We start from the raw sequence: 54034 nt of genomic DNA, 5'->3' as shown, positions 1-54034 counted from the left end.
CGCGAACATCGCCTGCAGCGCCTCGATCGGCTGCCCGGAATCGCCCTCGGCGAAGAAGCGCCCGTCGCGCAGCGGCACTTCCGGCACGTGATGGCCGACGCCGTCCGCGGCGAGCCGGCCCCAAGGGAAATTCTCGCCCGGATCCTCCTTGCGACCGGGCGCGATGTCGGAATGCGCCAGCACCCGGTCGGCCGGGATCGCCCAGCGCGAGACGATGTCGCGCGCGAGCGCTGTCACGGCGGCGATCTGCGCCTCCGGGTAGGGCGGCAGGCCGCCGGCATGGCCGGGATGGACGATCTCGATGCCGAGCGAGCGGGAGTTCACGTCGCGCTCGCCGCGCCAGGACGCCCGCCCCGCATGCCAGGCCCGGCGGCTCTCCGGCACCATCTGCCAGATCGCGCCGTCCTCCAGCACGACGTAATGGGCCGAGACCTCGGCGATCGGGTCGGCGAGCCGCTGCATAGCGGCGGGCGCGCTCGTCATGCCGGTGTAGTGCAGGATCAGCATATCCGGCCGCGGGCCGAGGCGCTCGCCGTGGTTCGGCGAGGGCTGGATGCGGGTGGCGAGCGGGCTGTCCGGTGTCATGGCGAACCGCCCTCCACCGCGGCGGCGCCGTCCGCGAGGATCCGGTCGTGGGCCGCGTTGATCGCGGCGAGGCGCTTGGTGGCGATCGCCACCGCCTCGGGCGGCAGGCCGCGGGCGATGGCGCGGTCGGGGTGGTTCTCGGCAACGAGCTGGCGGTGGCGCGCCTTCACCGCAGCCGGGTCGGCGCCGTGCTCGAGCCCGAGGACGAGGTAGGGGTCGTCGGCCAGCCGCACGTGCCGGGCGGCGATGCGGCGGAACGCGGCGTCGTCGAACCCGAAGATCTCGGCCACCGCGCGGAGATAGGCCTCCTCCGCCTGATGGATCGCGCCGTCGGCGGTGGCGATGTGGAACAGGCCGTCGAGGACGTCCTCGAGCAGCGACGGCTCGTCGTGGAAGGCGTTGGCGAGCTGCCGCGCATAGGCCTCGTAGCCGTTGGTCGTCCGCTTCGCGAGGTCGAACAGCCGGGTGACGCGGGCGCGCTCCGCCTCGCCGACCTGCACGACCTTGCCGAAGGCCTCGACCTCGGACGGGGTCACCACCCCGTCGGACTTCGCCATCTTGGCGGCGAGCGCGACGAGGCCGGTGGTGAAGACCACGTCGCGCGGCATCGGCCCGAACAGCGCACCCTCGCGGTCGACGAGGTAATGGCCCGCGAGGCCGCCGACGAGCCCGCCGAGCGGGCCGCCGATGGCGAGGCCGATCCCGGCGCCGCCGATCTTGCCCCAGATCCCCGAGCTCATCGGGACCCGGCGGGGATGTTTCGGAGATGCGGAACGGTCACCGGCAGGCCTCTATGCGGTGCCGCCGGGGACCCTGACGGGATCCGGCGACGACAAGCCGCCGGGGATACAGGCTCGACCGGAAACGCGGAAGGGCCGGAGCGCTCGGCTCCGGCCCAGGCCTGGAACGAAGAAAGGGCCGGAGCGCTCGGCTCCGGCCCTTCGACGTTCGGTCGGCGGCGAGGCCTCAGCGGCAGTACACGTCGCCGTAGGCGTCGCGGTAGGTGCCGTAGGGGCAGCGCGGCGCGGTGGAGGCGCCGACGATGGCGCCGCTCGCGCCGCCGATCGCGGCACCAGCGAGGGCGCCGCCGGCGCGGCCGGTGGCGGCTCCGCCGATCGCGGCACCGGCGAGGGCGCCGAGACCGGCGCCGCCGAGGGCGCGGTCCTGCGGCGTGTTGCAGGCGCCGACCGAGAGGGCGAGGGTGCCTGCGAGGGCGACGGCGATGAGCTTCTTCATGAGTCCGTGACTCCCTTGTGCATCCGGTCCGGCATTTCGCCGTGGTGCTGGTGCGGTCCGAGCTTAGCCTTATCGGCCATGAAATGCACTTGCCACGGCCAAGGTTCCGTCGAGATCGGCGACGGGCGCCGGAAAGCCGGGCTCGGCCCGGCCTCGCGCCGACGACCGCGATGACCCGCCGCGCCGCGGTTCCCGTGGCCGGCCGCGCGCGAATGGGCCTCGGCACGGCGCATCGTGCGGGGTAAGAGCTTGCGGATGCGGGTTCCGCGAGGCCCGAGCCTCCTACGTTCCGATCACCGCCTGAGAGAGGGTGCCATGCCGAGAGCCACCACGATAGTCCGCAAGGCCGCTGTCCGCCCCGACGCGGTCGTCGACACGATCAGCCTCGATCACGCCGGGCGCCAGGCGCAGCAGGGGCACCTCCACAGCGCCGTCGGCCTGCACATCGATCTCGCCCTGACCAAGGCCGCCGGGCTGGAGGACGGCGACGCCCTGCGCCTCGACGACGGCCGCCTGGTCGCGGTTAAGGCCGCCCCGGAGGCGCTGCTGGAGATCCGCGCCGAGAATCCGGCCCGCCTGATCCGCCTCGCCTGGCAGCTCGGCGGCAATCACGTCCCGGCCGAGATCGGCGCCGACGTGCTCCACGTCCCGGCCTCGCCGGCCACGGCCGAGCTCGTCCGCGGCCAGGGCTGCACCGCGAGCCCGGTCGACCGCGCCTTCCGGCCCGAGCGCATGGCGCACGACCACAGCACCTGCGGCCACGACCATTCCCACGATCATCACGCGCACGCGGCGCACGCCGATCACGACCATGGCCACGACCACACGCACGCGGACGATCACGGCCACGATCACAACGCGCACGATCACCACGCGCACGATCACGCGCCCCACGTGCACGGCCCCGGCTGCAGCCACGATCACTGACATGCTCCCGCCGCCGACCGCGCCGGCCGACGCCGCTTCACGGGATCGCAAGCCTCGCCTGCGATCCTGATGCGGCACGAGTGCACCAGACTGGATAGCAGACTCGCATGTGCATCGTTTCGGCCGGGATGCAGGGCGAGAAATGAGAATGAAAGCGTTGCGTCAGAAATTCCTATAGCCGGCACGTCCAGCAATACCCCTTCCGAAGACAAGCCTGCCCTGGTTCATACATGCCTTGCTCGCAGCTTTGATCATCTTCGCAGTGGGCGCAGCGAACGGCCGTCCTTCGGTGTTTCCGGATACGGCTTGGTATTATTCTCAAGGCGAGTACTTCGCATCGCGCCTCGGCATCGAAACACAGCGTGCCAGCGAGGACCGCGAAGCTGATCCGACTTCGATGATGCCGCGTTCGGAAGCGATGCGGAAACGGATTCCTGCAACCGTCGCCGGAGGGCGCTCGCCCTACTATGGCATCGCACTCGTGGCCACGGTCGAGATCGGAACGCTCTGGTTACTCGCCGCGATCCAAGCTTTCGTTGCCACTTGGCTCATTACCATGTTGATGCGCACATCGTTCCCGCCGTTGAAACCGAGACACTTCTGATTATCAAACGTATTACTGAGTCTTCTTGCAAACCTTCCATTCGTTGACTCACTTATGATCTCGGATGTATTTTCCGTCTTTGTCGTCGTCTGTATTTCGATGCAGATGGTCTACGCTGATCGCACTCAGTTTCAGAGCCGCATCCTCGTATGGTTTCTGCTGACCGTCAGCGTGTCCTTTCACGCTGCGAATATCGTGATATCATCGATTTTGTTGGTTGCCTCGATACCGATACTCGCAGCTCTTGGCATTCTAACGCGTGCGATTGCAGGTCGTGCGGCCGGGTCGGCTGCCGCCATTGCCATGGCGGTCATATCGGAATGGGCGTTCGGAGCGGTCTATCGCTCCGATGCCGATATAGCCCAACGCAGCCCGCCCTTCCTGATGGCACGCCTGATCGCAGATGGGCCTGGACGTGATTATCTCGATGCTGCCTGCCCAGGCGGGGCAAGCCCAACATTGTGCCGGTTCAAGGAACGTCCGATGGCCGGCGAGGATGAGATTCTCTGGTCCAGAAACTAGACACGTGGTGTCTTCAACATATCCGATTACGAAACCAGGACACGACTGAAGGATGAGGAACTTGCGTTCGTCTTGGCGGTCGTCGCATATTCTTCACTGGCTGCGCTGCGCGATGCCATCGGCAACGGTATCCTTCAACTGGGAGACTTCTATGTTCTGGAACCGATGCGCAACCCGGCCACGTTCCTCAACATCGGCCGGTGGGGTCGCACTGCCATCGAGCGCGTCGTACCGCATATGGACGTTTGCGAGCGGGATGCCGATGCCTGCGGTCCCAGAATGGACGGCGTGCTGCTCGCCGTGCTCCACATCGTTACGGTCCTCGGCTCGGTTTGTTTTGCGTGTTACACCCTCGTGCAGATCTTCCGGTCCGGCGCTGTGGCCGAGGAGAGACGCGCCGGCGGCGAGGATCTCCAGTGCCTCCTTACGGCGGGGCTGATCATCACCCTGGGCGTGATCCTGAACGCCTTTGTCTGCGGAGCGATCTCAGGCCATTTTGCGCGCTATCAGGCACGCGTTGTCCGGCTGGTTTCCCTCATCGCGATGCTGCTCGCAAACTATCGCTCGCTCTCGAGCAGACGCCTCTCGATGCCAGCAAGACGGTTGTTGTCTAGTGCATGCCGACTTTTAGGTCCGATCGGAAAGACTTGCGATATACGGAAGTCCTATGAGCCGTCGGCGTCGCCCATCACCAGGTAGCGCCCGCGCGCCGCTTGGAAGCCGCCGGCGAGGGCCGCGCCGTAGCCGCGCTCTGCGACCGGCACCACCCGCGCGCCGAGGCTTTCGGCCAAAGCCTGGCTGCCGTCGGTGCTGCCGTTGTCGGCGATGACGATCTCCCCGACCAAGCCTTTGGCGGCGAGGGTCTCGAGGGCGGCGCGCGCGCTGGCGATCGCGGTCGGCAGGGCACGCACCTCGTCGAGGCACGGCATCACGATCGAGACGTCGATCGTGCCTGCCGCCGCGTCGGCGGCGATCTCCCGGTCCTGCCCGCCCCGGTCCTGCCCGCCCATGCCGCTTCCACCCGCGTCTCGCCCGGGCGGCAGGATGGTTTGCAAAGCGTTGCGATTCGGTTTCGGCGGCCGCTCAGGCGCTGACGAAGCGGCCCGACGCTCGCGCGGGTCGGGCATCGGCCTCGGCCAGCACCAGGATCGCGCGGCCGGGCAGCGGCACGATCGCGTCCGCCGCGTGCGCGGCGGCGTCCGGTGCGACCGCGCCGGTGGCGGCGGTGGTGTCGAGGACCGGCTGCCACGGGCCGCCGATCACCGCGGCGAGGCGAAAATCGCAGGGCTCGGGATCGGCATTGATCAGGATCAGGATGCGGCCGTGATCGAGGTCGTTGCCGATCTGCATCCCGAAGGCGCGACGGCTCTCGTCGGCCCAGGCGTCGGAATTCATCTCCGCGCCGCAGGGCGAAAGCCAATGCACGTCCCGCAGGGTGCTCCCAGGGGCGATCGGCGTGCCGTCGAAGAACTGCCGACGGCGAAGGGCCGGCCTTTCCCGACGCAGGCGCGTGAGGTTCGAGAGGAAGGCGCCGAGATCTGGGTCGGGATCGGTCGACCAGTCCATCCAGCTCGTCGGGTTGTCCTGGCAATAGGCGTTGTTGTTGCCGCGCTGCGTGCGCGAGCGCTCGTCGCCCATCAGCAGCATCGGCACGCCCTGCGCCAGCATCACGGTGGCGAGCAGGTTGCGCTTCTGGCGGGCGCGGATGGCGAGGATCGCCGGGTCGTCGGTCGGCCCCTCGACGCCGTAGTTGCGCGAGACGTTGTGGCCGTGGCCGTCGCGGTTGTCCTCGCCGTTCTCGGCGTTGTGCTTCTCCTCGTAGGCGACCACGTCGGCGAGCGTGTAGCCGTCATGGGTCGCGGCGAAGTTGATGCTGGCGAGCGGCGAGCGGCCCGACGGCGCGAACACCTCGCGCGAGCCGGTCAGCCCCTGGGTCAGCTTGGCCAGCTGGCCGGCATCGCCGCGCCAGAAGCCGCGGGCGGCGTCGCGGAACTGGTCGTTCCACTCGCTCCAGCCGCGCGGATATCCGCCGAGGCGATAGCCGTTCTCGCCGAGGTCCCAGGGTTCGGCGATCATCTTCACCCGCGCCAGCACCGGATCCTGCGCCACCGCCTGGAAGAATGCGGCCTCGGCCGAGAATGCGGAGGGCGCCCGGCCAAGGCTGGTGGCGAGGTCGAAGCGGAAGCCGGCGATGCCGTAGGCGGTCGCCCAGTGGCGCAACGAATCCATCACCATCTGCATCACCCGCGGGTGGGCGACGTCCAGGGTGTTGCCGCAGCCGGTGCAATCGACGTCGCGGCGGGGATTGTCGGGGTCGAGCTTGTAGTAGCTGGCGTTGTCGATGCCACGGAACGACAAGGTCGGCCCGGTATGGCCGGCTTCGGCGGTGTGGTTGTAGACCACGTCGAGGATCGTCTCGATGCCGGCGGCGTTCAGCTCGCGGATCGCCGCCTTCAGGCCGCCGAGGCCGCCGTCGCCGAGATAGCGCGGATCGGGCGCGAAGTAGCCGAGCGGCGAGTAGCCCCAGAAGTTCACCAGCCCCTTGTCGACCAGGAAGCGGTCGTCGGCGAAGGCCTGGATCGGCAGCAGCTCGAGCGCGGTGACGCCGAGCTTCCACAGGTGCTCGACGATCGCCGGATGGGCCAGCGCCGCGTAGGTGCCGCGCTCGGCCTCCGGCACGGCCGGATGGGTCATCGTCAGCGCCTTGACGTGCGCTTCGTAGATCACCGTCTCGGAGAGCGGGCGGCGGATCGGCTGCAGCGCGAGGTTCGGAACCTCCGGCGCGGTGACGACCGATTTCGGCATGTAGACCGCGCTGTCGCGCCGGTCGATCTGATCCTCGCGTTGCAACCCGCGGCGGTGGCCGTACAGGGCGTCGTGCCAGCGGATCCGTCCACGGATCTCGCGGGCATAAGGGTCGAGGACGAGCTTCGACGGATTGAAGCGGTGGCCGCGCGCCGGCTCCCAGGGCCCGTGCACCCGGTAGCCGTAGAGCTGGCCCGGCAGGACGCCGCGGAGGTAGCCGTGCCAGATGTCGTCGCTGCGGCAGGGCAGGCGGATCGTGCGGCTCTCGTGGCGCTCGCCCGGCTCGAACAGGCAAAGGTCGACCGCAGTCGCGTGCTCGGAGAAGAGCGCGAAGTTGACGCCGCGCCCGTCGAAATGGGCGCCCAGAGGCGCGGGCACACCGTCGTCGACGGCGATCATGCGTGACTGCGACACTGGATGGTCCCCCCGGCCCGGAGCCGGTGTGGACGCATCCGCGATCCCGGATCAAGCCGCCGGGCCGCATGGGCCGTGGAGAACGACGACGTCCGCCCCGAGATCACTCCGCCGCGGCGGCCGTCGTCGGCGGCTCGCGCTCGACGGTGCGGAAGTTCTCGAGCTCGGAGAGGAAATTGCGCGCCCACCAATCGACATCCTCGCGGGTCATGCGCTCGACCATCGGCTTCCAGCGCTCCAGGCGCTCGCTGCGCGGCATGTACAGGGCCGTCCGGATCGCCTCCGCGACCTCGAAGCGGTCGTAAGGGTTCACCATCAGCGCTTCGGGCAACTGCCGTGCCGCACCGGCGAATTTCGAGAGCACGAGCACGCCGGGATCGTCCTCGCTCTGGGCGACGACGTATTCCTTCGCCACGAGATTCATGCCGTCGCGCATCGGCGTCACGAGGCCGACGCGGGCGGCGCGATACAGCCCGGCCAGAACCGGGCGCGGATAGGCCTTGGTCACGTACTGGATCGGCGTCCACGCCGGGTCGCCGAGCGCGCCGTTGATCTCGCCGACCGTCTCGTTGACGGTACGCGAGAGCTGCTCGTATTCCGGCACCTCGCTGCGGGACTTCGGCGTGATCTGGATGTAGGTGACGTTGCCGCGCTGGTCGGGGTTCGAGGCGAAGAAGCGCTCCACCGCCTCCATCCGCTCGGGCACGCCCTTGGAATAGTCGAGCCGGTCGACGCCGATCAGCAGCTTGCGGGTGCGCAGGCCCGCCATCGTCTCGCGCACCACCTTGTTCGAGCCCGCCTTTTCCGCCGCGTCCTTGAAGCCGGCGACGTCGATGCCGATCGGGAAGCTGCGGATCCGGGTCCGGCGCCCGTCGACCATCAGCGAGCCGCCGCCGAGCGGGATCGCCCGCAGGGTGTCGATCAGGTTGCGGGACAGGTTCTGCACGTCCGGGTCGGTCTGCAGGCCGATCAGGTCGTAGTCGGCGATGGCGCGGAGCAGGTCGTTGCTCGCCGGCAGCGTGTTGAACACGTCGGCGGCCGGCCACGGGATGTGGTGGAAGTAGCCGATCGGGTTGGCGAGGCCGAGGCCGCGAAGCTCGGCGGCCATCGGCAGCAGGTGGTAGTCGTGGACCCAGATGATGTCGTCGGGCTCGACGAGCTTGGCGAGCGCCCGCGCAAAGATGCGGTTGACGCGGCAATAGCCGGCATAGTCCGAGCGCGAGAACGCCCCGAGACCGAGCCGGTAATGCATGATCGGCCACAGCGCCCGGTTGGCGAAGCCGGCGTAGTATTCCTTGTGATCCTGTGGCGAGAGGTCGACCACCGCGTACTGGACGCGGTCCCGATCGATCAGCGTCGGTTCCTCGGACGGCTCCTCGCTGATGTTGCCGCTCCACCCGAACCAGAGACCTTCGTAGGCGGTGAAGGCCTCCTTCACGGCGACGGCGAGGCCGCCGGCGGCGACCGCCTTGCCGCCTTCTTCCGGAACCGCAACGCGGTTCGATACGATCACAAGGCGTGCCACTCAGGTGGGCTCCGGATCCTCAAGCGCGCCGGCGTGGAACGCGCAACGTCAACGTTTCTTGCCATCGTGAACGCGCGAGAGGTCGGCGCGATCCGTAGCGTTAGCCAAGCGCGAATGACTGCCGCGGGTCAAGCGATCGTTTGCGGCCGTCACGACGAAATCCGGGGCCTGTCCCCGCATCCGTCCCCGCCGCGCGGGGCGGCGGAGGCAGGAGCGAACCTTGGCCGATCGCCCCTGAACGGAGGCTGAGCCGCGGATGTGCCGTCGTCCCCGGAACCCCCGGACGTGGACGATGTTACTCAGGCGAACATCGCCCCGCTAAGACCTCGTGTTCGAAGGAGTCCCCTCATGGCCGCGTCCGAGATCCCCCACCCCGATCCGGCCAAGGCCGCAGCCAGCGAGCAGGCCGAGTGGCGCGGCCTGAAGGGCGACGTCGAGGGGTTGGCCGACGTCGCGGCCGAGCGCGGGCGCGGCCTGATGGATGCAGCCCGGGTTCAGGCGCAGACCTTCGTCGAGGGCCGCAAGAACGACGCGGCGCAGTCGGTCCACGATCTCGCCAAGACCCTGCGCGATTCGAGCAAGGACTTCGAGGATCGTCCGAACATCAAGGCGTTATTCGACAGCGCCGCTGACGGCCTGAGCCAGCTCGGCGGGTCGATCGAGGCGCGCAGCTTCGCCGACTTCTACGGCGAGGCCGAGGCCTTCGCCCGCCGTGCACCGGTCGCGGTCGCGGTCGGAACGTTCGTCGCCGGCTTCATCGCCGCGCGCTTCATCAAGTCGTCGAGCCTGCCGCCGGAAGGCGACGCCCGCGACAGCTTCCGCGCGTGAGCGGCCCGGCCATGTCGACCGGATCGCAGACCCCACCCCCCGGCTCCTCCGGTGCATCGCCCGCCGGCAGCATCCAGAGCCTCATCGGCAACGCGCTGCGCGAGACGAACGACCTCGCCCGCAAGGAGATCGCCCTGTTCCGCGCTGAGATGGCGCGGAACGTCCGCTCGCTGATCATCGGCATCGTCTGCCTCATGGCTTCGGCGGTCTTCTCCGTCGTCGCCCTGCTCGTGCTGATCGGCGCCTTCGTGAAGTGGCTGGCGACGATCGTCGGCTCGGAATGGCTCTCGGCCCTCATCGTCGGCGGCGTGCTCATGGTCGTCGCGATTGGGATGGCACTGTGGGGACGCAGCGCCCTGTCGTTCTCGACGCTCACGCCCACCCGTACCGGCCGGCAGGTCCGCCAGGACGCCCGCGCCCTTTCCGAGAGAGTGTCCGGATGAGTTCGATGAACGAGATGGAGCGGGACATCGAGGAGAGCCGCGCGCGCCTCGACGAGACCATCGACCGCATCCAGGGCCGCCTCTCGGTGTCCAGCCTCGTCGACGAGATGCTCGGCAACGCCCGCCGCGCACCCGCTGTCAGCGGTGCCTACGACGGAGCGCTCGAGGCGGTCCGCCGCAATCCGGTTCCCGTCCTGCTGATCGCCGCCGGCGTCGGCTGGCTGCTGCATCGGATGTCCCAGGACGCGACGCGCCGCCGGACGCAGGCTTCAGCCGAGCGCGTCCCGGTGCTTAACGACGGGGCGGCCCGGGTCTACGATCCGGATCTGCCCACCCGCCAGCCGAAACCCTCGCTGATGGACGAAACCCGCGCCTGACGGGCCGCCACCTGCGGACATTGCCAGCCGCGTACGAGTTCTGAAGGATCACGCCATGAGCGATACGAGCAAGTCGGCCACGACCGACAACCACCTGCCGGACGACCTCGCCCGGGCCGCCGCCGCGAAGGTCGACCAGGGCCTGCACGCCGCCGGCCTGGACCCGGTCCACCTCGACCCGCATGCGAAGGCGGCCGACCACACGCTGCGGGCGGATCCCACGGGCCTCCGCGATCCGATCGGACGGCCCGACGCGTCGCCGCACGATCATCAGGCCGGTCCCGGACCCGATGTCGGCAGCGTCGCCGGTCAGGCTCGCGCGGCGGCGGGCGATGCGGCGGATCGGGCCGCGGACTTCGCCGATCGCACGCGCGATCGCGCCGCCGACTTGGCCGACGACGTCCGCGATCGCCTCGGCGGTGCGGCCGACGAGGCCCGCAACTGGGTCTCCGGCGTCCATCGCGACCACATGCGCCGGATCGACGACGCGGTGGTGCGCGGCAGCGACCGGCTCGATCGCGGTCGCACCGCCGTCGAGCAGTTCGTGACCGAGAACCCGCTGCTGGTCGGCGTCGTCGGCGTCGCCGCGGGCCTGCTTCTCGGCGCGTTGCTCCCGCGTACGCGCCAGGAGGACCGCAACATCGGTCCCTATGCCGACGAGGTCCGCGACCAGGGCCTGCGCTACGCCCGCGAGTTCACCAGCCGTGGCCGCGAGTTCGTCGAGACCGCCCTCGACCCGGACAACATCCAGACCGCGGCGCAAAAGGCCGGCCTCAAGACCGAGCCCGCGTATGAGGGCGAAGACCGTACCGCGTACCGGCTCTGAGCCGGCGCGATCGACCCGATCCGAGAGGCGGCACCGCGAGGTGCCGCCTTTCTTCGTTCTCGACCCTCGCGCCGAGAGACGGTAGGCACGCGACCATGAAGACCGCCGATTGCAACATCCTGATCGTTCCGGGCCTTGGCGGCTCGGAAGAGGGCCACTGGCAGGCGCGCTGGGCCGGCCGCATGTCGACCGCCCGCGTGGTCGAGCAGCAGTCCTGGCATGCGCCCGAGCCCGAGGCCTGGTGCGGTCGCGTCGTCCAGGCGGTCGCGGCCGCGACTCGGCCCGTCGTCCTCATCGCCCACAGCCTCGGCGTCGTCGCCTGCGTCGAGGCGGTGCCGAAGCTTCCCGAGGGCCGCGTCGTCGGAGCGCTGTTCGTGGCGCTGCCGGACGTCGAGGAGACGCCGAACCTGCCCGACAGCGTGCGCGCCTTCGCGCCGCTGCCGCGCGCGCCGCTGCCGTTCCCGTCGCTCTTGGTGGCGAGCCGAACCGATCCGTACTGCCGCTACGAGCGCGCGGAGGATTTCGCCGCGGCCTGGGGATCGGCCCTGGTCGACGCCGGCGAATCCGGCCACGTCAACGTCGCGAGCGGCCATGGGCCGTGGCCCGAGGGGCTGATGCGGCTCGCCGGGTTCATGAAGGATCTTTGAGCCCGTCGGCTCGATCGCGCCCGGCGGTTAACCTCTCGTTTACCCAAGCCCGCGCTGATGGATGCCGGATCACGGGCGATCCGGCCCGCGGGAGATCGACGTGACGCGAAAAGAGCTTCTGGTGCGACTGGACGCCGTGCAGACGGCGCTGGGCGAGCGCGCCCACACCTCCTTCAACAGCTCGATCTTCGGCGACGCCGCGCTGCTCAAGCGCATCGAGGCGTTCGAAGCCCAGCTCGTGGCCGTCGAGAAGCCGAAGGTCGCCGACTACACCGGCAACATGTTCACCCGAATCGCCAACCGCCGCAACGCCGAGGCGGTGCAGAAGCGCGCGCAATCCTGAGCATCACGGCTTCGGCTCCGGCTCGGCCGGGCGGAGAAGCTCGCCGGCGACGTCCGACAGGCGCGGCGGAGCCTCGCGCACGAACGGCAGCGGGCGGCAGACCGCGAGGGCCGCGAGGCCGAAGCGCGCGGTCATCAGGCCGTTGAGCACGCCCTCGCCGAGCTTGGCCGAGACCCGCGCCGCGATGCCGAGGCCGAGCACCTGCTGAATCATGCTCTCGCCGACCGCCATTCCGCCGGTGACGGTCAGGTGGGCGAAGGCGGCTCTGGCCAGGCGCAGGAAGCCGAGGAAGCCCGGGCGTCCGCCGTAGATCGCCGCGATCCGGCGCAGCAGCCGCACGGCGGAATAGATCACGAACGCCACGTCCACGATCGCCCGCGGGCTGAGCGCGGTCACGCCCGAGACCTGCTTGGCGGCGGTGGCGATGGCATTGCGCGCCTGCCGGTCCAGCGGGCTCAACAGCTCGTGCTCGGCGAGGCCGATGCGATCGTCGACGTCGAGGATCGCGTCGGCCGAAGCCTCGAGCCGCTGCCGGCCCGCCGCCAACGCCAATCGATCCGCATAGAAGGCGGCGAGATCCCGAACCACCCCCTGCGCCGCACTGTGATCGCGGGTCGCGATCGCCGCGACGGCGGCCTGGCGCAGGTGCTCGATCTTGCGCTCCCGCCACAGCCCGCGCACTTCGCGCACGACGATCGCCAGGAGAGCGAGGCCGGCGAGCGCCAGGAGCGCGAGCGCGACGCCGCCGAGCCAGGGCGCCGCCTGGAACAGATCGGCGATCAGCCGCTCGACCGACAAGCCGACCCCGAGGGAGACGAGGCCGCCCGCGGCCGACAGCAGCAGGCCGCCCCACGGAACGCCGCGCGACTTCGCCACCGGCACGGGCGTGCCGTCGGCGGCGTCGAGGATCTCGACCGGATCCTCGACGATGCGGACGCCGGTCGGGGCGGCCGGCATCGAAGGGATTCCCTCGACGGCCGGGGGCGCATCGGCACTGGGGATGCGGAAGGCGCGCGGGCGCTGGGTCGAGCTCACGGCATCGTCCTCGGGGTTCTCGTCTGGGCCGCCATCACGTCAGCCTGTCGCCGATCAAGAACTGCATGGCCCGGTCGAGGCGGATCTGCGGCAGGTGGCCGGGACGCCCCAGCGCGTCGGGCTTGATCGATGGCGGGCGGAATCGCGGGAACCGCAGCGAGCCGGGCTCGACCGCGCCCTCGAGCACCGCCTCCGGGCGGGCAGGGAGATGGCCCGGGAACACCGCGGCCTCGGCCGTCCCGTCGAACACCTCGTCGCCGACCGTCTCGCCGGCCTCCGGCGTCCCGGCGACGGCGCGCAGCACGGCGTCGCCGTCGTGGATCGTGGTCTCGCGGGTGGCGCGGACCGACGCCAGGGCCACGGTGCCGACACGGGCGCCGGCGGCCTCCGTCCGGCGCATGGCGCGCGACACCAGCAGGCGCAGCAGCGCTTCGAGCCGATCGTGGCTGGTCTGGTGCAGGTGGTCTGCCTTCGTCGCGGCGAACATGATCCGGTCGGCCCGCGGTGCGAACAGCCGCGAGAGCAGCGTGTTGCGGCCGATGTTCAGGCTGAGCAGGACGGAATCCAGCGCCTCCTCCAGCTCCGCCAGCGCCGCCGGCCCGGCATCGACGGCGGCCAGCACGTCGACCAGCACGATCTGTCGGTCGACGCGCTGGAAGTGATCGCGGAAGAACGGCACGACGACCTTGGCCTTGTAGGCCTCGAAGCGCCGCTCCATCAGCCCGGCGAGCGTGCCCGGCGCGATCGTCTCGGGCAGCTCGTCGAGCGGGGCGAAGGTCAGGGCCGGCGAGCCGGCGAGGTCGCCCGGCATCAGGAACCGGCCCGGCGGCGTCGTCGCCACCATCTCCGGGCCGGCGCGGAGAGCCGCGAGATAGGCGGTGAAGGCGGCGCTCGCCCGCTCGGCTACCACCTCGTCTAGAGGCCCCGCCGGATCGAGCCCCCTCAGCATCGCGAGCCACGGCGCGGCCATCCCGCCGCGGCCGGCGCGCCGGGTCCCGGCGATGGTCGCCCGCGACCACGTTGTGTAGCTCTGCTCCAGGAGCGCGAGATCGAGCAGCCATTCGCCGGGATAGTCGACGACGTCGAGCATCAGCGTGCCCGGGCCGGAGCGCCAGCCGCCGGCGCGCTCGTACTCGATCGCGAGCCGGAACTGGCTGATCCGATCGGTGGAACGCGGCCAGAGGCGGGACTCCGTCAGCGCCGAGAAATGCTCCTCGAAGGGAAAGCGCGGAACGTCGTCGTCCGGCTGCGGCACGAGGCGGGCGCGGCGCAGGCGTCCCTCCTGCGCCGGGGCGAAGGCGGGGAGCGCATGGCTCTCGACGAGATGGTGGATGAGGGCGGTTGTGAACACGGTCTTGCCCGAGCGGGCGAGCCCGGTGACGCCGAGCCGCAGAGTCGGCTGGATCAGGAAGTCGCTCGAAGCTTCCGCGAAGGCCTTGACCGCGGAGCCGGCACGCGCGGCGAAACTCTGGATGGGCAAGGGCGGGCTCGGGGGCTCGGGAAACGCGAAGGGCCAGCCGGTCGGCCGTCGCCGCTCAGGTGGCGCGGGGAGGGGGCCGCGACAAGGCTCGGTGAAGGCTACTTGGCCGCATCGGCCGTCGCCGCGGGGGTCGGACCGAGCCGGGCGATCGCCGCCTCCACGAGGGGCGGACCCGCGTGCAACGCGCCGAGCTCGACCCCCGACATCGCGCGCATGACGGGGGCGAGGTTCGGCAGCGGGCTGCCGTCGGGCGAGAACAGCGCGAGGTCGTCCGTGGCGCGCAGGCCCACGCTCCTGGCGATGGCGGCCGCGTAGTTGCCGATCCGGACCTCGTCGTTGCCGCAGAGCGGGGCCGGTGCACGCAGATCCCCCATCGCCAGGCCGGAGACCATCATCGGCAACAGGGCCGAATCAGCCACGAGGCGGTCCGGCGACGGCACCTTGCGGTCGAGGAGCGCGGCGGGATCGTCCGCCCCGCGCGGGGCCGGAAACCGTACGGTCGGCGTCGGCCTGTCGGCGAGGCCGGTCGCGATATCCGCGACGGGTTTCTGCATCGCCCTGGCCTGGATCGACGGGCGCCGGGCCGGATGGCCGCTCATCCGGGCGAGCGGCGACCAGGGCTGCACCCGCAGGGCGGTGCGCGGCGCCCGCGAGACGCCGCGCCGGGCGCCGCCGGGAAGGTGGCGCGCCAGGAAGCGGGCACGAAGCGTGCCCCCGATCCCGCGCGGCGCGAGGGCGGTCGGCTTGGCCCTGGCCGCAAGCGGAGCGGTGGAGACGCCGCAGGAGGCCGGCGCCCAGCGGCGGACGATCGCCAGGGCCGTGCGGCGTCCATAATCCCGGTAGTATCGCCGGAGCAGCCCGGCCGCGGCGTCGGCGCCGTCCGCCGCGGTGGCGAAGCCGGTATGCCCCTCGGCGTCGGCACCGATCTCGCCCGACCAGCGCGCGCTCTTGATGCACCAGTAATTGTTGAGCTTGGCGCAGCGTGCGACGTAGGCCGGCTCGGTGGGTGCCACCTGCGCGACCAGGGCGAGCGAGACCGGCCGAAGCTCGGTACCGGCCTGGGCCCGCCAGTTCGAGACCGCCCGCGCGACGTGCTGATAATACGGTGCCGCCTCGACCGACGGCGTCTGCAAGCCGACCGCGTGCGCCCGGAGCGCGTCAACAGACCCTTCGGCCAGCGGCGGCAGCGTCGTCAGGAGAAGGAGTGCGGCGAGGAGCACGGGCAGCCGGGAGGAAGCGTTGCGGACGACCAGGAACGGCCGGGGCGCATGGACGGTTCAGTTCGTCGAGACGGGTCGCAATGCGGTTTCGGGCGCCGACTGGTTACGGGTTGAGAATCGCCAGCGCCGCCGCGTGCATGCGCGGATCGCCGGCGGCGACGATGCGGCCGCCGCCGGTCGCGGGACCGCCGTCCCAGGCGGTGATGACGCCGCCCGCACCCTCGACGATCGGGATCAGCGCGACGATGTCGTAGGGCTTCAAGCCGGCCTCGACGACGAGGTCGATCTGGCCCGAAGCCAGCATGCAATAGGCGTAGCAGTCGGTGCCGTAGCGCGACATGCGCACGCGACCCTCGATGGCCCGGAACCGATCGGCTTCCGCGTCGTCCGTGAACAACCGCGGATCGGTGGTGGCGAGCATCGCCGCCGACAGGTCGGAGCAGCGGCGGGTATGGAGCGTGCGCTCGCCGCGCAAGCTTCGCAGGCGTGCCGTGCGTCCATCGCCGGTGAAGCGCTCGCCGAGATAGGGCTGGTGCATCAGGCCGCGCACGGCGCTCCCGTTCCGGGTCAGGCCGATCAGGGTTCCCCAGGTCGGGATGCCGGTGATGAAGGCGCGGGTGCCGTCGATCGGGTCGAGCACCCAGACGCATTCCGCGTCGAGCCGCTCCGAGCCGAACTCCTCGCCGAGGATGCCGTGGGCGGGAAACCGCCCGCGGATCATGTTGCGCAGGACCAGCTCGGCGGCGCGGTCGGCCTCGGTCACGGGATCGAACGCGGCCGTGCCCGCCGCCTTGTCGGTCAGCGCATACTGGGCACGGAAGAACGGCAGGATCGCCTGGCCCGACGCGTCGGCGAGATCGTCCATGAACCGGCCGAGTTCGACGACGCTCATCGGCTTTTCCCCGTTCGATCCTGCATCGCGGCAGGAAGGCGGGTTTCGGCCGTTTCCGTCAAGCCTGCGCAGCCACCGGCATGGGGGATGGCTCCGGCTCGGCGTGCACATGGGCCAGCACCGTGTCGACGGCGCTGCCGAGCGACGAGACGTGCTCGGCCGCCGGGATGCTGCCGCGGCCGGCGGCATCGTCGTCCGCCTGCCACAGCCCGACGACGATCGGGACGTCGGGCATCCGGCGCCGAAGGCGATCGACGAGCCGTCGCAGGTGCCCCGGCTCTCCGCTGATCGCCAGGGAGACGATGCAGGTCATCTGCGCCTCGCCGGGGTCGAAATCGGCGATCTTCGCGCGCGACACGTCGCCGAACGGTACGATCCGCGTCCCGAGCCCGCGCTTGGCGAGGAGCTGTGCGAGGATCGCGGCCGCCGGCGTGTCGATGAAGCCCCGCCCCGCGACGCACAGCACCGCGCCCTCGCGAGACCACGCCGGCGGGATCGCCTCCCGGCTTGGCTGCGCCACTTCGGGATCGGCCTTCGCATCCCCCTCGGCACCGTCGTCGGCATCGGCCGCAGGCGCGGCGGGAACCCGGTCGTCGCGCTCGGCGAGCGCGTCGACGAGCTCGCTGACGGAGGCGCGGATGTCGGTCTTCTGCTCGAGGGTCAGCACGCCGCGGGCGGCGTCGCGGGCGGCGAGCTCGAGGCCCTTCAGAACCACGTCGTCGTAATAGGCCGACAGCGAGCAGGTCTGCAGGATCAGCTCGGCGTGCTCCTGCGCCTCTTCCGGGTCGTCGGCGAGGATGCGCTGGTAGAAGTTCTCGACCGGCGTCAGGGCCGCGCGGTTGCCGAACAGCACGTCGAGGAACTCGAGCTTGTCGATGTGCCGCCCCAGCACGACGAGGCAGACCGTCAGCGGCGTCGAGAGCAGAAGCCCGACGGGCCCCCACAGCCAGGTCCAGAAGAGAGCCGAGATCAGCACCGCGAACGGCGAGAGGCCGGTGGAATGGCCGTAGAGCATCGGCTCGACGATCTGGCCCGTCAGCGGTTCCAGCACCAGGAACAGGATCGCGGTGGCGATCACCATGTCCCAGCCCGGATCGACGGCCGCCGCCAGCAGGAGCGGCAGCAGGGCCGAGAGGAAGGCGCCGATATACGGCACGAACCGCATCATCGCCGAGACGATGCCCCACAGCACCGGGTTGGGCACGCCGATGACGTAGAGGCCGATGCCGACCACCAGCCCGAAGGCGGTGTTGAGCGCCAGCTGCACCACGAAGTAGCGGCTGAGCCGCCGCGCGGCGTCGTCCATCGCGACGGTGGTGCGGTGCAGGTCGCTCGATCCGGCGAGGCGGATCATCCGGTCGCGCAGGTCCTCGCGCTGCATCAGGACGAACAGCAGCACGACGAAGACGATGCCGGTGGTGGCCAGCGGCTGCATCACCGGGGAGAGCAGGGTGCTCGCCGTCTCCAGCGGGCCGGGCGGCGTCTGGCGCATCTCGACGAGGACGGGGGCCGGTTCCGAGGCCGGCCGCGCCGGCTTGGTTTCGGGGCCGGGCTTTGCCTCCGCCTCGGGCTTCGGCGCCTTCTCGGTGTTGCCGGCATCGTGGATCGCCCGGCCGATATTGGCGACGTAATCGGTGAGATGCGCGACCGGGCTGTCGCGCAGGCCCTCGATCTTGCGCTCGATCGTCGAGCGGTAGCGCGGCGCGTCGCCGACGAGGCCCGCGACCTGGACGCCGATCAGCGTCGCCAGGGCGGCGACGATGCCGAGGGTGAACACCACCGCGGAGCCGACCGCGACGACGCGGGGCAGGTGCCAGCGGCGCAGGAGCGCGACCAGCGGCCCGAGCACGAAGGACAACAGAACCGCGATGACGATCGGGATGAAGATCTCGCGCCCGACATAGAGCGCCGCGATGATGATCGCGCTGACGAGGACCGGTGAGACCAGCGCCGATTTCGGCGTCTCGGCGGCGGCGATCCGGGTGGGAGACGGCACCGGGATGGGAGGGTCGTCTGTCTTCGTCGCCATGCCGCCACCGAACCGTACGCTCACGCCCGCAACGCCCGTGCTCTCGCCGGTGCGAACGGGGAACGGCACGGCGCCGCGAAACGATCCCTCCCGTTGCGGCGGGTTTTCACGGGCTCGTGATCGTCAGGCTTGCGCAACCCCTGCGCGAATCACGTCGCCGACATCCTTGAGCGTATCGAGCGACCAGCACAGGCTCATCACCCGGCGGGCCTGCGCCGCGGGCAGCACGCCGTTGGCGAGATCGGTGAACTTGCGCTCCAGGGCGGCGTCGCTCATTGGACGCTCGACGCTGCCGATCGCGTGCTCGATGCGGCGGTGCAGCGTGCGCCCGTCGGCGAGCGTGACGGTCATGTCGACCTGTGCCGCCGCGATCCCCGGCGTGACAACCGGCACGACCTTGTCGCGCAACGCGACGACGACGGGATCGCGAACGGCGCGGTCGCTGAACTGCTTTTCGCCGGCCGCGCCTTCGACCAGCGCGACGGCGACCGCGTGGTAGATGCTGAACTTGCCTTCCAATCCCGCCTGCGGGGCGGTCTTGCCGGTAAGCTCAAGCACGAGGGGATGCACCTTCAGGTCGACGCGCGCGATCTGCTCGGGCTTCAGGTGCTCCTCGTCGCGAAGCTGGATCGCGGCATCGATTGCCGGATGCATGACGATGCCGCAGGCGAACGGCTTGTAGGTGTTGAGCAGGCTCTCGTACCGCGTGCCGAGCCCCTCGGTGATCTCGCGATAATCCTGCTTGGTCGAGACGGTGTTGGCCCAGCCACGCTTGGCCTCGATCATGCCGTCCGACGAGGTGAAGCCCTTGGCCGCGAGGATCGCGGCGAACAGGCCGTTGGCCGCGGCGCGGCCGGGGTTGAAGCTCTTGTTCATCGAGCCGAACGATTCGCGTAAGCCCACCGGCTGCGAGGCGGCCAGCCCCAGGGCGAACACCATCTGCTGCTCGGTGAGGCCCATCAGCTTGCCGGCGGCGGCCGCCGCCCCGAACACGCCGGCGGTGCCGGTGATGTGCCAGCCGACGTCGTAGTGGTTGGGATAGACCGCGTTGCCGATCCGGCACTCGGTCTCGATCCCGAGCACCAGCGCGTCGAGGAAGTCGCGCCCCGAGACCGGGTGCATCTCGGCATAGGCGAGGATCGCCGAGGCGACCGGGCCGGCCGGGTGGATGACGGTCTTCAGGTGGGTGTCGTCGTAATCGAAGATGTGGCTCGACACGCCGTTGAGGAACGCCGCGTTCATGATGTCGAAGCGCTCGGTGCGGCCGAACAGGCCGGCCTGGGGCGGCCCCGAGAACGGCGCGAGCGCGGAGACCGCCACGTCCAGCGTCTCGTGATGCGAGCCGCCGATGGCGACACCGACCCAGTTCAGGAAGGTTCGCGTCGCCTCCCGGCGCACCGCCTCGGGCAGATCCTCGAACCGGGCGTTCACGACCCAGCGCGCCAGCGTGCGGGTGACGTCCTTCGCCTCGGCTGGCTTCGGTGCAGGAGCATCCGCGGCATGTGCCGAACCCCCGAGTGTGGGGCCTGCGAGCGCCAGACCCGCTGCTCCAATCAGCGCGCGTCGATCGATCCGTGACATGGCGTCCGCGTCCCTGCTGTTCCGGCTTGGTTCGCGCGCCTCCTCGGGAGGCGACACGCCGGTGTCGGGGCGAGACATAGCGCACGCCGACCGCGAACGGAGACCACGTGATTTCAATCTTGGGTCTGTGACACAGCCTTGATAGAAGCTGCGCCGGGGGCCGGCGCGATCGGCCGGCTCAGACCACCACCGCCATCGCATCCTGAGCGCCGACGCCGAACACCCGCTTGTAGCGCGCGACGGCGTCCGCCGGCCCCTGCGCCTTGGTCGGGTTGTCGGAGATCTTCACCGTCGGGCGCCCGTTGGCATGGGTCACCTTGCAGACGATCGAGATCGGATCGAGCCGGCCCTCCGGCACCAGCCCGCGAAAATCGTTGGTGAGGAGGGTGCCCCAGCCGTAACCGATCCGCAGTCGCCCGTAGAAATGCGCGTGGATCCGCTCGATCGTGTCGATGTCGAGCCCGTCGGAGAAGATCGCGAGCTTTTCGCGCGGGTCGGCGCCGCGGGAGCGCCAGAACGCGATCGCCTCCTCGCCGCCCTCGATCGGGTCCTTCGAATCGATGCGGATGCCGGTCCAGTCGCCGAGCCAGTCGGGCGCGCCGGCGAGGAATCCGGTGGTGCCGTAGGTGTCGGGCAGCACGACGAGAAGGTTGCCCTCGTAATCCTCCTGCCAGTCGCGCAGCACGTCGTAGGGCGCGCGGACGAGCGCCGCATCGTCCTCCGCCAGGGCCGCGTAGACCATCGGCAGCTCGTGCGCGTTGGTGCCGACCGCCTCGACCTCGCGGCGGAGCGCGATCAGGCAGTTCGAGGTTCCGAGGAAGCGCTTGGAGCCCAAGCCCTCGTCCATCGCCTGCACGCACCAGTCCTGCCACAGGAAGCCGTGCCGGCGACGGGTGCCGAAATCGGCGATCGACAGGTCGGGCAGCTTGCGCAGGCGCTCGATCTTCTCCCAGACCCGCGTCATCGCCCTCGCGTACAGCACCTGCAGGTCGAGCTTGCCGAGGTCGCGCAGCACGGCGCGGGAGCGCAGCTCGTTCAGGATGGCGAGCGCCGGCACCTCCCACATCGTGGTCTCGACCCACGGTCCGTGGAAGGTGAGCTCGTACTGCCCGTCCCGCGCCTCGAGCTGGTATTCGGGCAGCCGAAACCCCTCGAACCAGGCGATGAAATCGGCCGACAGGATGCGGCGGCGCCCGTAGAAGGCGTTGCCGCGCAGCCAGGTCGCCTCGCCACGCGACAGGCGCAGGGAGCGGGCGTGATCGAGCTGCTCGCGCAGCGCGCCGGCGTCGACCTCGTCGGCGATGCGGATGCGGGTCGTGCGGTTGTTGATGCCGAAGGTCACCGCCACGTCGCGGTGTCGGCGCAGGATCGTCTGCGCCATCAGCAGCTTGTAGAAGTCGGTGTCGAGCAGCGACCGCACGATCGGGTCGATGCCGAAATTGTGGTCGTGCACCCGCCGCGCGAGATCGAGCATGTCTTTGGAACCTCGGGGCGGGCGTCACGGAGCCCCGAGGGCGCATGACCGGCGGGCCGGTGTCAACGGAGGCGGCGGCGCGGGCACGAAAAAGGCGGCGCGCCGCACCGGGCACGCCGCCTGTCGTCGCGAAGGCGGCTCAGGCCGCCGCGATCAGGCGAGGTCGACCTTCTTGGTCTCGGTCTTCGGGCTCTCGCCGGTGAGCGAGGCCTTCACGTAGCCGAACAGGTGCAGCATCTTGCTGTTCGGGCTGTCCCAGTACTCGCCCTGCTCGGGGTGGATGCGGAGCAGCGCCACCTCGGGGTCGTCCTTGCCGTTCGGGAACCAGGTCTTCAGGCTCTCGGTCCACTTGGCGTCGATGATCGTCTGGTCGCTGACGATCTCCGCCTTGCCGGCGATGGAGACGTAGGTCTGGCTCGACGGGTCGGAGTACGACAGGTTGATCTGGTTGTCCCGGCCGATCTCGGCGGTCTTGGGCGAGTGCAGCTTGGTGAAGAACCACAGGTCGCCGTTCTCGTCGATGTCGTTATTCCACATCGGACGGCTGTTGAGCGTGCCGTCGGCGTCGGCGGTGGTCATCATCGCCACTTTGACGTCCTTGACCAGCTCGAACAGCTTCTTCGCGCCCTCGTGGTCGCGGTGATTGCCCTGATGCATCGCGTAGGTCTCTCCAGATGGTGACGGCGCACCGGCTCTCCCTGCCGCCCGCGCCGGCGGTCGTGTCACAACGGATGACGCATCGGTTGGTTCGATCGCCTGCGCACAGGCGCCGCATGGTGGTAGGCCCGCTTCGGCTGGCGTTTCCGGCACGGCTGTTTACATGGGCCGGAACCATCCCTTTCGAGATCCAAAGACGCCGGACGCGGCGAAGGAGGCCGACCGTGGCGATCACCCGAGACGACGTGCTGCGCGCACTGCAAAGCGTGACCATCGATACCGCCGGCACCACCCTTCCGGCGTCCGGCCGCCTGTCGCAGGTGGTCGTCGACCCGACCAACCGCGTGATGTTCTCGATCCTGATCGACGCCAGCGAGGCAGCGCGCTTCGAGCCGATCCGCCGGTCGGCCGAGGGCAAGGTGCTGTCGATGCCTGGCGTCTCGGGCGTGTTCGCGAGCCTCACCTCCGAGCGCGGCCCCGGCATGCCGGAGCAGAGCAAGGCCGCCCCGGTTCCGGTGAATGCCGCGCCGCCGCGTCCCGGCGCGCCTCCCGGCCAGGGGCCGGCCCTGCCGGGAGTCCGCCACATCGTGGCGGTGGCCTCGGGCAAGGGCGGCGTCGGCAAGTCGACCACCGCCTGCAACCTCGCCCTCGCCCTGAAGGCGCAGGGCCTGAAGGTCGGCCTGCTCGATGCCGACATCTACGGTCCCTCGGTGCCGAAGCTGTTCGGCCTGTCCGGCAAGCCGAAGGTGGTCGACAACCGCAGCATGGAGCCGATGGAAGGCTACGGCCTCAAGGTGATGTCGATCGGCTTCCTGATCGAGCCCGAGACGGCGATGATCTGGCGCGGCCCGATGGTGCAGTCGGCGCTGACGCAGATGCTGCGCGACGTGCTCTGGGGCGAGCTCGACGTGCTGATCGTCGACATGCCGCCGGGCACCGGCGACGCGCAGCTCACCATGGCTCAGGCGACACCGCTCTCCGGCGCCGTGATCGTCTCGACGCCGCAGGACCTCGCGCTGATCGACGCGCGGCGCGGCGTGACGATGTTCAAGAAGGTCGCGGTGCCGATCCTCGGCGTGATCGAGAACATGGCGACCTTCATCTGCCCGAACTGCAACCACGAATCGCACATCTTCGGCCATGGCGGCGCGCGGATCGAGGCGCAGCGCCTCGGCGTGCCGTTCCTCGGCGAGGTGCCGCTGAACATGACGATCCGGGAATCGTCCGATGCCGGCCAGCCGGTCGTCGCCGTCGCCCCCGACGGGCCGCAGGCCCAGGTCTACCGCGAGATCGCGCGCAAGCTCTGGGACAACCTGACCGCGGCACCGGCCGGCCGGGCGGCGCCCAAGATCGTCTTCGAATAGGCACGACGATGGCGCCGGTCCTGGGCCTGATCTTGGCCGGCGGTCTCGCCCGCCGCATGGGCGGCGGCGACAAGGTGCTGCGCACCCTCGGCGGCCGGACGCTGCTGGAGCGGATGACCCGGCGCTTGGCGCCGCAATGCCCGGCCGGGCTGATGCTCAGCGCCAACGGCGACCCGACGCGGTTCTCCGGCTTTCCGGGGCCGGTCCTGCCCGACGGCGTCGCCGGCCATCCCGGCCCGCTCGCCGGCATCCTGGCCGGGCTGGACCATGCGGCCGCGTTCCACGCCGACGTGGACGCCGTCGTCAGCGTCTCCTGCGACGCGCCGTTCCTGCCGCTCGACCTCGTCGCCCGCCTCGCCGCAGCCCGAGAGCCGGCTGCGATCCCGGTCGCCGCCTCGGGCGATCGCGAGCACTACACCGTGGCGCTCTGGCCGATCCATCTGCGGGCAGAGTTGCGTGCCGCGCTCGTCGAGCGCGGCGAGCGCCGCGTCGGCGGCTTCATCGGCCGTCACGGCGCCGCGGTGGTGCGCTGGCCGATCGAGCCGATCGACCCGTTCCTCAACGTCAACACGCCGGAGGATCTGAAAACGGCGGAGAGGCTGGCCGCGAACGTCGAGGGATCGAGCGCCACCTGAGAGGGCGTCCGCGCAGGCACGAACGAGTCCAGCAGCCGCGGCTGCGAATCCAGTTCAGACGCTGGGGAGGGATGGTGCCCAGGGACGGAGTCGAACCGCCGACACTGCGATTTTCAGTCGCATGCTCTACCAACTGAGCTACCTGGGCCTTCGCCGATCCGCGTGGCGGCTCGACAGGGCGGGGGTATAGTCAGTGCCTCCGGACCTGTCCAGCCTGATCCGACGCATCGGCCGGATGATTTTCCCGCTATTCGTGCTCGGGTTTCCGGGCGGGCGGCAACGCATCCTCGTCCTCGTCATCGGCGGCCGGGATCACGTAGCGGTCGCTGAGCCAGCGGCCGAGGTCGATGTCCGAGCAGCGCTCCGAGCAGAACGGCTTCAGCTTCGGATCGGCCGGCTTGCCGCAGATCGGGCAGGGGGGCAGCTTCGCGACCGTCGTCATGCCATCGCGCCCCAGCCGGCCCGCACCGGGAATCCCTCGCCGTCGAGGAGCGCCATCGTCTCGTAGAGCGGCAGGCCGACGACGGCCGAGTGCGAGCCGACGAGCTTGACGACGAAGGCGCCGGCCAGCCCCTGGATCGCGTAGCCGCCGGCCTTGCCGCGCCATTCGCCCGAGGCGAGGTAGCTGCTCATCTCGCGCTGGGACAGGCGCTTGAACCGCACCCGGCTCTCCACGATGCGCTCGCGCCGCGCGCCCTTCGGCGAGAGCAGGCAGATCGCCGTGAACACGCGGTGCTGCCGCCCGGAAAGCAGGCGCAGGCAGTCGGCGGCCTCGTCGGGCACCTCGGCCTTGGGCAGCACGCGGCGGCCGACCGCGACCACGGTGTCGGCCGCCAGCACCCAGCTCTTCCCGCCGTGCTCGTGGAGGTGGAGCGCCCCTTGCGCCGCGGAGAGCTTCAGCCGCGCGAGCCGCCGGGCGAGCTCGCGTGGCGATTCGGACTTCAGCGGCGTCTCGTCGACGTCGGCGGGAAGCAGGGCGTCCGGCTCGATGCCGATCTGCTGCAGGAGCGCGAGCCGGCGCGGCGAGGCCGAAGCGAGGATCAGCCGCGCGGGATTGTCCGCGGGCGCGGCCAGGGGGGAAGGGGCGTCCATGGATCTCGGATCGGTCCTCGGCCGGCGCCGCCCACCGGAGGCGGACGCCGCACGCATCGTGGGTGCAGGTCCGACGGTGATAGTGGAACGGCGTCGCCATGGGAACGGATACGGCGGCGATGGCCTGCGCGCGGCGATCGTGTGGCCGCTGCCGGAGCATCGCGTGCCGGGCTGCCGCCCGAAGAAGATGTTTCGCGGTGCCCGTCCATGACCGCAGGACCATCGACCCCGTGGACAACGTCGGCGGCTCTGCTATGGTCCAGCTGCGCTGCCGAAACGCGGCCCGGCGCGGGCGTAGTTCAGTGGTAGAACGTCAGCTTCCCAAGCTGAATATACGGGTTCGATTCCCGTCGCCCGCTCCAATCCGATCGTTCCGCCCCTTTCGAATCGGTGGTGTGTCCCCCTCTCCTTTCGAGGAGGCGCGACGCACGCAGGTCGGGTCGAAACGGTCCTTACCGATGCCGGTGCTTAGAGCGCTGGATCGGCCGCACGAGACCTGCCGTCACACCGGCCAGGCGGCTTCGCGGTAGGCGCTGTCCCAGAACATCCATTCGAGCCTAGTCGCGTGGGTGAAGGCCTTGTGCATGCGCTCGCGAACGGTGGACGATGCCCCGCGGGCGGCTTCGTCCGTCGCCGCGATCATCCGGGCGACGGCGTCCTGGAAGTCCGTTCCGGAATAGGTGTCGATCCAGGCGCGATAGGGATTGCCGGCGCTCTCGCGCGCCAGGATGTCCCGCCCGACCTCGGCGTAGATCCAGAAGCACGGCAGCAGCGCCCCGAGCAGCACCTCGAACGGCTCGGCGTAGGCCGTCGCCATGAGATACGCGACGTAGTGATCGCAGGCCGGCGTCAGCGGCGTCGCCGCGAAGGCCTCCGCGCCGATGCCGTAGTCGCGGAAGAAGCCGCCGTGGAGCGCGCGCTCGACGACGATCGCCTCTTCCGCCGCCTTGGCGAACAGGACGATGCCGTCGGGCTCCGGCGCCTTGGCGGCGGCGAGACTCAGGGCGCGGCCGAAGCCGATGAGGTAATGGGCGTCCTGGACGATGTAATGCGTGAAGCGCGACCGGTCGAGCGTGCCGGCCGCCAGCTCGGCGTTGAACGGCATCGTGCGGATGGTCTCGTAGAGCGCGGCGTTGCGCGCCCACGCGGCTTGCGAGAACGTGCCGGTTTTCGCATCGCCCATGGTTCGGCCTCTCGTCGTGTCGCGCGGCGCGGCCGCCGCCGGATCGGTCAACCCTGACGCTGGGCTTCGGTGACGGCGACGTGGATCAGCTCGGCCAGCGTCCGCACGCCGAGCTTCTGGCGCATCTGCGAGCAGGCGTTGGTCACGGTCTTGTAGCTCACTGACAGGTCGGTCGCGATCGCGCCGTAGGACTTGCCCTGCGCGAGGCGCGCGAGGATCTGCTGCTCGCGCGGCGTCAGCTGGGATTCGGGGGTGCGGCGGGCGTCGGTGCGCAGCATCGCGACCTCGGTGGCGAGGCGCCGGTCGAGGTAGACCTGCCCCGCCCGGACCTTCTCGAAGGCCTCGAACAGCTCGGCCGAGGCGTGGTCCTTGAGCACGTAGCCGAGCGCGCCGGCCTCGAGCGCGCGTGCCACGATCACCGGATCGTTGTGCATGCTGAACACGAGGATGCGGGTCTTGGGCTCGACCGCGCACATGCGGCGGATCAGGCCGAGGCCGGCCAGGCCGCTGCCCTGGAACGTCAGGTCGCAGATCACGATCGGCGGGCGCAGGCGGTGGAACGCCCGGTAGCCGTCGACCACGGTGGTCGCCTCGGCCACCGTCTCGATGCCGGCATCCTCCAGCACCCGGCGGCAGCCCTGGAGCACGATCGGATGATCGTCGATCACGAGGACCGGCATCCGGGTCTCGACGGCAACGGGCTTCATGGCAAAGGCGTTCATCGAGCCGGGAACTTCATCGGGGGATCGCTCGGGATGGCGAGGCCGCTCAGGCGGATCGCACCGGGTCGGCATCGTCGCCCCTTTGCGCATCCACGGGAATGATAATGCGGACAACGGCGCCCGGGGGGTGCTTGTCAAGAACAAACGTTCCGTCGAGCGCTTCGACGCGCTCGCGCATGCCCGAGAGCCCGAGGCCGGTGCCGTGATCGGGCGCGAACCCGGTGCCGTCGTCGGCGATCGACACGACCAGCGAGCCGTTCCCCTCGCGCGCCTCGGCGGTGACCGTCGCGGCGTGGCCGTGACGCACGGCGTTGGTCATGCTCTCCTGGATGCAACGGAACACCGTGAGGTCGGCGAGATCGCCGTAGCCGCGGGCGAGCCCTTGGAACCGCCCGGTGAATCGGGTCTCGGGGTGTCGGCGGGCGAAGTCGCGCAACAGCAGGTCGAGGCAGTCGGCGAGCGGAACCTGGCCGAGCGCGTGCGGACGCAGACGGTTGAGCAGGTCGCGGTTGCGGCTCTGCACCTGACCGACGATCGCCGCGATCTCGGAGGCGCGCGCCAGGAGCTTGTCCCGGTCGGGCTCGGCCGTGCCGGTCGCGAGCCGCTTCACGGAAGCCGCGTTGGCTTCCAGGGCGAACAGGCAGGGGCCGAACTCGTCGTGCAGTTCCAGTGCCGTGCTGTGGCGCTCGTCGTCCTGCGCGGTCAGCAGTTGCCGCTTCAGGCGGCCGTTGGCGGCCCGGACGGCACTCAGCGCTTCCGCGACCTGGTTGAAGCGCCTGGCGATCACCGCGAACTCGTGGGTCGCCGGGTTCTCGAGCCGCGCGGTGTAATCGTGCCGCTCGAGCTGAGTCAGGCCGTCGGCGAGGCGGCCCAGCGGCGCCAGCACGCGCCCGAGCGCAAGGTAGAGGGCTGCCAGCATCGCCGCGTTGATGCAGAACGTCGTCAGCGACAGGGCGCGCGCATAGACCCAGATCTCGTCGATCTCGTCCATCGGCTGCGTGGTGATCCGCGCCGTGCCGATCGTGCGGCCGGCGGTGACGATCGGCAGCTCGTGCTGCTCGATTTTCGGCATGATCAGGTCTGCGAACCAAGCCGGCGCCGTCTTCTCCTGACGCGGATGGCCGATCGGCGCGCCCACCGTCGCGCCGGCGGCGTCGCGCACCGTGACGCGGACGTGGCGCAGGATCTGGAAGCGCAGGTCGAGGGTCTGGAGCAGGCGTTCGGACGGGGCCGCGTCGAGGAGGCGGATCGTGTCGGCGACGAGCGATTCCACGGTGGAGAGCGATGCCCGCGTCTCGACCTTCACCGCCGTGCGCGCGTTGATCACGATGACGCCGCAGGAGACCAGGGCCGCGACGACGTCGATGGCGAGGACGACGGCGATCAGCCGCGCGCGGGTCGACCAGCCGCTCCAGAACCCGGCCGCCGGGATCGCCTGCGGTGGAACAGGGGAGGCGGTGCCGGGCGCGTCGTCCGGCGGTGTCGAGAGGGAGATCGGTCTGGCGCTCACGCCGCGCAGGGTGGCGGCGACGCGCGGCGAAGTCCATGCCGCGCAGGCGCGCTCGGCATGCGGTCCACATCGCAGCCTTCGGTTGCAGACGGCGCTTGAGCCTCCGCGACGACCGGCGTAGCCGTGCCCACCATGGCCCTCGACGCGACCGATCGCGACATCCTCTGCGCCGCGCTCGCCGATCCCGCGAGCGCGTGGAACCTCGGCGCGTTCGGGGCGGCCGCCGAGTTCCGCCGGCGGCCGGACGAACCGTTCCGGATCCTTGGGGAGGACCGGATTGGCCTTCGAACCGCCAGGGGCGGCATCGCGCTGACGCTGACGGATGCGGTGCGGCCGATCGCCTACGAGATGCCGGTGGGCGACGGATGGAGCCACGCGGTCGCGCTGTGCCTGCCGGCTGCGGAATTCGGCGCCGTCGCCTGCTCGCGGTTCACCGAGCTCGGCCCCGATCGCGAAGCGCTCGATCCGGCTCGGCGGGCGGCCGTGAGCTTCGATCTGGGTCTCGGCTCGGCGCAGGTCTCCGTCCGGGTCAGGACCGATCGGCCGGGACCGCTCGCGCGGCTCCGCGCGCATCTCGGCGCCGCACCGCCGGATTTCGATGGCGCGATCCGGCCGGAGGCGTTGGGCGGCGAGGCAGACTTGGTCGTCGTGGGACCGCTCGGGCGGATCGAGGTGTCGTCCGGCGCCGGCGATCCGTTCGGGCCGCGGGCCTACGTCGTGCCGAAGATCCTGTGCCGCCGCCGCACCCACGTGGCCACGGCGCCGATCCCGGCCGGCCTGGTGCCGGTGGGCCATCTCTACCCGCCCCATCCCTGTCGTGATTCCGCTTTGCGGCCGATCCCCTTCGAGCGTGCGCGGCACGACGCGTTCCAGGTTCTGCTCGCGCGCTGGGGCGATCGGGACGGCGTGACGCTGAAGGCGGCCGTCGCGGCCGGCGCATCGTCGCCCGTTCGGCCGGCGAGCCGATGGACCCGCGCGGTCGAGCGCGTGGCACGGGCGCAGGCCGTGCACCTCGCAGGTTGGCCCTGAGCCTCGACCGGGGCAGGACGCCCGGCGATACGAGTTCTTAAGCACACACCGTCTACGCAAGACCTCGGCGCGACAACGACTTCTCCACAGAAGATGCGACAGGTCGAAGCCCGGGGCTCGGCGCCGCGAAGCGGGGCGACATCGTTGCGCCGTATTGCCGGTTCTTGATCCCAGCCCAAGTTCCGCGTGCGGAACATCTTCGGAGGCGATGCGGCCGTGATGGGGAGATCGGTCGCATCCGCCTCGCGTGCCCGATGCAACCTCCTGCCATGATCGCCCCCCGATGAATGATCTCGCCCTCGACCCGTCCGAGACCCGGCAATCGCCGAAGACGGTGCCGCGCCCGGCCGCACGACGCCCCTGGGCCCGCATCGCGCTGTTCGGCGTGATCGGGGTGGCCGGGACCGGGGCCTTCGCCGCCGCGGCCAGCACCTACCTCTCAGGCCTCGCCGGACCGCAGCGCGCCAAGCCGATCGTGACAAGCCGGCAGGCCGCCGACTGGCCCGACCTGAAGGACGGGCTGCCGGCGCTGGCGACGGGCAGCCCCTCGTCGATCCCGAAGATCCGCGAGATCCTGCCGCCCGAGCCGGCTGAGCCCCCGGTCGTCGAAGCGCGGATCGATCCGATGCTGCGCGCGGGCTCCGTCGCCACCGACGCCGTACCGACACCGGCGACGCCCGCCATCACCCCGAACCCGCCCGTCGCCGCGAGCAAGCTCGCGACGCCGGCACCCGCGCCGAAACCGGTCCCGGCGCTCGTCGAGGTGCCAGTGATCGGCCCGGCCCGTCAGGCGACCCTGGTCGCGCCGGCTCGCACCGTGCCCGGCATCGCGCCGCTGGCGGCCGAGACCGTGCCCGCCAAGACCGAGACCGCGACCTACGCGGCCCTGCCGCCGGAGCCCCCGAAGGCGGTCGCGACCCGTCCGGCATCGGCGGTGGACGAAACGGCCAAGATCGAAGCGGCCAAGATCGAAGCGGCCAAACCTGAGCTGGCGAAGCGCGAGGCCGCGAAGCCCGAGCCTTCGAAGGCGAAGCCGCGGATCGAGGCGCACGCGAAGCCTCCCGCCGCCACGGCGGCACCAGCGGCGAGCAAGGCGGTCGCTGAAAAGCCGGCCGCCCGCAAGCCCGCGGCGGTCGAAGCCAAGGCGGTACCCGCGGAAGCGCAGGACGAGGACACCGAGGTGTTCGGCATCAAGGTGCCGTCCCTGGCGCCGGCCGGGCGCAAGCTGCGCGAGAGCGTCGAGGCGCTCGGCGATGCGGTGAAGGGCATTCCCGACCGGTTCTGACCGGTCGGGTCGCTGCGAGGCAACGTCGGCCGCGCTTAGGCGCGCGGCTTGCGGGCGTAAGGCTTCGCCGCCTCTGGCTTGCCGATGTGGCGCTCGTGCTTGGCCGCGCGCGGGCTCTTGAAGCCGGCCGGCCCCTTGCGCTCGGCGACCGGGGCATCGCCGACCAGGGCCTCGACCTGAATCTCCGGCGAGCCGTTGCGGGCGAAGGCCTGCGCGAAGCGCGAGGCGGCGTTGCCGCGCACCTCGAACTTGGTCTCGCGGTCGAAGATGCGGATCGCGCCGATCTCCTGGCGGTCGATCCCGCCGCGGCGGGTCAGCATCGGCAGCAGGCGCCGCGGGTCGGCGTTGTCGCGCCGGCCGAGGTTGAGCCGGAACCACACCGCCGGGCCCATCGCCGCGATGCGCTCGGGGTCCATCGGATCGTAGGGCGGCCGGCTCGCGGAGCCGCGGCCGGACTGGTCGCCCGGATCGGTGACCTCCTCCGGCGCCGGCAAGCGGGTGCGGTAGACGCGGGCGAGGGCGGCGGCGAGCTCGAGCGGGGTGCGGCCGGTGACCAGCGTCTCGGCGAGGGCGAGATCCTCCTCGCCGGGTGCCTCGGTGAACAACGGGTCTTCCAGCATGCGCTCGCCGTCGAGGCGCCGGATCTCGTCGGCCGACGGGGGACCGCCCCATTCGGGGCTGATCTTGGCGAGCTGGAACATCTGCTCGGCCCGGCGGCGGCGGGCGTTCGGCACCAGCAGGATGCTGGTGCCCTTCTTGCCGGCGCGTCCCGTGCGGCCGCTGCGGTGCTGCAGCACCTCGGCGTCGTGCGGCAGGTCGGCGTGGATGACGAGCGACAGACCCGGCAGGTCGATGCCGCGGGCGGCGACGTCGGTCGCGACGCAGACCTTCGCGCGGCCGTCGCGCAGCGCCTGGAGCGCGGCGTTGCGCTCGCCCTGGCCGAGTTCCCCCGACAGGGCCACGGTGGAGAAGCCGCGCTCGGTCAGGCTCGCCTGGAGGTGACGCACCGCGTTGCGGGTGTTGCAGAACACGATCGCCGTCGGCGCGTCGGCGGCGCGCAGCAGGTTGAGCACGACGTGCTCGATCTCGCGCGGCACCACGCGAATCGCCCGGTAGGCGATGTCGGCGTGACCGCGGGTCTCGCTCTTCACCGCAAGGCGCAGCGCGTCGCGCTGGTAGCGGGCGGCGAGGCTGTCGATCGCCTTCGGCAGCGTCGCCGAGAACAGGAAGGTGCTGCGCTCGTTCGGCGTCGCCGAGAGGATGAACTCGATGTCCTCGCGGAAGCCGAGGTCGAGCATCTCGTCGGCCTCGTCGAGCACGACGGCCCTCATCTGGTCGGTGACGAGGGTGCGGCGCTCGAGGTGGTCGCGCAGGCGCCCAGGCGTGCCGACGACGATGTGCGTGCCCTCGTTGAGCGCGCGCGCCTCGCGGCGCGGGTCCATGCCGCCGACGCAGGCCGTGACGCGGCCGCCGGCCGGGCCGTAGAGCCACATCAGCTCGCGCTGGACCTGCAGCGCCAGCTCGCGCGTCGGCGCGATGACCAGCGCCAGGGGAGCACCGGCCGGCGCCAGCATCTCGGCACCGTCGAGCAGCAGGCCGGCCATGGCGAGGCCGTAGGCCACAGTCTTGCCAGAACCGGTCTGCGCCGAGACCAAAAGGTCTCTGCCGTCGGCGGCCGCTTCGAGGACGGCGCTCTGCACCGGTGTGGGTTCGGCGTAGTCATGGTCGGCGAGCGCCCGCGCGAACGGGGCGGGAAGGGTCGGAAACGGCACGGTGCGGGGCTTTCACGACCGTCCGTCCCGTCGGAACCGGCGCAGGGCGCGGTTCTCTATCAGGCTCACCGGTCTCGACTCGGGTTGCGAAGCCCTATCCTCTAGCGGCTTCGCGGCGGTTCCGCCACGTCCCGGCCCGCATGGGGCGGTTGCGTGTGCGCAAGCCCTTCGATCGCCTAAAGGTCTTTCGGGTGCGTGGGGCATCCGGGCGGGTCGGACGGCGGATGGGCATGGTGCGGTTGGCGGTGGCGTGGGCGACGGTCGGCGCCTTCGCATGGTTCGGCAAGGACTGGCTCGGCGACCTCGACCGGCCGCTCTGGGCCCTGGCCCTGTTCGCCTGGCTGCTCGTCGCGATCTTCTGGTGCGCCTTCGGCGTGGTGCACGAGGCGGAGGAGCTTGCCGACCTGCTCGGCGAGCCGCTCGGCACCCTGGTGCTCACGCTCTCCATCGTCGTGATCGAGGTGGCCCTGGTCTCCGCGGTGATGCTCGGTGCCAAGGATGCGCCGACGCTCGGGCGCGACACGATGTTCGCGGTGCTGATGATCGTGCTGAACGGCGTCGTCGGGCTCGGCCTGCTGATCGGCGGGCTCAGGCATCACCAGCAAAGCTACAACCTGCAAGGGGCGTCGGCCTTCCTGTCGGTGATCATCCCGCTCTCGACCCTCGCGCTGATCATCCCGAACTTCACCACCTCCACCCGCGACGGGACCCTGACGACGCTTCAGGCGGTGACCTTCTCGGGCTTCACCCTCGCACTCTACGGGGTGTTCCTGCTGATCCAGACCGGGCGGCACAGCGATTTCTTCCAGGAGGAGGGCCACGCGGCGCGGGGCCGAGCCGCCGGAGCGGAACGCGAGGGGCCCGAGTGCGAAACGGCATCCGCCGGGAGCATCGTCCGGCACACGATCCTGCTGATCGCCAACATCCTGCCGATCGTGCTCCTGTCGAAGAGCCTCGCGACCATCCTCGACCACGGCATCGCCGCCCTCGGCGCCCCGTCCGCCCTCTCGGGCGTGCTGATCGCGGCGATCGTGTTCACGCCCGAGGCGATCTCTGCATTGAAGGCGATTGCCCGCAACGAGTTGCAGCGCGCGATCAATCTCTGCCTCGGCGCCGCGACCTCGACCATCGGCCTGACCGTGCCGGCCGTGCTCGCGGTCGGCCTGATCACCGGGAAGACCGTGGTCCTCGGGCTCAAGCCGACCGAGATGACCCTGCTCGCCGTGACCCTGATCCTGAGCACGCTGACCTTCTCGGGCCTGCGCACCACGGTGCTTGAGGGCGCGGTGCACCTGATCGTGTTCTTCGTTTATCTCGTCCTGATCTTCAGCCCCTGACCCCCTCCGCCCCGACCATGTCGTCGCGCGGGGCAATGGGATCGTGCCGACGGATCGCAGGCGGGGCGTCTGGCGTCCCGGCTTCGTCGATCGACCGATGAAGGCAGGATTGCCGTTCCTCCAAGCCGCTTTCCCGGGGCGGCAACGGACGATATCCGTCGGCCGAGGCCTCAGCATAGCCCGAATCGGATGTCGGATTGCACGTCGGACAGCGGCTCGCCGCGCAACGACGTGAGCCGGTCGCGCAAGGCGCTGGTGCACCACTACTTCGCCGAGGGCTGCGTGTGCTACCACGACCTCTCGGCGACGACCTCGGCGGTGCACGGCCCGGTGGAAAGCCTGCCGACCTGCGGCGCATCGAGCCCCGACATCAAACGGCGCAGCCAGATCGTCCGCTCCTGAATCCCGGAGCATCGCGAGGTCGCACCCGTCTCGCGCGCACCGGCCGCCACCGCGCGAAAGACCCTAGCCGCCGAACCGCTCCGTGCGGATCAGGCCCGGCGCGACGCCCGCCTCGACAAGCAGCGTCGCGGCCGTGCTGACGAACGGCGTGGCGCCGCAGACGAAGACCCGGGCCGGCTGGCCGAGCCTGGCGAGGGCTTCGGCGACCATCGCCGCGTCGATCCGGCGTCCGCCTTCACGCGTCGCGGTGAATGTCAGCGACAGGCCCGGCTCGGCGCCGGCACGCGCCTCGATCTCGGCGAGCGCGACGGCGTCGCTCCGCGTCCGGGCCGAATAGAGCAGCAGCGCCGGGATCTCGGGCGCGGCGACCGCGCGGTGGCGCAGCATGGCGAGCAGCGGCACCACGCCGGAGCCGCCGCCGACGAGCAGCAGCGGCCCGCCATCGGCCGGCCCCCAGGAAAACGAGCCGCCGATCGGCCCGCGCAGCTCGATCGCGTCGCCGACCTCGGCGATCTCGTGGAAGAAGCCCGAGACCTCGCCGCCTTCCAGCCCCTCGATCATCAGCTCGATCGTCCCCGAGCCGTCCGGCGCGGAGGCGATCGAGTAGCTGCGCTGCGCCCGGTAGCCGTCCTCGGCGGTGAGGCGCACGTCGACGTGCTGGCCCGGCCGGTAGGCGTCGGCGATCCCGGTGCGCAGGCGAAAGCTCTTCACCCGCGCGGTGACCGGCCCGATCGCCCTGATCACGCCCTCGCGCCAGCGAAAATTGGGGGCCTCAGTCACCGGTGTAGCGCTGCTCGCGCCACGGGTCGCCGTACATGTGGTAGCCGCGCATCTCCCAGAAGCCGGCCTCGTCCTTCTTGGTGAAGCGCAGGCCCTTCACCCATTTCGCGCTCTTCCACAGGTAGAGGTGCGGCACGAGCAGACGGGCCGGGCCGCCATGGTCCGGCTCGATCGGCGCGCCCTCGTAATGCGTCGCGATCATCGCGCGGCCGCCGACGAGGTCGGCGACGGGAACGTTGGTCGAATAGTCGTCGTAGCCCTCGGCAAGCAGGAAATCGGTCGGGGCCGCGATGCCGGCATCGGCGAGGAGGTCGTCGAAGCTCACGCCCTCCCAGCCGGTGTCGAACTTCGACCACTTGGTGACGCAGTGGATGTCGCCCTGCCACGTGGTCCGCGGCAGCCCCTGGAACGCGTCCCAGTCCCAGGATTTCAGCGGCTTCGCGCCGTCCCGCAGCGTGAAGCGCCAGGTGGCGAGATCGATCACCGGGTTCGGCCCGATCTGGAGGATCGGGAAATCCTCGACGCGATGCTGCCCGGGAGGCAGCCGCTTCTGCGTCTCTTCCGGACTGCGCCGGCCGACGAAGCCTCGTGTCGCCATTCGTATCGCTCCGATGCTGCTTGCGCCGGTTGCAGCCGGAATGGCCGGCGCCGTCAAGCACCGGCTTCAGCGAACGCAACGGCGGCGCTACGCTCGCCCCGCGGCACGCAATCGACAGGGCGGCGACGATGGACCCGGCCTTCAAGGATCATTTCTCGTCCCATGCGGCCGGCTACGCCGCGCACAGGCCGACCTATCCGCCGGCGCTCGCCGCGTTCCTCGCCGAATGCGCGCCCGGTCGAGCCCGCGCGCTCGATTGCGCCTGCGGCACCGGCCAACTCTCGACGCCGCTCGCCGAGCATTTCGACGCCGTCGTCGCCACCGATGCCAGCGCCGCGCAGATCGCGAACGCGACGCCGCATCCCCGCGTCGCGTACCGGATCGGGGCGGCCGAGAGGAGCGGCCTGCCGGCGGCGAGCGTCGATCTGATCACCGTGGCGCAGGCCGCCCATTGGCTCGACCTCGACGCCTTCTACGCGGAGGTCCGCCGCGTCGCCCGCCCGGGCGCCGTGCTGACGCTCGTCAGCTACGGCATCCTCCACGTCGAGGGCGCACCCGACGCGGTGGTGCAGCATTTCTACCGCAACGTCGCCGGACCGTACTGGCCGCCGGAGCGCAGGCACGTCGAAGAGGGATACCGCTCGCTGCCGTTCCCCTTCGCGGAGTTCGTCGCGCCGGACCTCGCGATCGCCGTCGCGTGGCGTCTTTCCGACCTCGTCGGCTACGTCGAGACATGGTCGGCGCTGCGGGGGCTCGAGACGGCGGTCGGCCGGGCGCCGGTCGACGCGTTCCAGGATGCGCTCGCCGCGTCGTGGGGGCCGGCCGAGCACCGCCGCACCGTACGCTGGCCGCTGGCGTTGCGACTCGCGCGGCTGTGAGCGGCAGCGTCGATCGGACGTCGAAGATTTGCCTCAAAGCACGCTGATCTGTGTTGCGATCCGCGGCCCAACACGAACGTGATCGTGCGATGAGCTTCGAAGCCTGCGGCGTTCGCATTTCGTTTACGAACTGGCCGGACATTGCGACCACGACAGATCCCGAGGGGACGAACCATGATCCGAACTCTTTCCGTTGCTCTCCTCGCCGGGAGCCTCGTCGCCGCAGCACCCGCGGCTGAAGCCCGTGACGGCATCGGCGCCGGCGGCGCAGCCGCGCTCGGCGTGCTCGGTGGCCTCGCCGTCGGCGGCGCGATCGCCTCCTCGCAGAACGGCTACTATCCCGGCCAGCCGGTCTACCGCGCCCCGCGCCCGGTCTACGTCGAGGAAGATTACGGCCCGGTCTGCCACATCGAGCGCCGCCGGACGATCGACGCCTACGGCGACGTGTTCATCCGCCGCGTCCGCGTCTGCGAATAAGCGATCGATCCGCGGCCGGTCGCAGCACCGGCCGCGTTCAAAGTCTCGGCCGGTCCCGCGGCGCGGCGGGCTCGACGAAGGCCGGGCCTGGGCCGCGCCCGAGCCGTTCCGCGCAGAAGATGCCGCCGAGCACCAGGGCCAGCGCGACGGCCTCATTGGTGCCGAAGGGCTCCCCGACCACGAGCACGGCGAGCCCGGCGCCGAAGATCGGCACGAGATTGACGAACAAGCCGGCCCGGTTCGGCCCGATCAGCTCGACACCGCGCATGAAGAACAGCTGCGCGGCCAGCGACGGCCCGAGCGCGACGAACACCACGATCGCCCAGCCCTCGATCCCCGGCCAGATCACCCGGCCGGACGCCGCCTCGATCGCCAGAAGCGGCAGGGAGGTGACGAAGGCCATCAGCGCCATCGCCGCGAAGAAGCTCAGCCCGGAAATGGCCGGGCGGTGCGGCAGGGCGATGGTGTAGCCAGCATAGAACAGGCAGGCGATGAAGATCAGCACGTCGCCGCGGTTGAAGCCGAGGGTGGCGAGCACGTGCCAGTCGCCGTGCGTCGCGGCCACCGCCGCGCCGAGGAGGGTCACGAGCACGCCGATCGCTTGGCCGGACGTGACCCGGGTCCGATAGAGACCGTAGTTCATCAGAATCACCAGAACGGGGATCGAGCCCTGGAACAGGGCGAGGTTGATCGCGCTGGTGTAGGCCCCGGCGGCGTAGAACAGGCTGTTGAACGCCGTGTAGCCAAGGCCGCCCATCAGCAGGACGAGCCGCCAATGGCCACGCATGCCCGGCCAATCGGCCGCGATGCGGCGCCGGGCGAACAGCCACAGCACAACGCAGACCACGGCCCAGCGCAGCGACGTGATCGCTTGCGGCGAGACGTGGCCCGGCGCCCACTTCCCCGCCACCGCGTTGCCTGCCCAGAGCAGGGCGGTCAACGTCAGGAGGGGATAGGCCGCGACGGTCCGGGGAGGCGTGGGAATCGCCAGCCGCTCAGCGGCGGCGGAACTGGCCGCCGCGCACCGGCGGACGCGGGCCGGCCGAGCGCTCGTCCTTGTGACGGAACACGAGGCGGCCCTTCTCGAGGTCGTAGGGCGACATCTCGACGGTGACGCGGTCGCCGGCCAACGTCTTGATGCGGTTCTTCTTCATCTTGCCGGCAGTGTAGGCGACGATCTCGTGGCCCTGGTCGAGCTGCACCCGGTAGCGCGCATCCGGCAGGATCTCGAGAACGAGACCGTCGAACTGCATCAATTCTTCTTTCGCCATTCACCCTCTCCAGTCGGACCGTCTGGAAGCAGGCGTTCCGGCGCACGATCTTTCGTCACGGCAATTCGATGAACGCGGCGGCGGCAGGTCCGTATCCGGAGGCGCCAAGCCATCGAGCGTCGGGCACGATGTAGGGTCCTCCCGCCACGCAAGCAAGCTTCGCCGCCTCGCGACCACGGCGGCGTCGACACAAAAAGCGCCGTTCCCGGACGATTCCTGTGCGAAACGGTTGATCCTACGGCGCCGTCTCGTTGCCCGCGTAATCGAGCCGGCCGTCCGGAGTACGCTTCCAGACCTTGAGGGCTACGGCACCCGAGCTCGGGTCGCCCTGCGCATCGAAGGCGATTTCGCCCTGGATCGTGCGGAAGGGCGCGCCCCGGAGTGCTGCGGCGACCGTGCGCCCGTCCCGAGACTTCGCCCGGTCGATCGCCTGCGCCAGCACCTCGACCGCCGCATAGGTCGGCCCGGCGAGCGCATCGGCTTCCGCGGTGCGGGGCGGGCGGCCCTTGACCTCGGGAAGCCGCGCCGGCTCGGCCGGGACGGTCATCACCGTCCCCTCGCCGGCGGCCGACGCGAGCGTCGCGAAGTCTCGGTCGAGGATGCCGTCGCTCGCCACCAGCCGGGCGGTCGACCCGGCGTCGCGCATCGCGTGCGCGAGCGTCGCCGCCTCCGGCGCCAGCCCGCCGAAGTAGACCGTGTCGACGCGGGCGGCCTTCAGCGTCGCGGCGAGGTCTGCAGCGTCCCGGCTGCCGCGCGGCAGGCTCTCGAACGCGACCTCGGGCCTGCCGGCGGCCTTGAGCGTCGCGGAGACCGCGTCCGCGAGGCCCCGCCCGAAAGTGGTTCGGTCGTGGACGATGGCGACGCGGCGCCCGGCTTCGTGCGCGAGCAGGTAGCGGCCGGCGGCCTCGCCCTGCTGCGCGTCGCCGGCGACGATGCGGAACAGGGTCGCGTAGCCCCGGCGCGTCAGCGCGGCCCAGGTCGCGCCCGGCGTGACCACGACGATGCCGGCATCGTCGTAGATCGCGGCGGTGGCGGCCGCGACCGAGGATTCGAGCGGCCCGACCACGAGGCGGATGCTGTCCGCGGCGAAGCGCCTGGCGACCGCGACGCCCTGCTTCGCGTCGCCGGCATCGTCCGCGACCACCAGCGCGAGCTTGCGGCCGGACGCGCCGGCCGCGCGGTTGAGGTCGGCGACGGCCTGCTCGGCGCCGAGCCGCATGCCCTGGCCGAAGGCGGCGTCCGGCCCGGTGAGCGGAGCCGACAGCCCGATCTTGGTGACCGTCTGAGCCGCGGCCGGCGCAGCGAGCAGAAGTGCCGTGACGATCCCGATCAGTGCGCGCATCGAAACCCATACCGCAGCGGCCGGAGCGGCGGCCGCGATGACCTCGGGACAGCTTAGCCGCCGCGCCGCGCCGGCGAAAGCGAAGCGGCGCCGGTCCGACGGTCGATCAGCACGCCGTGTTTCCGAGCATGACGACCAGGCTTTCAGAGCGCGCCGTCGCGGATCGCGCCCGGATCGGCGAGGCTGTGCAGGACCCGGGCGGCGCTGTGGGCGAAGCGCAGCGTCACGGCCTTGCGGCGCGGGCCGGAGAGCGGGTGCTCGGGCGCGTCGCGGATCACCAGCCCGCCGAAGGCGTCGGCGACGATCAGGCCGCATTCGTCCGGGATCAGCGATTCCGGCACCGTGTCCGGGATCGCGAAGAAGAAGCGGTCGCAGAAGTCGCGGTAGCCGGGCCATTTCCGGTCGGCGCGGAAGTCCGCCACGCTCGACTTGATCTCGACGATGGTCAGGCGCCCGGCGCCGCACAGGGCGATCACGTCGGCGCGCCGCCCGTTGACCAGCGAGAACTCGGGCAGGGTGGCGCAGCCCATCTCGGAGAACAGGCGGCGCACCCCGCGCTGGATCCTCAGCGCCGTCGGCGACTGGCGCCGGTCGGGCGGCAGGATCAGGTCCGGCGCGGCGTCGACCGTGCGGGCTTCGGCCGGAAGAGCATGGGCGAGGGCTGACGACATCGTCTCTCGTGTGGCGGCCTGTGCCGAATCGGGACGGCGCATCTTGCCAAGCCCGGACAGCGCTTGTCACCTGCGGCCGGAGATCACGCGAGCGATCCTGCCAGCGCCGCGCGGATCGCGGCGAACCCGTCCGTGAGCGCGGCCGGGCCGGGCTGCAGGATCAGCGGCGACTTGATCTCGTGGATGCGGCCGTCCCGCACCGCCGGGATCGCCGCCCATCCCGGGCGGGATGCGATGCGCGGGACGTTGACCTTCTTCCCGCACCACGAGGCCAGGATGACGTCGGGCGCCGCCGCGATCACGGCCTCGGGCGCGACGATCCGGTCGACGGCGGCGGCCATCCGGGCGCGGTCAGGAAACACGTCGTCGCCGCCGGCGAGGCCGATCAGCTCCGAGACCCAGCCGATGCTGGAGATCATCGGCTCGTCCCATTCCTCGAAATAGACGCGGGGCCGCCGACGGCCCGCGACCTCGGCGGCCGCCCGTGCCAACGCGTCGGCATAACCCTGCGCCAGGGCGTCGGCCCGGTCCGGCACGCCGACGAGGGCGCCGAGCGTGCGGATCATCGCGAGGCAGCCGGCGACGTCGCGCTGGTTGAACAGGTGCACGGCGATCCCGGCCCGGGCGAGGTCGGCGGCGATGTTCGCCTGGAGATCGGAGAAGGCGAGGACGAGATCGGGCTCGAGCGCGAGGATCTTCGGCAGGTCCGCGCTTGTGAAGGCCGACACGCGCGGCTTCTCGCGCCGAACCCGCGGCGGACGCACGGCATAGCCCGACACCCCGACGATGCGGCGCTCCTGGCCGAGCAGGTACAGCGTCTCGACGGTCTCCTCGGTGAGGCAGACGATGCGCTCGGGCGGAAACCGTCGCATCAGCCCTGGAACCACGCCAGCAGCCCGGCACCCGGTGCCAGGAGCACGAAGGCCCAGACGAGGGCCGAGAGGACGTTGGCCACCTGGAACGGCAGCCGGGCGACCCCGAACATGCCGGCGATCAGCGGCACCACCGCGCGGGCGGGCCCGAAGAACCGCCCGAGCGCCACCGCCGCCGCGCCCCAGCGCTTCAGGAAGACCTCGCCCTTGGCGACCATCTCGGGGTAGCGCCGCATCGGCCACAGGCGCTTGGCGCCCTCGCCGTAGGACCGGCCGAACTCGTAGGAGAGCCAATCGCCGAGGGCCGCGCCGACGGCCGCCGCGGCCACCACCGGCCAGAACGCGATGTCGGTCGCCCCGATCATCGCGCCGATGCCGATCAGGATCACGGTGGCCGGCACCAGCAGCGACAGGAAGGCGATGGATTCGCAGAAGGCCAACGCGCCGACGATCAGCGGCGTCCACGCCCGGTGCGCCTCGCCGAAGGCGAGGGCGGAGACGCGCAGCGATTCGAAATCCATGGTCCGCCTTGTCGAGGATGGGGGGTGCCGGGTGCGCGGGATGCCGAAAGCCGGTAACACGCCGCGGAGGCCACGCGTGCCGGGGAGATCGCGATGAACATCCTGTCGATCCAGTCCCACGTCGCCTACGGCCATGTCGGCAACGCCTCCGCGGTGTTTCCGATGCAGCGGCTCGGGGTCGAGGTCTGGCCGATCCACACGGTGCAGTTCTCCAACCACACCGGCTACGGGGCCTGGCGCGGACGCGTCTTCGACGGGCCGGCGGTCGAGGATCTGGTGGCCGGCATCCGCGAGCGCGGGGTGCTCGGCACCTGCGACGGCGTCCTGTCCGGGTACATGGGCTCGGCCGACATCGGCACCGCGATCCTCGGCGCGGTCGATGCGGTGCGGGCCGAGAACGCCCGGGCGCTCTACGCCTGCGACCCGGTGATCGGCGACACCGGCCGCGGCGTCTACGTCCGCCCCGGCATCGCCGAGTTCATGGCCGAGCGCGCGGTGCCCGCCGCCGACATCGTGACGCCGAACCAGTTCGAGCTCGACCTGCTCACCGGCCTGCCGACCGGCACGTTGGCGCAGGCCAAGCGCGCGGTCGCCGCCCTGCAGGAACGCGGACCGCGGGTGGTGCTCGTCACCTCGCTCGTCACCGACGCGACCCCGCCCGACGCCATCGACCTGCTGGCCGGGGAGGGCGGCACGTTCTGGCGGGTGCGCACGCCCCGCCTCGACCTGTCGGTGAACGGAGCAGGCGATTGCATCGCCGCGCTGTTCCTCGTCCACTACGCCCGCACCGGCTCGGCGGCGCTGGCGCTCGGCATGGCGGCGGCCTCGGTCTACGGCGTCCTGCGGCGCACGCTGGCGGAAGGCTCGCGCGAGATCCTCACCGTGGCGGCGCAAGACGAGTTCGTGGCGCCGACCGAGACGTTTCCGGTGGAGACGGTCTGAGAGCGAGAGAAGGAACCTCTGGATGCCGCGCCGCTTCGTCACCCTGGATGTGTTCACGACGCAGGCCCTGGCCGGCAACCCGCTCGCCGTGGTGCTCGAGGCCGACGGGCTAGACGACGGTGCGATGCAGGCGATCGCCCGGGAGTTCAACCTGTCGGAGACGGTGTTCGTGATGCCGCCGGACGAGCCACGGCACCGGGCGAGGCTCCGCATCTTCACGCCGACCCGCGAGCTGCCCTTCGCCGGGCATCCGACCATCGGCACTGCGGTCCTGCTGGCCCTGCGCGAGGCGCGGCCCGAGGGGGCCCACGCCGTCGCGTTCGGCCTCGAGGAGGCGGTCGGCACGATCCCCTGCGTGGTCGAGACCGGCGACGGAGGGGGCCGGGCCCGCTTGAGGCTCCCGATCCTGCCGGACTACCTCGGCGAGGCTGCCGACGCCGCCGCTCTCGCGGCCGCGTTCGGGCTGGCGCAGGAGGATATCGGCTTCGGGCGGCACCGGCCGAGCCGGCACGGCGTCGGCCCGAGCTTCACCTTCGTTCCGGTCGCCTCGCCGGACCGTCTCGACGCGGCGCGACCGGGCACGCTGACCGGCACTTCGGACGGCTTCCTGCTCTACGCGCCGGACACGGCGGAGACCGGTCTCGCCTTCCAGGCCCGGATGTTCGCCCCCGCCCTCGGCGTGGCCGAGGACCCGGCGACGGGCTCCGCGGCCGCCGCCTTCGCCGGCGTGCTGATGCAGTTCGAGCCGCTCGGCGACGGCACGCACGACGTCGCGATCACGCAAGGGGTCGCGATGGGCCGCCCGAGCGCGATCGCGCTGCAGGTCGTGGTCGAGGCCGGCGGCCTGCGCTCGGTCGAGATCGGCGGGGCGGCGGTGATCGTGTCGGAAGGCGTGCTCCATGTCTGATGCGGCGACGCCGGACTCACGGCCGTACGGTTTCGAGGTCGTCCGCCTCGCGCGCCTCGAAGCCCGGCTGGTGACCTACGATTGGGCCTGGGCGCGCGACAACGCCGAGCGCATCGAGCAGAACTGGATGCGGCGGCGGGCGGCGCAGCCCGCCCTGTTCGACGGGCCGGTGCTGGTGGCCTGCGGCTGCGCGATCGACGGCGACAGCTGCCGCCTGGACCTGTTCGAGACGCCGTATTCGCGCTTCCTGGCCTATCGCGACGGCGGATCGCCGGACGGGCACGTCGCCAACGCCTTCGCGGCGATCGTGCCGTGGAGCGCCGACGGCGCGGTCCTGCTCGGGCGGATGGGCCTGCATACGGCCAATGCCGGGCAGATCTACTTTCCCTGCGGCACGCCGGACCTCGACGACGTGCGCGGCGAGGCGGTCGACTTCTCGGGGAGCGCCGCGCGCGAGCTTCTGGAGGAGACCGGCCTCCGGGTGCCCAACGGGGCGACCGAGGACTGGGTCTGCCTGCGCGGCGAGGGCCAGCTCGCCTTCCTGCGGCCCGTCCGCTTCGCCGAGGACGCCGCCGCCCTGATCGAACGCATGGAGATCCACGCGCTGGGCGAGGACGAGCCCGAGCTCGCCGGGATCGTGGCGGTGCGCGAGGCCGCCGACATCGAGGCGGCGATGCCCGGCTTCGTGCGCGCCTACCTCGCCAGCGCCTTCGAGGCCGAGACCGGCGCCGCCGAGGTGACGCCCTGATCCGTCCGTGACCCGGATGCGTCGACAACCGGCGGTGCATCGGGCAGGCTTTCTTAGCCGTTTCGTCGCCATCCCGGAGTTCCGCATGACCCTGAAATCCAAGACCGCGATCGTCACCGGCTCGACCAGCGGGATCGGGCTGTGCATCGCACGAGCCCTGGCGCGGGACGGGGCGAACGTGGTGCTGAACGGCTTCGGGGAGGCCGACGCGATCGAGACGGCGCGCGCCGGGATCGAATCCGAGTTCGGCGTGCGGGCGCATCATTCGGCCGCCGACATGACGAAGCCGACCGAGATCGGCGAGTTGGTGCGCGAGGCGGAAGCCCGCTTCGGCTCCGTCGACGTGCTCGTCAACAACGCCGGCATCCAGTTCGTGTCGGCGATCGAGGAGTTCCCGGGCGCGAAGTGGGAGCAGATCATCGCGATCAACCTGTCCTCGGCCTTCTACGCGATGCAGGCGGCAATCCCGGGGATGAAGGCGCGCGGCTGGGGGCGGATCATCAACACCGCCTCGGCCCACTCGCTGGTCGCCTCGCCGTACAAGTCGGCCTACGTCGCGGCCAAGCACGGCATCGCCGGCCTGACCAAGACCGCGGGGCTGGAGCTTGCCACGCACAAGATCACGGTGAACTGCATCTCGCCCGGCTACGTCTGGACGCCGCTCGTCGAGGCGCAGATCCCCGATACGATGAAGGCGCGTGGGCTGACCAAGGAGCAGGTGATCGACGAGGTGCTGCTGAAGGCGCAACCGACGAAGGAGTTCGTCACCGTCGACCAGGTCGCCGCGCTCGCCCTGTTCCTGTGCTCGGACGCCGCCAGCCAGATCACCGGCACCAACATCGCCATGGATGGCGGCTGGACGGCGCAGTAGCCCGCAGGCGAAAGCACCCCGCCGGTCAACCGGCGGGGTGCTTCGATGGCGCAGGATTTTGCAACGCGGGCTGCGTTTAGCGGCGCCCGTGCAGCAGCAGGGCGAGGCCGTAACCGACGGCGCCGGCGAGCACCAGCGCGATCAGCGGATTCTCCTCGACCCGCGAGCTGACCGCCTGGCGGCCGTCGCGCAGGTAGTCGCCGCGGCGGTCGTAGGCGTCCGAGGCGTAGTCCGTGACGTTGTCGGCGACGTCGCGCAGCTTGCTGCGTGCCTGCCCGTAGGCGTCCTTGGCCTGCCCGTAGGCCTCCTGGGCGCGGTCGCCAGCCTCGTCGGCGACGTTGCGCACGGTGTCCTTGGCCTGGCCGTAGGCCTCCTGCGTCTTGCCGCCGGCCTCGCGAAGGCGGCCTTCCGCCGAGTCGCGGTTGGACCCGACGAAGTCGCCGGCCGCACCCTGAATCTTGCCGCCAAGCTCCTTGGCACCGCCGACGATGCGATCCGTATCGACCATGGTCATCTCCTACCCGTCAGTTCTGCGCGTTTGATGGCGGCGTGACCCACGCCGCCCGTCGATCCGTGCCCGCCCGAGCGGGGTGCCGGCTACTTGCCGAGGATCTTGGTCACGAGGCGCCCGATCGGCGAGGCGGAGCTCGCGTTGCGGTCGTCGCGAACGACCTGGCGATCCTCGTTCCCGAGAAGCTTCGTGACGATGCGTCCGATCAGGCTCATGGTTCTCTCCGCGCGATGGGCGCCGCCGGGCGGCGCAGCTTGACCTCTCAACGGCCGATCGCCGCAGCCCGTTCCGTCGCAACGGAGGCGGTCGCGGCGCGGGCCGGCGTCTTGCTGGAGCTACTGGTGGCTCCGCAGGAACTCCACCGCCGCATCGAGGGAGCGGCGCGCCTCCGGCAACATGCTGTGCGCGAACTGCCAGACATGGGCGACCACCGGGAACACCGTCAGGGACACGGTGACGCCGGCCGCCCGCGCCTTCTCGGCCATCTGCACCGAATCGTCGCGCAGCACCTCCCGCTCGCCGACGTGGAGCAGCAGCGGCGGCAGGCCGGCGAGATCCGCGAAGAGCGGCGAGATCCGCGGGTCGGCGGGATCGGCCCCGCCGAGATACATCGGCCCGAGGTTGATCAGCGCCCGCGGGTCGAACATCGCGTCGCGCCGGGCATTGCTGACGCGCGAGCCGTCCTCGGCGAGGAAGTCGGTGACCGGCGAGAACAGGGCGGCGGCCGTCGGAAGAGGCAGCCCGCGGTCGCGGGCCGCCAGCATCGCGACGAGCGCCAGGTTGCCGCCGGCGGAATCGCCGGCGATCGCCGCCGGCCCGAGCGCGGCGAGGGCGTTCCAGGCCGCGCACGCATCCTCGACGCCGGCCGGAAACGGGTGCTCCGGTGCGAGCCGGTAATCAGCGGCGAAGATCGTGAAGCCGCGCTCGGCCAGCGCGCCCGTCACCGGGCGATGCGATTTCGGCGAGCAGGCGACGAAGCCGCCGCCGTGCAGGTAGAGCAGCCGCCGCTCCGGTCCCTCGGGGCGGACCGGCCTGACCCATTCGCCGGGTATCCCGCCGACGGCGCCGGCCTCGTAGGTCGCGCCGGACGGATCCGGGAACGTCCGGCCGCCGAAGACCGCCCGGATCTTGCCCACGTCGTCCATCGCGCCGAGGCGGTTCCGGACGTTGCGCCTGACCATGTAGGACGCGAGATGCGCACGCAGGCTCGCCATGATGTCGTCTGCTCCGGATCTTCGATTGGGCCACGGGACGGCGCCCGGCACGATATTGTCCGGGCGCCGGCGATGAACAGCCGGGGTCACGTTCCGATCCGGGATCGATCCAGCACCCGCGGGGAAACAACCGCGTGTCGATCGCGCCGGGAAAAGCTTGGCCCGAAGCTTCCATGGCCGTCCCGATCAGCCAGCCGAGTTCCGAGATCCGATGTTCGACCGCCTCCTGCATGCCGGCCTCAGCATCCTTCTGCTGCTCGCCGTCGCCGTCCTGCTCTCGACGAACCGGCGGGCGATCCGGCCCCGCGTGGTGCTCGCCGCGCTCGGTCTGCAGGTCGGCCTCGGCGTGCTGATCCTGTTCGTCCCGTCCGGCCAAGCCGGCCTCTCTGCCGCGGCCGGCTTCGTCCAGACCGTGCTCGGTTACGGCGACCGCGGCACCGCATTCCTGTTCGGCGGCCTCGTCGAGCCGCGGATGTTCGAGCTGTTCGGCGGCAGCGGCTTCATCCTGGCGCTTCGGGTGCTGCCGCAGATCCTCTACGTCTCGGCGCTGATCGGCGTGCTGTATCACCTCGGGATCATGCAGGCCGCCGCCCGCATCGTCGGCGCCGGCCTGCGCAGGCTGGTCGGCACCAGCCCGATCGAGTCGTTCTCGGCGGTGATCACCATCGCCATCGGGCAGAGCGAGATTGCGGTGGCGCTGCGCCCGTTCCTCGCGCTCCTGACCGGGGCCGAGCTGTTCGCGGTGATGACGAGCGGCGCCGCCTCCACCGCGGGCTCGATCCTGGCCGGCTACGCGGCGCTCGGCGTGCCGATGACCTACCTGCTCGCCGCCTCGCTGATGGCGATCCCCGGCGGGCTGCTCTTCGCCAAGCTGCTGGTGCCCTCGACCGAGCCGACGCGGATCGCCACCACCCGGGTCGAGTTCGGCGAGACGCGCGCGGCCAACCTGATCGAGGCCGCGGCCGACGGCACGCAGAAGGGGCTCGCCGTCGCCGTCGCGGTCGGCGCGATGCTGATCGCCTTCGTCGGCCTGATCGCGCTCGCCGACGGCATCGTCGGCTACCTGGGCGGCCTCGCCGGATATCCGGCGGCCTCGATCCAGGGCATCCTCGGGTTCGCGCTGGCACCGCTCGCCTGGCTCCTCGGCGTGCCGTGGGAGCACGCGACGCTGGTCGGCGGCGCGATCGGGCAGAAGCTCGCCTTCAACGAGTTCTTCGCCTACGCCAACCTTTCGCCGGTGCTGAAGGGTGGCACCCTCGATCCACGCAGCCAGGCGATCGTCTGCTTCGCGCTCTGCGGCTTCGCCAACCTGTCGTCGATCGCGATCCAGCTCGCGAGCTTCTCCAGCCTCGTGCCCGAGCGCCGGTCCGAGATCGCCCGCTACGGCCTGCGCGCCATCCTCGCGGGCACCCTGTCGAACCTGACGAGCGCGGCCATCGCCGGCCTGTTCATCGCCGCGTGAGGCGGTTTGCCGGCCTCACGCCGGCGGCTGCGAACGTGTAGAACGGCGCCCGAAGACCCGATGTCGGCGACAGATCCCTCGCGAGGGATCGGCCCCGGCGAACGGGTCGCGGACGGTGGACCGGGGCGCGTCGCCATCGGCGGAGGACGGACATGACGACGGTTCTCGACCCTACGGCGGCGCAGGCCTCCGATGGCGCGCGCGCCGCGACGTCGCGGATCGTGCCGCCGTTCCGGGTTCCGCCGGAGCGCGAGCCGCCGATCCTCTCCTATCTCGGCGCGTTGCGCACCAATGCCCTCGTCGGCTGGCCGCGCCGGGCCTACGACGATCTGATCACCCGCCGCAGCCTGCTCGGGCGGTCGAGCTTCACCCTGAGCGATCCGGATGCGATCCGCCGGGTGCTCGTCGACAACCAGGCGAACTATGCCCGCACCGCCGGCTCCGTGCGGATCCTGCGCCCGATCCTCGGCGACGGCGTCCTGATCAGCGAGGGCGCGTCCTGGCGCCACCAGCGGCGCTCACTGGCGCCGGCCTTCACCCCGAAGGCGATCGACGGTCTCGTCCCGCTGATCGACCGCGCGATCGGCGACGCGCTCGGCGAGTTCGACGTCGCCGCCGCGCGCGGCCCCGTCGCCCTGTTCGCCGCCCTTCACCGGCTGGCCCTCGAGATCGCCGGGCGCAGCATGTTCTCGGTGGCGATGGATCGGCACGGGGACGCGCTGCGCGGCTTCATCGCCGAGTATTCCGAGCGCCTCGGCCGGCCCCACCTCCTCGACATCCTGATGCCGCCGACCTGGCGGGCGCCCCTCGACTTTCCGCGCGCCCGGTTCCGGAAGCGCTGGACGCCCTTCCTCGGCCAGATCATCGAAGCGCGGGCCGCCGACGGGACCCCGCGCACCCATCGCGACCTGCTCGACCTGCTGATGGCCGCCCGCAATCCCGAGACCGGGGCGGCCTTCAGCTACGCCGAGGTCCGCGACCAGGTCGCGACCATGATCCTGGCCGGGCACGAGACCACCGCGGTGCTGCTGTTCTGGGCCGCCTACATGCTGGCGCTGGCGCCCGAGCTGCAGGAGCAGGTGGCGCGCGAGGTGCAGGGCGCGGACCTCGCCGCTCCGGCCGGCTGCGCCCAGGACGGGCGCCTGCCGCTGACCCGCGCGGTGATCGACGAGACGATGCGGCTCTATCCGCCGGCCTTCGTCATCGTGCGACGCGCGCTCGAAGCCGACCGCGTCGCCGGCGTGGAGATCGCGGCCGGCGACATCGTAATGATCTCGCCCTGGGTGCTGCACCGGCACCGCCGCCTCTGGGACGACCCGCACGCCTTCGATCCGGGCCGCTTCCTGCCTGGCGCCCCGGCGATCCCGCGCTACGCCTATCTCCCCTTCGGCGTCGGCCCGCGGGTCTGCATCGGCGCGCATTTCGCCCTGACCGAGGCGGTGCTGGCGCTCGCCCGCATCGTCGGCCGGTTCAGGATCTCGCTCGCCGATACCCGCCCGGTGCTGCCGGCGGCCGTCGTGACGACCCAGCCCGAGCACGCACCGGACTTCCACCTGGTGCCGCGCTGACGGCCCCCCGTGCCGGCCTGCTGCGACATCGCGCCGTCACATTTAAACCACGGCCCGAACCTAGGCGTAGCGTCGCCCGACGACCGGGCACGATGCCGTTCCAGCCTGCCCGGTGCGCGTTCTCGATGCCGGGATCCTATGCGGATGCCCCATGTCGCACGTCACCGCGTTCCCGATCGCGCAGAAGCCCTCCAAAGCGGCGTCGCCGCGCCTTCATGCGGTCGCCGCAGGCGAGGGCGATCCGCGCGCCATCGCGGTGCGCAGCCTCCGCCTCGGCATGTCGGCGCTCGATGAGGTCATCGCGCTTCTGGACGGCGACCTCGGCGTCGCGTTCGAGCGGGCGGTCGAGACCATCCTGTCGGTGAAGGGCCGCGTCATCGTCTGCGGCATCGGCAAGAGCGGCCATGTCGGGCGCAAGCTCGCCGCGACGCTGGCCTCCACCGGCACGCACGCCTTCTTCGTCCACCCCACCGAGGCGAGCCACGGCGACCTCGGCATGATCGCCGCCGACGACGTGATCGTCGCACTGTCGTGGTCGGGCGAGACGGTGGAGCTCGGCGACCTCGTCAGCTTCTCGCGCCGCTTCTCGATCCCCCTGATCGCGATCACCTGCAACGCCGACAGCACGCTCGGCCGCGCGGCGGACGTGCTGCTCGCCCTGCCGAAGGTGCGCGAATCCTGCCCCCACGACCTCGCGCCCACCACCTCGAGCCTGATCCAGCTGGCGCTCGGCGACGCCCTCGCGGTGGCGCTCGTCGAGCAGCGCGGCTTCACCTCGGCGCGCTTCAAGACGCTCCATCCCGGCGGCACCCTCGCCGCACGCCTGAAGACCGTGCGCCAGCTCATGCACACCGGCGACGAGGTGCCGCTCGTGCCCGACGCGATGGTGATGTCCGACGTCCTGATCGAGATCACCCGGCGCCGCTACGGTTGCGTCGGCGTCGTCGACGCGGACGGGCACCTGATCGGCATCGTCACCGACGGCGACCTGCGCCGCCACATGGGCCCGGCGATCCTCGACACCACCGTTCAGCAGGTGATGACGGCCGCCCCGGTCGTGGTCGAGGCCGACCTCCTGGCGAGCGCCGCCCTCGAGGTGATGAACCGCAAGCGCATCACGGCGATCTTCGTGGTCGAAGCCGGCCGCCCCGCCGGCATCCTACACATCCACGACCTGCTCCGCGCCGGCGTGGTGTGACCCCCGCGGCCGCACCCTCGTGGATGCGGCTCGAAGCTTCGTCTGCGAAAGCGCAGTCGGGCTTGAGCAGGAGGCAGCAGAGGTGCCGATCCGACCCGCCACAAACGAAAAAGGGGCCGGCGCTTCGCCAACCCCTCGCATCGCCCGTCGAAATTCGATGGTACCACCGCCCCGGCTCGAACGGGGGACCTCTTGATCCACAATCAAGCGCTCTAACCAACTGAGCTACGGCGGCACTGCGGCGGGGTGTATCGTGGCGGCGGCGGCATTTCAAGCGGGTTCGACACCACGCCTGCGCCTGTGGACGGAGGCGTGCGCGAACCCGTAAGGATCGGGCGTGACCTGTCGTCCCACGCCCGCGCCGCGATGAGCCAGACCGCCGAGACCCCGCGCCGCCGCTGGGACCGCGCGACCCTGGTCCAGGCGCCCGGCCGGCTCCGCGTCCTCGTCCGCCGCAGCGAGGTCGGGCTCGTGGTGCTCTCCGGCCTGACCGGATGCGTCGCCGGCGCGGCGGTGGCGGGGATGAACGTCGCGACGCAGGGCCTTCGCGAGGCGCTGTACCGCCTGCCGCACGGGACGCGCCTCAGCGCGGCCGACGCCGTGACGCCGCTCGCCCTGCTCGTCGGCCCCTGCCTCGGCGGCATCCTGCTCGGCCTCGTGATCCTCGCAGCCAACGCGATCCGCGGGCGGCGGAGGCGGCCGGTGATCGATCCGATCGAGGCCAACGCGCTCCATGGCGGCCGGATGTCGCTGCGCGACAGCGTCTACGTGGCCGTGCAGAACGTCATCTCGAACGGAAGCGGCGCCTCGGTCGGGCTCGAGGCAGGCTATACGCAGATCTGCGGCGGCCTCGCCTCGCGCCTCGGCATCGCCTTCGAGATGCGGCGCAACGACCTGCGCACGCTGGTCGGCTGCGGATCGGCCGCGGCGATCGCCGCCGCCTTCGGGGCGCCGCTGACCGGCGCGTTCTACGCCTTCGAGCTGATCATCGGCACCTATTCGATCGCGACGCTGACGCCGGTGGTGGTGGCTGCCTTGTGCGGCAGCCTGGTCTCGCGGAGCCTGGTCGCGGCCCAGCCTCTGGTCGCCCTCGACAACGTCCAGGCGGTGACGACGACCGCGGTGACCGGCGCCGACACCCTGCCGAGCCTCGTCCTCGGCCTGTTCTGCGCCGGCCTCGGCATCCTGATCATGCGCGGCGTCACGCTGGTCGAGCAGGGCGTGGCGGCGACGCGGATCCCGCGGGTGGCCGGCCCCGCGCTCGGGGGCCTCTGCGTCGGCGCGCTGGCGCTCGCGATCGGCCCGCAGGTGCTGTCCGGCGGGCACGGCGCTCTCCACGTCCACTTCGCGGACGGCGCCGAGGGCTACGGCACGGCGGCGCTCGTTCTGCTGTTCGTCGGCAAGGCGACGGCCTCGGCGATCTCGATCGGGTCGGGGTTCCGCGGAGGCCTGTTCTTCGCCTCGCTGTTCCTCGGTGCGCTCGCCGGCAAGCTGTTCGCGATGGTCGCGCCGGCGGTGATCCCGGGGCTCGCCGCCTTCGGGCTGACGCCGCTCGCCTATGCGGTGATCGGCATGAGCGCGCTCGCGGTCGCCGTCATCGGCGGCCCGCTCACCATGACGTTCCTGGCGCTGGAAGTGTCCGGCAGCCTGCCGCTCACCGGCCTCGTCCTCGTCGCCGTGATCGCCTCGTCGCTCACCGTGCGGAAGACCTTCGGCTATTCCTTCGCCACCTGGCGCTTCCACCTGCGCGGCGAGAGCATCCGCAGCGCCCACGACGTCGGCTGGATCCGCAGCCTGACGGTCGGTCGGCTGATGCGCAAGGACGTGCGCACCATCCCCCTCGACACGCCGATGGCGACCTTCCTGCGGGCGCACCCGCTCGGATCGCCCTCGCGGGTGATCGTGGTGGACGAGGCAGGCCGCTACGCCGGCATCGTCCTGGTGCCCGAGGCCCATGCCGCCGCGCGCGACGCGAGCGAGACGCCGGCGACGCTCGCCGACGTGCTGCGCCACCCCGACGACATCCTGACGCCCGAGCTGAACGCCAAGGAAGCCTCGGCGGCCTTCGACCGCACCGAGAGCGAGGCGCTCGCCGTGGTCGACTCGATCGGCGACCGGCAGGTCATCGGCATGCTCACGGAGAGCCACACCTTGAAGCGCTACAGCGACGAGCTCGACCGCCAGCGCCGCGCGATGCAGGGCGAGACGGACTGATCGACGGCCGACCGGCGCTCAGCGCGGGCGGCGCCCGACGCTGACGACGTTGCTCGGGCGGGCCTTCCGCTCGGGGAGGATGTCCTCGACCTTCCGGACGATGCTGGCGGCGTCGAGGCCGGCCTCGGCGTACATCTTGTCCGGGCTGTCGTGGTCCTGGTAGCTGTCGGGCAGGGTCATCGTGCGCACCCGAAGCCGCATCGCGTCG

General features: G+C 71.1%; 58 protein-coding genes and 3 tRNA genes (1 of these 61 cut by a window edge). 27 read left to right on the top strand and 34 right to left on the bottom strand.

Translation table 11 applies throughout. The features are described 5' to 3' along the window. The 3 genes from MKK70_RS16535 to MKK70_RS16525 form a co-directional block, all read right to left on the bottom strand. Nucleotides 1-585: the 5' portion of an N-acetylmuramoyl-L-alanine amidase gene (locus MKK70_RS16535; protein ID WP_243948942.1), read on the bottom strand. The gene continues 162 nt to the left of window position 1, outside the view; only the first 585 of its 747 coding nucleotides appear in the window; its start codon is at nucleotides 583-585; its stop codon lies beyond the left edge, outside the window. Next, a complete protein-coding gene (locus MKK70_RS16530) occupies nucleotides 582-1325 on the bottom strand; it encodes a J domain-containing protein (RefSeq protein WP_147858797.1) in 744 nt (247 codons plus the stop codon). The genes MKK70_RS16535 and MKK70_RS16530 overlap by 4 nt, the downstream gene beginning before the upstream one ends. A gap of 226 nt (nucleotides 1326-1551) precedes the next feature. After that, a complete protein-coding gene (locus MKK70_RS16525; protein ID WP_147858798.1) occupies nucleotides 1552-1821 on the bottom strand; it encodes a hypothetical protein in 270 nt (89 codons plus the stop codon). A gap of 315 nt (nucleotides 1822-2136) precedes the next feature. Here MKK70_RS16525 and MKK70_RS16520 point away from each other — a divergent pair, with 315 nt between their 5' ends. The 4 genes from MKK70_RS16520 to MKK70_RS16505 all read left to right on the top strand — a co-directional run bounded on the left by MKK70_RS16520 (nucleotide 2137) and on the right by MKK70_RS16505 (nucleotide 4573). Continuing rightward, a complete protein-coding gene (locus MKK70_RS16520) occupies nucleotides 2137-2748 on the top strand; it encodes an urease accessory protein UreE (protein WP_243948941.1) in 612 nt (203 codons plus the stop codon). Between the two features lie 235 nt (nucleotides 2749-2983). After that, nucleotides 2984-3352: a hypothetical protein gene (locus MKK70_RS16515; RefSeq protein ID WP_243948940.1), complete on the top strand. Its 369-nt coding sequence runs from the start codon at nucleotides 2984-2986 to the stop codon at nucleotides 3350-3352. A gap of 54 nt (nucleotides 3353-3406) precedes the next feature. Further along, a complete protein-coding gene (locus MKK70_RS16510; RefSeq protein WP_243948938.1) occupies nucleotides 3407-3874 on the top strand; it encodes a hypothetical protein in 468 nt (155 codons plus the stop codon). Between the two features lie 72 nt (nucleotides 3875-3946). Continuing rightward, nucleotides 3947-4573: a hypothetical protein gene (locus MKK70_RS16505; RefSeq protein WP_243948936.1), complete on the top strand. Its 627-nt coding sequence runs from the start codon at nucleotides 3947-3949 to the stop codon at nucleotides 4571-4573. Here the strand turns inward: MKK70_RS16505 and MKK70_RS16500 are convergent. The 3 genes from MKK70_RS16500 to MKK70_RS16490 all read right to left on the bottom strand — a co-directional run bounded on the left by MKK70_RS16500 (nucleotide 4540) and on the right by MKK70_RS16490 (nucleotide 8618). Further along, nucleotides 4540-4884, bottom strand: a complete 345-nt coding sequence (locus tag MKK70_RS16500; protein ID WP_243948934.1) for a glycosyltransferase — start codon at nucleotides 4882-4884, stop codon at nucleotides 4540-4542. The two genes, MKK70_RS16505 and MKK70_RS16500, sit on opposite strands and share 34 nt — an antisense overlap. Before the next feature lie 73 nt (nucleotides 4885-4957). Next, nucleotides 4958-7078, bottom strand: a complete 2121-nt coding sequence (glgX, locus tag MKK70_RS16495) for a glycogen debranching protein GlgX (RefSeq protein WP_243949059.1) — start codon at nucleotides 7076-7078, stop codon at nucleotides 4958-4960. A 118-nt stretch (nucleotides 7079-7196) separates the two neighbouring features. After that, nucleotides 7197-8618, bottom strand: a complete 1422-nt coding sequence (locus MKK70_RS16490; RefSeq protein ID WP_147858801.1) for a trehalose-6-phosphate synthase — start codon at nucleotides 8616-8618, stop codon at nucleotides 7197-7199. A 348-nt stretch (nucleotides 8619-8966) separates the two neighbouring features. On the opposite strand from MKK70_RS16490, the gene MKK70_RS16485 reads away from it, so the two are divergent. The 6 genes from MKK70_RS16485 to MKK70_RS16460 all read left to right on the top strand — a co-directional run bounded on the left by MKK70_RS16485 (nucleotide 8967) and on the right by MKK70_RS16460 (nucleotide 12082). Next, nucleotides 8967-9446 carry a hypothetical protein gene (locus MKK70_RS16485; RefSeq protein WP_243948932.1) on the top strand — a complete coding sequence of 160 codons (480 nt, stop codon included), beginning with the start codon at nucleotides 8967-8969 and terminating at the stop codon, nucleotides 9444-9446. Nucleotides 9447-9457: 11 nt separating this feature from the next. After that, a complete protein-coding gene (locus MKK70_RS16480; protein ID WP_243948930.1) occupies nucleotides 9458-9889 on the top strand; it encodes a phage holin family protein in 432 nt (143 codons plus the stop codon). Nucleotides 9890-9894: 5 nt separating this feature from the next. Continuing rightward, nucleotides 9895-10266 (top strand): DUF3618 domain-containing protein, encoded by a 372-nt coding sequence (locus MKK70_RS16475; RefSeq protein WP_147727464.1) that lies wholly within the window; start codon nucleotides 9895-9897, stop codon nucleotides 10264-10266. Between the two features lie 55 nt (nucleotides 10267-10321). Then, nucleotides 10322-11092: a hypothetical protein gene (locus MKK70_RS16470; protein WP_243948928.1), complete on the top strand. Its 771-nt coding sequence runs from the start codon at nucleotides 10322-10324 to the stop codon at nucleotides 11090-11092. 95 nt (nucleotides 11093-11187) lie between these two features. After that, nucleotides 11188-11739, top strand: coding sequence for an RBBP9/YdeN family alpha/beta hydrolase (locus tag MKK70_RS16465; protein WP_243948926.1), 552 nt, complete (start codon nucleotides 11188-11190; stop codon nucleotides 11737-11739). A 100-nt stretch (nucleotides 11740-11839) separates the two neighbouring features. Further along, the gene (locus tag MKK70_RS16460; RefSeq protein WP_147841068.1) at nucleotides 11840-12082 is read left to right on the top strand and encodes a hypothetical protein; all 243 of its coding nucleotides are present in this window, start codon (nucleotides 11840-11842) and stop codon (nucleotides 12080-12082) included. 3 nt (nucleotides 12083-12085) lie between these two features. Here the strand turns inward: MKK70_RS16460 and MKK70_RS16455 are convergent, their stop codons facing one another. The 8 genes from MKK70_RS16455 to MKK70_RS16420 form a co-directional block, all read right to left on the bottom strand. Beyond that, the gene (locus MKK70_RS16455; protein WP_243948924.1) at nucleotides 12086-13117 is read right to left on the bottom strand and encodes a YcjF family protein; all 1032 of its coding nucleotides are present in this window, start codon (nucleotides 13115-13117) and stop codon (nucleotides 12086-12088) included. Nucleotides 13118-13151: 34 nt separating this feature from the next. Further along, a complete protein-coding gene (locus MKK70_RS16450) occupies nucleotides 13152-14591 on the bottom strand; it encodes a YcjX family protein (protein WP_409568288.1) in 1440 nt (479 codons plus the stop codon). 104 nt (nucleotides 14592-14695) lie between these two features. Then, entirely contained in the window at nucleotides 14696-15817 is a 1122-nt protein-coding gene (locus MKK70_RS16445) for a hypothetical protein (RefSeq protein WP_243948921.1), read from the bottom strand. 103 nt (nucleotides 15818-15920) lie between these two features. Continuing rightward, complete coding sequence (hisN, locus tag MKK70_RS16440; protein ID WP_243948919.1) at nucleotides 15921-16709, bottom strand: histidinol-phosphatase; 789 nt, start codon at nucleotides 16707-16709, stop codon at nucleotides 15921-15923. Nucleotides 16710-16767: 58 nt separating this feature from the next. After that, on the bottom strand, nucleotides 16768-18738 hold the full coding sequence (locus MKK70_RS16435) for an AI-2E family transporter (RefSeq protein WP_243948917.1): 1971 nt from the start codon (nucleotides 18736-18738) through the stop codon (nucleotides 16768-16770). A gap of 123 nt (nucleotides 18739-18861) precedes the next feature. Next, nucleotides 18862-20319, bottom strand: a complete 1458-nt coding sequence (locus MKK70_RS16430) for an MmgE/PrpD family protein (RefSeq protein WP_243948915.1) — start codon at nucleotides 20317-20319, stop codon at nucleotides 18862-18864. 178 nt (nucleotides 20320-20497) lie between these two features. Beyond that, complete coding sequence (locus tag MKK70_RS16425; protein ID WP_243948913.1) at nucleotides 20498-21793, bottom strand: nicotinate phosphoribosyltransferase; 1296 nt, start codon at nucleotides 21791-21793, stop codon at nucleotides 20498-20500. A gap of 153 nt (nucleotides 21794-21946) precedes the next feature. Continuing rightward, on the bottom strand, nucleotides 21947-22450 hold the full coding sequence (locus MKK70_RS16420) for a pyridoxamine 5'-phosphate oxidase family protein (RefSeq protein WP_243948911.1): 504 nt from the start codon (nucleotides 22448-22450) through the stop codon (nucleotides 21947-21949). A gap of 224 nt (nucleotides 22451-22674) precedes the next feature. Between MKK70_RS16420 and MKK70_RS16415 the strand changes: the two genes are divergently transcribed. Further along, complete coding sequence (locus tag MKK70_RS16415) at nucleotides 22675-23814, top strand: Mrp/NBP35 family ATP-binding protein (protein ID WP_147725998.1); 1140 nt, start codon at nucleotides 22675-22677, stop codon at nucleotides 23812-23814. An 8-nt stretch (nucleotides 23815-23822) separates the two neighbouring features. Next, nucleotides 23823-24449: a molybdenum cofactor guanylyltransferase MobA gene (mobA, locus tag MKK70_RS16410; protein WP_243948909.1), complete on the top strand. Its 627-nt coding sequence runs from the start codon at nucleotides 23823-23825 to the stop codon at nucleotides 24447-24449. A 72-nt stretch (nucleotides 24450-24521) separates the two neighbouring features. Here mobA and MKK70_RS16405 read toward each other — a convergent pair. The 3 genes from MKK70_RS16405 to MKK70_RS16395 form a co-directional block, all read right to left on the bottom strand. Continuing rightward, nucleotides 24522-24597: transfer RNA gene (locus MKK70_RS16405), tRNA-Phe, on the bottom strand. Between the two features lie 99 nt (nucleotides 24598-24696). Further along, on the bottom strand, nucleotides 24697-24891 hold the full coding sequence (gene yacG / locus MKK70_RS16400) for a DNA gyrase inhibitor YacG (RefSeq protein ID WP_243948907.1): 195 nt from the start codon (nucleotides 24889-24891) through the stop codon (nucleotides 24697-24699). Further along, nucleotides 24888-25541 (bottom strand): Maf-like protein, encoded by a 654-nt coding sequence (locus tag MKK70_RS16395; protein ID WP_147726001.1) that lies wholly within the window; start codon nucleotides 25539-25541, stop codon nucleotides 24888-24890. Before MKK70_RS16395 ends, yacG begins: the two co-directional genes overlap by 4 nt. A gap of 288 nt (nucleotides 25542-25829) precedes the next feature. On the opposite strand from MKK70_RS16395, the gene MKK70_RS16390 reads away from it, so the two are divergent. Next, nucleotides 25830-25903 (top strand) — tRNA-Gly (locus tag MKK70_RS16390). A 140-nt stretch (nucleotides 25904-26043) separates the two neighbouring features. On the opposite strand, the gene MKK70_RS16385 is transcribed toward MKK70_RS16390, so the two are convergent. The 3 genes from MKK70_RS16385 to MKK70_RS16375 form a co-directional block, all read right to left on the bottom strand. After that, nucleotides 26044-26724 carry a TenA family protein gene (locus MKK70_RS16385; RefSeq protein ID WP_243948905.1) on the bottom strand — a complete coding sequence of 227 codons (681 nt, stop codon included), beginning with the start codon at nucleotides 26722-26724 and terminating at the stop codon, nucleotides 26044-26046. A gap of 47 nt (nucleotides 26725-26771) precedes the next feature. After that, complete coding sequence (locus MKK70_RS16380; protein ID WP_409567434.1) at nucleotides 26772-27431, bottom strand: response regulator; 660 nt, start codon at nucleotides 27429-27431, stop codon at nucleotides 26772-26774. Between the two features lie 61 nt (nucleotides 27432-27492). Continuing rightward, nucleotides 27493-28956: an ATP-binding protein gene (locus tag MKK70_RS16375; RefSeq protein WP_409568286.1), complete on the bottom strand. Its 1464-nt coding sequence runs from the start codon at nucleotides 28954-28956 to the stop codon at nucleotides 27493-27495. A gap of 132 nt (nucleotides 28957-29088) precedes the next feature. Here MKK70_RS16375 and MKK70_RS16370 point away from each other — a divergent pair, with 132 nt between their 5' ends. Beyond that, nucleotides 29089-29985, top strand: a complete 897-nt coding sequence (locus MKK70_RS16370; RefSeq protein ID WP_409568287.1) for a DUF6925 family protein — start codon at nucleotides 29089-29091, stop codon at nucleotides 29983-29985. A 283-nt stretch (nucleotides 29986-30268) separates the two neighbouring features. Further along, nucleotides 30269-31270 carry a hypothetical protein gene (locus MKK70_RS30660; protein WP_279603680.1) on the top strand — a complete coding sequence of 334 codons (1002 nt, stop codon included), beginning with the start codon at nucleotides 30269-30271 and terminating at the stop codon, nucleotides 31268-31270. A gap of 35 nt (nucleotides 31271-31305) precedes the next feature. Here MKK70_RS30660 and MKK70_RS16360 read toward each other — a convergent pair whose 3' ends face one another. After that, nucleotides 31306-33042: a DEAD/DEAH box helicase gene (locus MKK70_RS16360; RefSeq protein ID WP_147841051.1), complete on the bottom strand. Its 1737-nt coding sequence runs from the start codon at nucleotides 33040-33042 to the stop codon at nucleotides 31306-31308. A 224-nt stretch (nucleotides 33043-33266) separates the two neighbouring features. Here MKK70_RS16360 and MKK70_RS16355 point away from each other — a divergent pair, with 224 nt between their 5' ends. Beyond that, nucleotides 33267-34379 (top strand): calcium:proton antiporter, encoded by a 1113-nt coding sequence (locus tag MKK70_RS16355; RefSeq protein WP_409568285.1) that lies wholly within the window; start codon nucleotides 33267-33269, stop codon nucleotides 34377-34379. A 189-nt stretch (nucleotides 34380-34568) separates the two neighbouring features. Then, on the top strand, nucleotides 34569-34781 hold the full coding sequence (locus MKK70_RS16350) for a hypothetical protein (RefSeq protein WP_243936550.1): 213 nt from the start codon (nucleotides 34569-34571) through the stop codon (nucleotides 34779-34781). A 63-nt stretch (nucleotides 34782-34844) separates the two neighbouring features. On the opposite strand, the gene MKK70_RS16345 is transcribed toward MKK70_RS16350, so the two are convergent. Together MKK70_RS16345 and MKK70_RS16340 are read right to left on the bottom strand one after the other, a co-directional pair. Continuing rightward, entirely contained in the window at nucleotides 34845-35561 is a 717-nt protein-coding gene (locus MKK70_RS16345; RefSeq protein WP_243948902.1) for an FAD-binding oxidoreductase, read from the bottom strand. Continuing rightward, on the bottom strand, nucleotides 35554-36159 hold the full coding sequence (locus tag MKK70_RS16340) for a sulfite oxidase-like oxidoreductase (protein WP_243934622.1): 606 nt from the start codon (nucleotides 36157-36159) through the stop codon (nucleotides 35554-35556). The genes MKK70_RS16345 and MKK70_RS16340 overlap by 8 nt, the downstream gene beginning before the upstream one ends. A 128-nt stretch (nucleotides 36160-36287) precedes the next feature. Between MKK70_RS16340 and MKK70_RS16335 the strand changes: the two genes are divergently transcribed. Both MKK70_RS16335 and MKK70_RS16330 read left to right on the top strand, forming a co-directional pair. After that, on the top strand, nucleotides 36288-37037 hold the full coding sequence (locus MKK70_RS16335; protein ID WP_243948900.1) for a class I SAM-dependent methyltransferase: 750 nt from the start codon (nucleotides 36288-36290) through the stop codon (nucleotides 37035-37037). 174 nt (nucleotides 37038-37211) lie between these two features. After that, entirely contained in the window at nucleotides 37212-37514 is a 303-nt protein-coding gene (locus MKK70_RS16330) for a hypothetical protein (protein ID WP_243948898.1), read from the top strand. Nucleotides 37515-37551: 37 nt separating this feature from the next. On the opposite strand, the gene MKK70_RS16325 is transcribed toward MKK70_RS16330, so the two are convergent. From MKK70_RS16325 to MKK70_RS16300, 6 genes are all read right to left on the bottom strand, one after another. Beyond that, entirely contained in the window at nucleotides 37552-38505 is a 954-nt protein-coding gene (locus tag MKK70_RS16325) for a DMT family transporter (protein WP_279603685.1), read from the bottom strand. A 4-nt stretch (nucleotides 38506-38509) separates the two neighbouring features. Further along, the gene (infA, locus tag MKK70_RS16320) at nucleotides 38510-38785 is read right to left on the bottom strand and encodes a translation initiation factor IF-1 (RefSeq protein ID WP_147025743.1); all 276 of its coding nucleotides are present in this window, start codon (nucleotides 38783-38785) and stop codon (nucleotides 38510-38512) included. A 235-nt stretch (nucleotides 38786-39020) separates the two neighbouring features. Beyond that, the gene (locus MKK70_RS16315; protein WP_243948894.1) at nucleotides 39021-40127 is read right to left on the bottom strand and encodes a branched-chain amino acid ABC transporter substrate-binding protein; all 1107 of its coding nucleotides are present in this window, start codon (nucleotides 40125-40127) and stop codon (nucleotides 39021-39023) included. Nucleotides 40128-40270: 143 nt separating this feature from the next. Continuing rightward, complete coding sequence (locus MKK70_RS16310; protein ID WP_243948893.1) at nucleotides 40271-40798, bottom strand: MmcB family DNA repair protein; 528 nt, start codon at nucleotides 40796-40798, stop codon at nucleotides 40271-40273. A gap of 83 nt (nucleotides 40799-40881) precedes the next feature. Further along, on the bottom strand, nucleotides 40882-41670 hold the full coding sequence (locus MKK70_RS16305) for a cobalamin-binding protein (RefSeq protein WP_243948891.1): 789 nt from the start codon (nucleotides 41668-41670) through the stop codon (nucleotides 40882-40884). Next, on the bottom strand, nucleotides 41670-42191 hold the full coding sequence (locus MKK70_RS16300) for a DedA family protein (protein WP_243948889.1): 522 nt from the start codon (nucleotides 42189-42191) through the stop codon (nucleotides 41670-41672). Before MKK70_RS16300 ends, MKK70_RS16305 begins: the two co-directional genes overlap by 1 nt. Before the next feature lie 93 nt (nucleotides 42192-42284). Between MKK70_RS16300 and pdxY the strand changes: the two genes are divergently transcribed. The 4 genes from pdxY (at nucleotide 42285) to MKK70_RS16280 (ending at nucleotide 45659) form a co-directional block, all read left to right on the top strand. Next, nucleotides 42285-43133, top strand: coding sequence for a pyridoxal kinase PdxY (gene pdxY, locus MKK70_RS16295; RefSeq protein WP_147726182.1), 849 nt, complete (start codon nucleotides 42285-42287; stop codon nucleotides 43131-43133). 22 nt (nucleotides 43134-43155) lie between these two features. Continuing rightward, the gene (locus MKK70_RS16290) at nucleotides 43156-44040 is read left to right on the top strand and encodes a PhzF family phenazine biosynthesis protein (protein WP_243948888.1); all 885 of its coding nucleotides are present in this window, start codon (nucleotides 43156-43158) and stop codon (nucleotides 44038-44040) included. Next, on the top strand, nucleotides 44033-44788 hold the full coding sequence (locus MKK70_RS16285) for an NUDIX hydrolase (protein ID WP_243948886.1): 756 nt from the start codon (nucleotides 44033-44035) through the stop codon (nucleotides 44786-44788). The genes MKK70_RS16290 and MKK70_RS16285 overlap by 8 nt, the downstream gene beginning before the upstream one ends. 85 nt (nucleotides 44789-44873) lie before the next feature. Then, nucleotides 44874-45659: a 3-hydroxybutyrate dehydrogenase gene (locus MKK70_RS16280; protein WP_243948884.1), complete on the top strand. Its 786-nt coding sequence runs from the start codon at nucleotides 44874-44876 to the stop codon at nucleotides 45657-45659. A gap of 76 nt (nucleotides 45660-45735) precedes the next feature. Here the strand turns inward: MKK70_RS16280 and MKK70_RS16275 are convergent, their stop codons facing one another. The 3 genes from MKK70_RS16275 to MKK70_RS16265 all read right to left on the bottom strand — a co-directional run bounded on the left by MKK70_RS16275 (nucleotide 45736) and on the right by MKK70_RS16265 (nucleotide 47384). Beyond that, nucleotides 45736-46167 (bottom strand): CsbD family protein, encoded by a 432-nt coding sequence (locus MKK70_RS16275; RefSeq protein ID WP_147841036.1) that lies wholly within the window; start codon nucleotides 46165-46167, stop codon nucleotides 45736-45738. An 89-nt stretch (nucleotides 46168-46256) separates the two neighbouring features. Then, the gene (locus tag MKK70_RS16270; protein ID WP_147726177.1) at nucleotides 46257-46385 is read right to left on the bottom strand and encodes a TFIIS helical bundle-like domain containing protein; all 129 of its coding nucleotides are present in this window, start codon (nucleotides 46383-46385) and stop codon (nucleotides 46257-46259) included. A 120-nt stretch (nucleotides 46386-46505) separates the two neighbouring features. Continuing rightward, the gene (locus tag MKK70_RS16265) at nucleotides 46506-47384 is read right to left on the bottom strand and encodes an alpha/beta hydrolase (RefSeq protein ID WP_243948882.1); all 879 of its coding nucleotides are present in this window, start codon (nucleotides 47382-47384) and stop codon (nucleotides 46506-46508) included. Nucleotides 47385-47595: 211 nt separating this feature from the next. Between MKK70_RS16265 and MKK70_RS16260 the strand changes: the two genes are divergently transcribed. From MKK70_RS16260 to MKK70_RS16250, 3 genes are all read left to right on the top strand, one after another. Then, nucleotides 47596-48846, top strand: coding sequence for a NupC/NupG family nucleoside CNT transporter (locus MKK70_RS16260; RefSeq protein WP_243934634.1), 1251 nt, complete (start codon nucleotides 47596-47598; stop codon nucleotides 48844-48846). A 152-nt stretch (nucleotides 48847-48998) separates the two neighbouring features. Beyond that, nucleotides 48999-50414, top strand: coding sequence for a cytochrome P450 (locus MKK70_RS16255; protein WP_243948881.1), 1416 nt, complete (start codon nucleotides 48999-49001; stop codon nucleotides 50412-50414). A 151-nt stretch (nucleotides 50415-50565) separates the two neighbouring features. Further along, complete coding sequence (locus tag MKK70_RS16250; protein WP_243936535.1) at nucleotides 50566-51612, top strand: SIS domain-containing protein; 1047 nt, start codon at nucleotides 50566-50568, stop codon at nucleotides 51610-51612. A 158-nt stretch (nucleotides 51613-51770) separates the two neighbouring features. Here MKK70_RS16250 and MKK70_RS16245 read toward each other — a convergent pair. Beyond that, nucleotides 51771-51847: transfer RNA gene (locus tag MKK70_RS16245), tRNA-His, on the bottom strand. 131 nt (nucleotides 51848-51978) lie between these two features. On the opposite strand from MKK70_RS16245, the gene MKK70_RS16240 reads away from it, so the two are divergent. Next, the gene (locus tag MKK70_RS16240) at nucleotides 51979-53826 is read left to right on the top strand and encodes a chloride channel protein (protein WP_243949056.1); all 1848 of its coding nucleotides are present in this window, start codon (nucleotides 51979-51981) and stop codon (nucleotides 53824-53826) included. An 18-nt stretch (nucleotides 53827-53844) separates the two neighbouring features. Here MKK70_RS16240 and MKK70_RS16235 read toward each other — a convergent pair. Further along, nucleotides 53845-54034, bottom strand: a 190-nt coding sequence (locus MKK70_RS16235; RefSeq protein ID WP_243934638.1) for a hypothetical protein, incomplete at its 5' end; no start/stop codon positions are given.

Source organism: Methylobacterium sp. E-041, from assembly GCF_022829665.1.
Classification (GTDB): Bacteria; Pseudomonadota; Alphaproteobacteria; order Rhizobiales; family Beijerinckiaceae; genus Methylobacterium.
The sequence above is the reverse complement of the archived record's forward strand: the minus strand, read 5'-3'. Positions and strand labels throughout refer to the sequence as shown.

Excerpts from the sequence above, each read along its gene's own strand:
- MKK70_RS16530 (WP_147858797.1), bottom strand. The coding sequence starts at position 1,325 with ATGAGCTCGGGGATCTGGGGCAAGATCGGCGGCGCCGGGATCGGCCTC.
- MKK70_RS16525 (WP_147858798.1), bottom strand. The coding sequence starts at position 1,821 with ATGAAGAAGCTCATCGCCGTCGCCCTCGCAGGCACCCTCGCCCTCTCG.
- MKK70_RS16520 (WP_243948941.1), top strand. The coding sequence starts at position 2,137 with ATGCCGAGAGCCACCACGATAGTCCGCAAGGCCGCTGTCCGCCCCGAC.
- MKK70_RS16510 (WP_243948938.1), top strand. The coding sequence starts at position 3,407 with ATGATCTCGGATGTATTTTCCGTCTTTGTCGTCGTCTGTATTTCGATG.
- MKK70_RS16500 (WP_243948934.1), bottom strand. The coding sequence starts at position 4,884 with ATGGGCGGGCAGGACCGGGGCGGGCAGGACCGGGAGATCGCCGCCGAC.
- glgX (WP_243949059.1), bottom strand. The coding sequence starts at position 7,078 with ATGATCGCCGTCGACGACGGTGTGCCCGCGCCTCTGGGCGCCCATTTC.
- MKK70_RS16485 (WP_243948932.1), top strand. The coding sequence starts at position 8,967 with ATGGCCGCGTCCGAGATCCCCCACCCCGATCCGGCCAAGGCCGCAGCC.
- MKK70_RS16480 (WP_243948930.1), top strand. The coding sequence starts at position 9,458 with ATGTCGACCGGATCGCAGACCCCACCCCCCGGCTCCTCCGGTGCATCG.
- MKK70_RS16475 (WP_147727464.1), top strand. The coding sequence starts at position 9,895 with ATGAACGAGATGGAGCGGGACATCGAGGAGAGCCGCGCGCGCCTCGAC.
- MKK70_RS16470 (WP_243948928.1), top strand. The coding sequence starts at position 10,322 with ATGAGCGATACGAGCAAGTCGGCCACGACCGACAACCACCTGCCGGAC.
- MKK70_RS16465 (WP_243948926.1), top strand. The coding sequence starts at position 11,188 with ATGAAGACCGCCGATTGCAACATCCTGATCGTTCCGGGCCTTGGCGGC.
- hisN (WP_243948919.1), bottom strand. The coding sequence starts at position 16,709 with ATGAGCGTCGTCGAACTCGGCCGGTTCATGGACGATCTCGCCGACGCG.
- MKK70_RS16435 (WP_243948917.1), bottom strand. The coding sequence starts at position 18,738 with ATGGCGACGAAGACAGACGACCCTCCCATCCCGGTGCCGTCTCCCACC.
- MKK70_RS16430 (WP_243948915.1), bottom strand. The coding sequence starts at position 20,319 with ATGTCACGGATCGATCGACGCGCGCTGATTGGAGCAGCGGGTCTGGCG.
- MKK70_RS16425 (WP_243948913.1), bottom strand. The coding sequence starts at position 21,793 with ATGCTCGATCTCGCGCGGCGGGTGCACGACCACAATTTCGGCATCGAC.
- MKK70_RS16420 (WP_243948911.1), bottom strand. The coding sequence starts at position 22,450 with ATGCATCAGGGCAATCACCGCGACCACGAGGGCGCGAAGAAGCTGTTC.
- mobA (WP_243948909.1), top strand. The coding sequence starts at position 23,823 with ATGGCGCCGGTCCTGGGCCTGATCTTGGCCGGCGGTCTCGCCCGCCGC.
- yacG (WP_243948907.1), bottom strand. The coding sequence starts at position 24,891 with ATGACGACGGTCGCGAAGCTGCCCCCCTGCCCGATCTGCGGCAAGCCG.
- MKK70_RS16395 (WP_147726001.1), bottom strand. The coding sequence starts at position 25,541 with ATGGACGCCCCTTCCCCCCTGGCCGCGCCCGCGGACAATCCCGCGCGG.
- MKK70_RS16385 (WP_243948905.1), bottom strand. The coding sequence starts at position 26,724 with ATGGGCGATGCGAAAACCGGCACGTTCTCGCAAGCCGCGTGGGCGCGC.
- MKK70_RS16380 (WP_409567434.1), bottom strand. The coding sequence starts at position 27,431 with ATGAAGCCCGTTGCCGTCGAGACCCGGATGCCGGTCCTCGTGATCGAC.
- MKK70_RS16370 (WP_409568287.1), top strand. The coding sequence starts at position 29,089 with ATGGCCCTCGACGCGACCGATCGCGACATCCTCTGCGCCGCGCTCGCC.
- MKK70_RS30660 (WP_279603680.1), top strand. The coding sequence starts at position 30,269 with ATGAATGATCTCGCCCTCGACCCGTCCGAGACCCGGCAATCGCCGAAG.
- MKK70_RS16355 (WP_409568285.1), top strand. The coding sequence starts at position 33,267 with ATGGGCATGGTGCGGTTGGCGGTGGCGTGGGCGACGGTCGGCGCCTTC.
- MKK70_RS16350 (WP_243936550.1), top strand. The coding sequence starts at position 34,569 with ATGTCGGATTGCACGTCGGACAGCGGCTCGCCGCGCAACGACGTGAGC.
- MKK70_RS16340 (WP_243934622.1), bottom strand. The coding sequence starts at position 36,159 with ATGGCGACACGAGGCTTCGTCGGCCGGCGCAGTCCGGAAGAGACGCAG.
- MKK70_RS16335 (WP_243948900.1), top strand. The coding sequence starts at position 36,288 with ATGGACCCGGCCTTCAAGGATCATTTCTCGTCCCATGCGGCCGGCTAC.
- MKK70_RS16330 (WP_243948898.1), top strand. The coding sequence starts at position 37,212 with ATGATCCGAACTCTTTCCGTTGCTCTCCTCGCCGGGAGCCTCGTCGCC.
- infA (WP_147025743.1), bottom strand. The coding sequence starts at position 38,785 with ATGGCGAAAGAAGAATTGATGCAGTTCGACGGTCTCGTTCTCGAGATC.
- MKK70_RS16315 (WP_243948894.1), bottom strand. The coding sequence starts at position 40,127 with ATGCGCGCACTGATCGGGATCGTCACGGCACTTCTGCTCGCTGCGCCG.
- MKK70_RS16310 (WP_243948893.1), bottom strand. The coding sequence starts at position 40,798 with ATGTCGTCAGCCCTCGCCCATGCTCTTCCGGCCGAAGCCCGCACGGTC.
- MKK70_RS16305 (WP_243948891.1), bottom strand. The coding sequence starts at position 41,670 with ATGCGACGGTTTCCGCCCGAGCGCATCGTCTGCCTCACCGAGGAGACC.
- MKK70_RS16300 (WP_243948889.1), bottom strand. The coding sequence starts at position 42,191 with ATGGATTTCGAATCGCTGCGCGTCTCCGCCCTCGCCTTCGGCGAGGCG.
- pdxY (WP_147726182.1), top strand. The coding sequence starts at position 42,285 with ATGAACATCCTGTCGATCCAGTCCCACGTCGCCTACGGCCATGTCGGC.
- MKK70_RS16290 (WP_243948888.1), top strand. The coding sequence starts at position 43,156 with ATGCCGCGCCGCTTCGTCACCCTGGATGTGTTCACGACGCAGGCCCTG.
- MKK70_RS16285 (WP_243948886.1), top strand. The coding sequence starts at position 44,033 with ATGTCTGATGCGGCGACGCCGGACTCACGGCCGTACGGTTTCGAGGTC.
- MKK70_RS16280 (WP_243948884.1), top strand. The coding sequence starts at position 44,874 with ATGACCCTGAAATCCAAGACCGCGATCGTCACCGGCTCGACCAGCGGG.
- MKK70_RS16275 (WP_147841036.1), bottom strand. The coding sequence starts at position 46,167 with ATGGTCGATACGGATCGCATCGTCGGCGGTGCCAAGGAGCTTGGCGGC.
- MKK70_RS16270 (WP_147726177.1), bottom strand. The coding sequence starts at position 46,385 with ATGAGCCTGATCGGACGCATCGTCACGAAGCTTCTCGGGAACGAGGAT.
- MKK70_RS16265 (WP_243948882.1), bottom strand. The coding sequence starts at position 47,384 with ATGGCGAGCCTGCGTGCGCATCTCGCGTCCTACATGGTCAGGCGCAAC.
- MKK70_RS16260 (WP_243934634.1), top strand. The coding sequence starts at position 47,596 with ATGTTCGACCGCCTCCTGCATGCCGGCCTCAGCATCCTTCTGCTGCTC.
- MKK70_RS16255 (WP_243948881.1), top strand. The coding sequence starts at position 48,999 with ATGACGACGGTTCTCGACCCTACGGCGGCGCAGGCCTCCGATGGCGCG.
- MKK70_RS16250 (WP_243936535.1), top strand. The coding sequence starts at position 50,566 with ATGTCGCACGTCACCGCGTTCCCGATCGCGCAGAAGCCCTCCAAAGCG.
- MKK70_RS16240 (WP_243949056.1), top strand. The coding sequence starts at position 51,979 with ATGAGCCAGACCGCCGAGACCCCGCGCCGCCGCTGGGACCGCGCGACC.